The 57,671-nt window shown below is 70.0% G+C and carries 34 protein-coding genes (2 of these 34 running past the window's edge); 10 read left to right on the forward strand and 24 right to left on the reverse strand.

Annotation, left to right across the window (positions count from 1 at the left end):
* Positions 1-4,504, reverse strand: the 5' portion of a protein-coding gene (locus ACVTJA_RS40830) for a lamin tail domain-containing protein (RefSeq protein WP_465828659.1). 1,067 nt of this gene lie to the left of the window's left edge; only the first 4,504 of its 5,571 coding nucleotides appear in the window; the start codon lies at positions 4,502-4,504; the stop codon falls past the left edge of the window.
* A 170-nt stretch (positions 4,505-4,674) separates the two neighbouring features.
* Positions 4,675-5,475 carry an SDR family oxidoreductase gene (locus tag ACVTJA_RS40835; protein WP_465828661.1) on the reverse strand — a complete coding sequence of 267 codons (801 nt, stop codon included), beginning with the start codon at positions 5,473-5,475 and terminating at the stop codon, positions 4,675-4,677.
* Positions 5,476-5,591: 116 nt separating this feature from the next.
* On the opposite strand from ACVTJA_RS40835, the gene ACVTJA_RS40840 reads away from it, so the two are divergent.
* Together ACVTJA_RS40840 and ACVTJA_RS40845 are read left to right on the forward strand one after the other, a co-directional pair.
* Positions 5,592-8,222, forward strand: a complete 2,631-nt coding sequence (locus ACVTJA_RS40840; protein ID WP_465828662.1) for a U32 family peptidase — start codon at positions 5,592-5,594, stop codon at positions 8,220-8,222.
* 28 nt (positions 8,223-8,250) lie between these two features.
* Positions 8,251-9,105: a hypothetical protein gene (locus ACVTJA_RS40845; protein WP_465828664.1), complete on the forward strand. Its 855-nt coding sequence runs from the start codon at positions 8,251-8,253 to the stop codon at positions 9,103-9,105.
* Positions 9,106-9,120: 15 nt separating this feature from the next.
* Here ACVTJA_RS40845 and ACVTJA_RS40850 read toward each other — a convergent pair whose 3' ends face one another.
* The 9 genes from ACVTJA_RS40850 to dnaE all read right to left on the reverse strand — a co-directional run bounded on the left by ACVTJA_RS40850 (position 9,121) and on the right by dnaE (position 20,600).
* A complete protein-coding gene (locus ACVTJA_RS40850) occupies positions 9,121-10,161 on the reverse strand; it encodes a prephenate dehydrogenase/arogenate dehydrogenase family protein (RefSeq protein ID WP_465828666.1) in 1,041 nt (346 codons plus the stop codon).
* 85 nt (positions 10,162-10,246) lie between these two features.
* Positions 10,247-10,504, reverse strand: coding sequence for a hypothetical protein (locus ACVTJA_RS40855; RefSeq protein ID WP_465828669.1), 258 nt, complete (start codon positions 10,502-10,504; stop codon positions 10,247-10,249).
* A gap of 23 nt (positions 10,505-10,527) precedes the next feature.
* The gene (locus ACVTJA_RS40860; RefSeq protein ID WP_465828673.1) at positions 10,528-11,355 is read right to left on the reverse strand and encodes a crotonase/enoyl-CoA hydratase family protein; all 828 of its coding nucleotides are present in this window, start codon (positions 11,353-11,355) and stop codon (positions 10,528-10,530) included.
* 246 nt (positions 11,356-11,601) lie between these two features.
* On the reverse strand, positions 11,602-12,384 hold the full coding sequence (locus tag ACVTJA_RS40865; RefSeq protein WP_465828675.1) for an Imm49 family immunity protein: 783 nt from the start codon (positions 12,382-12,384) through the stop codon (positions 11,602-11,604).
* The gene (locus ACVTJA_RS40870; protein WP_465828677.1) at positions 12,381-12,899 is read right to left on the reverse strand and encodes an imm11 family protein; all 519 of its coding nucleotides are present in this window, start codon (positions 12,897-12,899) and stop codon (positions 12,381-12,383) included. The genes ACVTJA_RS40865 and ACVTJA_RS40870 overlap by 4 nt, the downstream gene beginning before the upstream one ends.
* A gap of 95 nt (positions 12,900-12,994) precedes the next feature.
* Complete coding sequence (locus ACVTJA_RS40875) at positions 12,995-13,837, reverse strand: AHH domain-containing protein (RefSeq protein ID WP_465828681.1); 843 nt, start codon at positions 13,835-13,837, stop codon at positions 12,995-12,997.
* Between the two features lie 9 nt (positions 13,838-13,846).
* Positions 13,847-16,378 carry a TIGR02270 family protein gene (locus tag ACVTJA_RS40880; RefSeq protein WP_465828683.1) on the reverse strand — a complete coding sequence of 844 codons (2,532 nt, stop codon included), beginning with the start codon at positions 16,376-16,378 and terminating at the stop codon, positions 13,847-13,849.
* Positions 16,379-16,383: 5 nt separating this feature from the next.
* Complete coding sequence (locus ACVTJA_RS40885) at positions 16,384-16,854, reverse strand: DUF4150 domain-containing protein (protein WP_465828684.1); 471 nt, start codon at positions 16,852-16,854, stop codon at positions 16,384-16,386.
* 188 nt (positions 16,855-17,042) lie between these two features.
* On the reverse strand, positions 17,043-20,600 hold the full coding sequence (dnaE, locus tag ACVTJA_RS40890; RefSeq protein WP_465828687.1) for a DNA polymerase III subunit alpha: 3,558 nt from the start codon (positions 20,598-20,600) through the stop codon (positions 17,043-17,045).
* A gap of 414 nt (positions 20,601-21,014) precedes the next feature.
* On the opposite strand from dnaE, the gene ACVTJA_RS40895 reads away from it, so the two are divergent.
* Positions 21,015-21,461 carry a Spy/CpxP family protein refolding chaperone gene (locus ACVTJA_RS40895; RefSeq protein WP_465828690.1) on the forward strand — a complete coding sequence of 149 codons (447 nt, stop codon included), beginning with the start codon at positions 21,015-21,017 and terminating at the stop codon, positions 21,459-21,461.
* 101 nt (positions 21,462-21,562) lie between these two features.
* On the forward strand, positions 21,563-22,363 hold the full coding sequence (locus tag ACVTJA_RS40900) for a M14 family metallopeptidase (protein WP_465828694.1): 801 nt from the start codon (positions 21,563-21,565) through the stop codon (positions 22,361-22,363).
* A 3-nt stretch (positions 22,364-22,366) separates the two neighbouring features.
* Here ACVTJA_RS40900 and ACVTJA_RS40905 read toward each other — a convergent pair whose 3' ends face one another.
* From ACVTJA_RS40905 to ACVTJA_RS40920, 4 genes are read right to left on the reverse strand one after another with little or no spacing between them, the layout of a single operon-like run.
* A complete protein-coding gene (locus ACVTJA_RS40905; protein ID WP_465828697.1) occupies positions 22,367-23,026 on the reverse strand; it encodes a carboxypeptidase regulatory-like domain-containing protein in 660 nt (219 codons plus the stop codon).
* On the reverse strand, positions 23,026-24,708 hold the full coding sequence (locus tag ACVTJA_RS40910) for a caspase family protein (RefSeq protein WP_465828699.1): 1,683 nt from the start codon (positions 24,706-24,708) through the stop codon (positions 23,026-23,028). The genes ACVTJA_RS40905 and ACVTJA_RS40910 overlap by 1 nt, the downstream gene beginning before the upstream one ends.
* Positions 24,695-25,486, reverse strand: coding sequence for a hypothetical protein (locus ACVTJA_RS40915; protein ID WP_465828701.1), 792 nt, complete (start codon positions 25,484-25,486; stop codon positions 24,695-24,697). The genes ACVTJA_RS40910 and ACVTJA_RS40915 overlap by 14 nt, the downstream gene beginning before the upstream one ends.
* Positions 25,487-25,489: 3 nt before the next feature.
* Positions 25,490-26,131, reverse strand: a complete 642-nt coding sequence (locus ACVTJA_RS40920; RefSeq protein ID WP_465828703.1) for an RNA polymerase sigma factor — start codon at positions 26,129-26,131, stop codon at positions 25,490-25,492.
* A 239-nt stretch (positions 26,132-26,370) separates the two neighbouring features.
* Between ACVTJA_RS40920 and ACVTJA_RS40925 the strand changes: the two genes are divergently transcribed.
* The gene (locus ACVTJA_RS40925) at positions 26,371-27,135 is read left to right on the forward strand and encodes a putative periplasmic lipoprotein (protein ID WP_465828705.1); all 765 of its coding nucleotides are present in this window, start codon (positions 26,371-26,373) and stop codon (positions 27,133-27,135) included.
* A 115-nt stretch (positions 27,136-27,250) separates the two neighbouring features.
* The gene (locus ACVTJA_RS40930) at positions 27,251-28,132 is read left to right on the forward strand and encodes an aldo/keto reductase (protein WP_465828707.1); all 882 of its coding nucleotides are present in this window, start codon (positions 27,251-27,253) and stop codon (positions 28,130-28,132) included.
* 118 nt (positions 28,133-28,250) lie between these two features.
* On the opposite strand, the gene ACVTJA_RS40935 is transcribed toward ACVTJA_RS40930, so the two are convergent.
* Positions 28,251-30,236, reverse strand: coding sequence for a glycoside hydrolase family 88 protein (locus tag ACVTJA_RS40935; RefSeq protein ID WP_465828708.1), 1,986 nt, complete (start codon positions 30,234-30,236; stop codon positions 28,251-28,253).
* A gap of 396 nt (positions 30,237-30,632) precedes the next feature.
* On the opposite strand from ACVTJA_RS40935, the gene ACVTJA_RS40940 reads away from it, so the two are divergent.
* Positions 30,633-31,208: an RNA polymerase sigma factor gene (locus ACVTJA_RS40940; RefSeq protein WP_465828710.1), complete on the forward strand. Its 576-nt coding sequence runs from the start codon at positions 30,633-30,635 to the stop codon at positions 31,206-31,208.
* Positions 31,209-31,328: 120 nt separating this feature from the next.
* Positions 31,329-32,264 (forward strand): hypothetical protein, encoded by a 936-nt coding sequence (locus tag ACVTJA_RS40945; RefSeq protein ID WP_465828712.1) that lies wholly within the window; start codon positions 31,329-31,331, stop codon positions 32,262-32,264.
* Between the two features lie 49 nt (positions 32,265-32,313).
* Here ACVTJA_RS40945 and ACVTJA_RS40950 read toward each other — a convergent pair whose 3' ends face one another.
* The 3 genes from ACVTJA_RS40950 to ACVTJA_RS40960 are packed head-to-tail and all read right to left on the reverse strand — an operon-like array spanning position 32,314 to position 36,071.
* Entirely contained in the window at positions 32,314-33,510 is a 1,197-nt protein-coding gene (locus ACVTJA_RS40950) for a substrate-binding domain-containing protein (protein ID WP_465828714.1), read from the reverse strand.
* Positions 33,507-34,316, reverse strand: a complete 810-nt coding sequence (locus ACVTJA_RS40955) for a hypothetical protein (RefSeq protein WP_465828716.1) — start codon at positions 34,314-34,316, stop codon at positions 33,507-33,509. Before ACVTJA_RS40955 ends, ACVTJA_RS40950 begins: the two co-directional genes overlap by 4 nt.
* A 45-nt stretch (positions 34,317-34,361) precedes the next feature.
* Positions 34,362-36,071 carry a substrate-binding domain-containing protein gene (locus tag ACVTJA_RS40960; RefSeq protein ID WP_465828717.1) on the reverse strand — a complete coding sequence of 570 codons (1,710 nt, stop codon included), beginning with the start codon at positions 36,069-36,071 and terminating at the stop codon, positions 34,362-34,364.
* Positions 36,072-36,318: 247 nt separating this feature from the next.
* Here ACVTJA_RS40960 and ACVTJA_RS40965 point away from each other — a divergent pair, with 247 nt between their 5' ends.
* Entirely contained in the window at positions 36,319-37,104 is a 786-nt protein-coding gene (locus tag ACVTJA_RS40965; RefSeq protein WP_465828718.1) for a hypothetical protein, read from the forward strand.
* Positions 37,105-37,107: 3 nt separating this feature from the next.
* Here the strand turns inward: ACVTJA_RS40965 and ACVTJA_RS40970 are convergent, their stop codons facing one another.
* The 4 genes from ACVTJA_RS40970 to ACVTJA_RS40985 all read right to left on the reverse strand — a co-directional run bounded on the left by ACVTJA_RS40970 (position 37,108) and on the right by ACVTJA_RS40985 (position 40,013).
* The gene (locus ACVTJA_RS40970) at positions 37,108-37,824 is read right to left on the reverse strand and encodes a hypothetical protein (protein ID WP_465828719.1); all 717 of its coding nucleotides are present in this window, start codon (positions 37,822-37,824) and stop codon (positions 37,108-37,110) included.
* On the reverse strand, positions 37,821-38,231 hold the full coding sequence (locus tag ACVTJA_RS40975) for a hypothetical protein (protein WP_465828721.1): 411 nt from the start codon (positions 38,229-38,231) through the stop codon (positions 37,821-37,823). Before ACVTJA_RS40975 ends, ACVTJA_RS40970 begins: the two co-directional genes overlap by 4 nt.
* A gap of 28 nt (positions 38,232-38,259) precedes the next feature.
* Complete coding sequence (locus ACVTJA_RS40980) at positions 38,260-39,123, reverse strand: WGR domain-containing protein (protein ID WP_465828722.1); 864 nt, start codon at positions 39,121-39,123, stop codon at positions 38,260-38,262.
* An 86-nt stretch (positions 39,124-39,209) separates the two neighbouring features.
* The gene (locus ACVTJA_RS40985) at positions 39,210-40,013 is read right to left on the reverse strand and encodes a hypothetical protein (RefSeq protein WP_465828724.1); all 804 of its coding nucleotides are present in this window, start codon (positions 40,011-40,013) and stop codon (positions 39,210-39,212) included.
* A 61-nt stretch (positions 40,014-40,074) separates the two neighbouring features.
* Here ACVTJA_RS40985 and ACVTJA_RS40990 point away from each other — a divergent pair, with 61 nt between their 5' ends.
* A complete protein-coding gene (locus ACVTJA_RS40990) occupies positions 40,075-41,112 on the forward strand; it encodes a hypothetical protein (RefSeq protein ID WP_465828726.1) in 1,038 nt (345 codons plus the stop codon).
* Here the strand turns inward: ACVTJA_RS40990 and ACVTJA_RS40995 are convergent.
* Positions 41,099-57,671, reverse strand: the 3' portion of a protein-coding gene (locus ACVTJA_RS40995; RefSeq protein WP_465828727.1) for a non-ribosomal peptide synthase/polyketide synthase. 2,918 nt of this gene lie beyond the right edge of the window; the window shows 16,573 of its 19,491 coding nt (coding positions 2,919-19,491); its start codon lies beyond the right edge, outside the window — the gene reads right to left on this strand; its stop codon occupies positions 41,099-41,101. The two genes, ACVTJA_RS40990 and ACVTJA_RS40995, sit on opposite strands and share 14 nt — an antisense overlap.

The raw sequence follows: 57,671 nt of genomic DNA on the forward strand, positions 1-57,671 counted from the left end.
CATGGCCTCCCCCCGCCCCCGGCAGCTGCGCGATGGAGTCGCACCAGTACCAGAGGTGCTGGTGCGCCGGCGTCCCCACCACCACCGAGGACAGGTTCATGGAGGCGTTCCCCGTCTGCGGGAAGTTGAGCGTGTACACGAGGTCGTCCACCACGGTGCTGCCCATGCTCACCGTGAGGTGCCCCTTGCGGTCGAGAATGAAGTTGGAGGGCGTGGCGTAGTCCACGACGACTCCGCCATTGGAGAAGATGTCCGTGTCGTAGGCGATGACGAAGGAGTCCCCGCCGGCCACGACGCGCGGCTGGTCGTTCGGAGACTCCACGTTGAAGTTCCGCACGTTGCCGTCGCCGTCATCGTAGGTGACGGTCAGGTTGGTGAGGTCCAGCAGCCCGCTCGTCGTGTTGGTCAGCTCGAAGTACTCGGTGACGGGGAAGTCGGGCGAGTGCATCACCTCGCTGATGGCCAACTGTCCCGCGGCCGGCGCAGGCGCCGTGCCACAGGCGCCCTGGAAGCAGACCGCGTCCTGACCTTCGCAGACCGTGAGCCGGGCGGAGTTGTCGCACGCCGCCTGGCCGTTGGAGACGAAGCAGGTCGCGGTGAAGACGTAGACGCCCCGGCCGTCCTCGGCGCACTCCGAGGGCTGGGGCTGGCAGACCACGCCGCCGCACGGTCCGGGAACCTCGATGGAGGTCGTCACCAGCGAGCTGGCATTGCCCGCGCCGTCGAGGACGCGGAGGCCGAAGTACCAGGTCGTCGCCTGCGCGGGCGGGAGGCCCACGACCGCGGCCTCCTGGGCACCGGACGACTGAGGCGCGTTGGTGGAAACCAGAGTGGCGTCACCGAAGTTGCCCGCGGTGATGGGGCTGGTGCTGCGGCGCAGCTCGTAGCTCGCCGCCTGTCCGTCGCTGCCGTCGTCACCCGTGGCCAGCCAGGTCAGGCGAACGGTGTTGTTGTCCACCAGCGACGCGGAGAAGGTGGAGGCCGGCGCGGGGGCCTGGTCGTCGGTGATGACGACCTCCGCCTCCACCGCGGCGAAGCCCGAGTTCTCCGCCGTCACGGAGAGGCGGAAGGTGCCCTCCTGGTCCACGGAGAGGTTCGCGAAGGTGGCCACACCGTCCACCGGATTCACCGTCGGCGTACCACCCAGCGTGGCGCCCGCGGGGCCGATGAGCTGCACCGTCATCGCCGGCGAGGTGACGCGCGGCGTGTTGCCGAACGCGTCGTTCAGCGCCACGCGCAGCTGCGCGAGCGGCTGACGCACGGAGCCCGTCGTCGGCGCGTTGACGACCACCAGTCGCGTCGGCGCCCCCGCCTCCACCGTGACGTCGTCCACGCCCTCCACGGAGCGCGGAACGTCGCGGAACGTCGCCGACTGCGCACCCGCCGTCTCGAAGATGACGACGAACGCGTGCCGGCCGTTGTCCGCGGGGATGTACGCATAGGGCTCCGGCAGCACGGCCTTCGCATCCGTCGATGAGACGGTCACCGTGCCGGTGTAGTCCGTCTTCACGTTGTCGGCGCTGTCGTACGCGGTGACGGTGTAGATGACGCCCTGACCCGCGACCACCGGCCCAGGCGTGCGGTCCACGACGAGCCGCGCGAGCGCGCCCGGCGCCACGGTGATGGGCTCGCTGGCCTGCAGCGCCGCGGCCGCCACGTCGCGGACCACCAGGGTGATGTTGCCCACGGTGGCGAACGTCATGCCGAAGGTGTGCCGGCCCGCGTCTGTCTCGGTGAACGTGTAGTTCCCCGGCAGGCTGGCCCCGGTGCCCCCCTGCGCCTCGAACGTCACCGTCCCCCGGTAGCCCGAGGCCTGGTTCTCGTACGCGTCGAACAGCGTCACCGTCACGCTCACCGGCTCGTTCGCGAGCGGCGCGGTAGTGGACACCTGGAGCCTCAGATGGGCAGCGGCGGCCGGGGCCACGCGCGTGTTCGCCGTGACGCTCCGTCCCCCACCACCCTGCTCCGTCACGGTGACGGAACGCGCGCCCGCCGTGCGCAGCGTCACGGGGAACGTGTGCTGGCCGTTGTCACCCGGCGCGAAGAGGTAGTCCGCCGGAAGCACCGCCTGCGCGTCATTCGAAGAGAAGTGAACCGTGCCGGAGTAGCCCGTCACGATGTTGCCGAAGCGGTCCCTCGCGCTGAGGACGAGCGAGCTCGACGCGCCCGCCGTCACATCCTCCGCGAGCCCCGCCAGCTCCAGGTGGTCCGCCGCGTCGCTGCCAACCTCCACGTCCAGCGAGTCCGCGAGCTGCGCATTGCCCACGTCCGCCACCGTCACCCGACGGGGGCCCGCCGAGACGAGCACGACACCGTTGAAGACGTGGTGACCCGCGTCGGTGCCCGGAACGAAGGTGTAGTCCGCGGGGAGCTGCGCCTGCGCGTCGTCCGACGAGAAGTGCACCGTCCCGGCGTAGCCGGTGGCCACGTTGTCGAACGCGTCGTACACGGTGACCTCCAGGCTGCCCGCCACGCCCGCGGTGACGAGCGCCACGAGGCCGGTGAGCGCCACATGGTGCGCGCCGGCCGGGGAGATGGTGAACGCGTTGCTCTGCTTCGTCAGCGAGTTGGCGCTGGCGGACAGGTGGTACGTACCGGCCTTGTCCACGCGCAGGCCGGTGAAGGTGGCCACGCCGTTGACGGCGGACACCGTGGCCAGCTCCACGTTGGGGTTGCCCACCAGCGACAGCGTCACCGGCGCGGTGGAGGAGCTCGCGACGTCACCGTTGGCGTCCTGCAGTTCCACGACCACCTGCGCCAGCGGCTGGCCGGCGGTGCCATTGGCGGGCTGCGGGGTGAAGACGAGCTGCGCCACCGCCGGGTCCTGCGTCTGCACCATCAGGCTGCTGGAGCGCGCGCTGTTGCCGCGGTTGTCCGTCACGCGCAGCGCCACGTGATACGTCTGCCGGGGCGTGAGGTTCTGAATCGTCGCGGACTGGGGCTGGCCCGCCGCGGCCGGAGCGCCGACGCCGCCCACCGGAGTGGCCGCGTTGAACTCGGCGTCGGTGGTGATGGGGCTCACCGAGTAGCGCAGCTCCTGCGAGGTCGCCTGGCCCTGGTTGCCGTCGTCACCCACGGCGGTCCACGTCACGGTGACGCTGTCCGGCGTGGACGCGCCCGCGGCGAGCACCGGCGTCGCGGGGGCCACGTTGTCCCCCACCGCGATGGCCGCGCTGGTCGCGGACTGGAGCCCCTGGGCGGAGGCGACGAGCTGGAAGGAGCCCTCGTCGTCCAGGTGCAGGTTGGAGAAGGTGGCCACGCCGTCCACCGGCGTCGCCTCGAGGACGCCACCCAGCCCGGTGCCGCCCGCCGCCAGACTCATCGTCACCCGGGGCGCGCCGACGGCCGCGTTGTTTGCGAAGGCGTCCTGGAGGAGCACCACCACCGGGGACAGCGTCGCGCGCACGAAGACGCTGGCGGGCGCCTGCTGGATGGCGAGCGCGGCGACCTGCCCTGCCACCACGCCCACGTCCTGGCGGGACTTCAGCGCCGCGACGGCGCCGTCCTGGAAGTCCAAGTGCTGGTTGCCCGCGCGCTTCAGCACGATGCCCGCGAAGGTGAAGCGGCCCGCGTCCTGCGCGGTGAAGGGATGCGAGGCGGGCAGCGTGGCGGTGGCGTCCGAGGACGTCACGGCCAGCGTGCCGGTGTAGCCCGTGGCCACGTTGCCGAAGGCGTCCTTCACCGTCACCTGCGCGCTCTGCCCGGCGCCCGCGGTGGCCGTGGCCGGAAGGCCCGCGACTTCCAGCGAGGCGGCCGCGGCCGGAGCGACGGCGAAGGTGGGGCTGGTGGCGCCCTCCAGGCCGGCGGCCTCCACCTTCAACTGGAAGCCCGTGCCCGCCTTCTTCAGCACCGCCTCGGTGAAGCGCACCACGCCGTCCACCGCGTGCGCCTTCAGCGTGCCTTCGAGCGTCGCGTCACCCGGGCCCGCGGCCAGCGACAGCGTCACCTCGTCCGTGGCGCCCGCCACGGTGCGGCCCTTCCCGTCCTTCAGCGTCACCTCCAACGCTCCGATGGGCGCGCCGGCCGTGGCCGACAGCGCGGTGGCGGTGAAGGCCAGCCGCGTGGGGCGCTGCGCGATGAACTCGATGACCGGACGCGTGCCCAGCACCACCGCGCCGCCGTCGGCGTCCACGGAGGCCGTCACCGTCTTCGAACCCGCCTTGGAAGACACCACCGAGGCCGTGGCGCGGCCCTCCGCGTTCGTCTTCGCCGCCGGCTGCGTCACGGTGTTGCCGTCGCCGGACACCTCCACGCGCACCGTGCGCCCTTCCATGGGCGTGCCGTCCTTCTGCTTCACGGTGACGGTGATGGTGACGGCGTCCTCGCCGTCCGCCACCACCTGCGAGGCACGGCTCACCTCCACCCGGGAGACGGCGGCATCAGGCAGCGGCTTCGGGGTGGGGATTGGCTGTGGGTCGGACTCATCACCACAGCCCAGGGCTACACCCAGGCACAGCACGCTCAGCCCGAGCAGGCGGGCCAGCGAGGAAGACGGACGGGACATGGATGTCTCCGGAAGCGGGCAGGACCCCGCGCGAAAATTCCCCCCGCGCGGGGTTGCATCGACTTCTACCAGACAATCCACTCCCAGAAGTAGTGTACGACCGCAAACTTGCAACGCCAATGAAACGTCACGGTGCGGTGAAGTGCCCGTCAGCCAGTCGTGACACGGGTTTACATGAGCGCGGCCATGAGGGCGCCGCCGCCCAGGAGGGACTGGCCGCCGTCGCACACCATGATGGAGCCGGTGATGTAGGAGGCCGCGTCCGACGCGAGGAAGAGCGCGAGCCGGGCGATGTCCTCCTTCTTGCCGAAGCGCTGCAGGGGCAGGGCCTCGATGATCTTCTGCTTCCCCTCCTCGCTCGGGGCGAGGCGGCGCATGCCCTCGGTGTCGTCGATGGGGCCGGGGGTAATGGTGTTGACGCGCACGCCGGAGCCGCCCCACTCGAGCGCGAGGACGCGGGTGAGCATGTCAACGCCGGCCTTGGCGGCACACACGTGGGCCTGCATGGCCATGGGGAGGTAGGCCTGGGGCGCGGAGATGTTGATGAGACAGGCGCCCGGCTTGCGCAGGTGGTCGAAGGCGGCGCGGCTGATGTTGAAGGTGCCCAGCACGTCGATGTCCATCACGGCCTTGAAGCCGTTGGAGGACATGCCCAGCGCGGGCGCGGGGAAGTTGCCGGCGGCGCCACAGACGACGATGTCGAGCTCGCCGTACGCGTCGCGCACCTTCTGGAGGGCCTGGGTGACGGCGGCGAAGTCACGCACGTCGGCGGCCACGCCCATGGCGGTGCCGTGGGCCTGGAGGCCCTTCACCGCGCCCTCCAGCTTCTCCACGTTGCGGCCGTTGATGGCCACCTTCGCACCCGCCTTCACGAAGGCCTCGGCGATGCCGAGGTTGATGCCACTGCTGCCGCCGGAAATGAACGCCACCTTGCCCGCGAGCAGCCCGTCCCGGAACACGCCATCTGCCATTGACTCGTCTCCTGTGGAAGCGACCAGGCGGCGACTTGAACAGAACCTGCCGCACCGCGCCACGGCCTTCGCGTACCGGACGGCAGTGGCTGGGGGGCTGTGTTAGAGGACGCGACATGACCTCCCGTCGCCGTCCTGAAATCCTCGCCCCCGCGGGGGACCTCGACTCGATGAAGGCCGCGCTGGCCAGTGGCGCGGACGCCATCTACTTCGGGCTGGACGAGGGCTTCAACGCACGCGCCCGTGCGGAGAACTTCTCGCTCGCCACCCTGCCCCAGACGCTGGCGCTCGTGCACCGCGCCGGGGCCCGTGCGTACCTGACGCTGAACACGCTGGTGTTCGAGCCCGAATTGCCGGTGGTGGAGGACATCCTGCGCCAGGTGGCCGCGGCGGGCGTGGACGCGCTCATCGTCCAGGACCCGGCGGTGGCGCTGATTGCCCGCGCGGTGTGCCCCCAGATGGAGGTGCACGCCTCCACGCAGATGACGATTTCCAGCGCGGAAGGGGCGCGCTTCGCCCGGGGCCTCGGTGCCACGCGCGTGGTGGTGCCGCGCGAGCTGTCGGTGGCGGAGATTCGCCGGCTCGCTTCGGAGACGGACATCGAGTTGGAGGTCTTCATCCACGGCGCGCTCTGCATGTCGTGGAGCGGCCAGTGCCTCACCAGCGAGGCGTGGGGTGGGCGCTCCGCCAATCGCGGGCAATGCGCGCAGTCGTGCCGGCTTCCGTATGACCTGGTGGTGGATGGGCAGACGCGCGAGCTGGGCGACGTGCAGTACCTCTTGAGCCCGAAGGACCTCGCGGGCGTCATGGCGGTGCCGCGGCTCGTGGACATCGGCGTGCACTCGCTGAAGATTGAGGGCCGGCAGAAGGGTCCGCAGTACGTGGCCACCGCGGTGCAGGGCTACCGGCGCTGGGTGGACGGCGTGTCCGAGGGGAAGCCCGACGCGGGGGCACTGAAGAAGGACCTCGCGGACATGACGCTGTCGTACAGCCGGGGCTTCTCGCACGGCTTCTTCGCGGGCTCGGACCACCAGACGCTGGTGGAGGGACGCTTCCCCAAGCACCGCGGCATGTACCTGGGCCTCGTGGAGTCCGTGCACGGGCGCGACGTGCGCGTGGTGGATGACCCGGAGGGCCGCCCCTGGACGGGCGGGCTGGGACAAGAGCAGGAGCGTCCGGACACGCCGCAGGGCAAGGTGTCCTCGCCGCTGGACACGGACGCGCCGGTGGCGGCGGAGGTGTCCCCGCGTCCCGGCATGGGCGTGGTGTTCGACGCGGGCCACCCCGAGGACAAGCACGAGCCGGGCGGGCCGCTGTTCCGCGTGGAGCGCAAGGGGCGCGGCTGGGTGCTGGGCTTCGGCAACCCGGGGCCTGACTTGGCGCGCGTGGCGCCGGGCCAGCGCGTGTGGATGACGAGCGACCCTTCGCTGGCGAAGCGCACGGAGGAATTGCTGGCGCAGGGCGAGCCCGAGGGGCGCGTGCCGTTGGAGCTGGCGGTATCCGGCACGGCCGGCGGGCCGCTGGCGGTGACGGGCAAGGCGCGTGGCGGGCACGTGTGCACGATGTCGAGCGAGGTGCCGTTGGCGGAGGCACGCGGCGGCGGCATGGATGCGGCGCTCTTGAAGGACAAGCTGGCGGCGCTGGGCGGGACGCCGTTCCACCTCGCGGGGCTGGATGTGTCCACGCTGGCGCCGGGGCTGCACCTGCCGGTGTCGGAGCTGAAGGCGCTGCGGCGCAAGCTGGTGGCGGAACTGGCGGAGGCGGTGGCGCGCGGCCCGGTGCGCACGGTGAACGAGGGCTCCACGCTGGAGGGGCTGCGCGCGTCGCTGCGCGAGCGCGTGGTCGCGACACCCGTGCCCGAGGGAGCACGACTGTTGCCGCTGTGCCGGACGGACGAGCAACTGGAGGCCGTCATCGCCGCGGGGCTGCCCGAGGTGGAGCTGGACTGGATGGAGCTGGTGGGCCTGCAGCGCGCGGTGGAGCGGGCACGCGCGGCCGGGCTGAAGGTGACGATTGCGACGGTGCGCGTGCAGAAGCCCGGTGAGGAGGGCTACGACGCACGCATCGCGAAGCTGAAGCCGGATGCGGTGCTGGTGCGCCACTGGGGCGCGATGATGCACTTTCTGGAGAAGCCTCCCGCGCCCGGAGAGTCGCGTCCGGCGCTGCATGGGGACTTCTCGCTCAACGTCACCAACTCGGTGTCGGCGCTGCACCTGCTGGGACTGGGGCTGGACACGCTGACCTTCGCGCATGATTTGGACGCGGTGCAGCTCGGGGCCATGCTGGAGCACCTGCCGGCGGAGCGCTTCACGGTGGCGGTGCACCATCACATCTCGACGTTCCACACCGAGCACTGCGTGTATTCGCACACGCTGTCGCACGGGCGCGACTACCGGAGCTGCGGGCGGCCGTGTGAGAAGCACCGCGTGTCCCTGAGGGACCACAAGGGACTGGAGCACCCGGTGGTGGTGGACGTGGGCTGCCGCAACACGGTGTTCAACGCGCAGGCGCAGAGCGCGGCGTCGCTGGTGCCCCGGCTGCTGGAGCGCGGCGTGCGGCGCTACCGCGTGGAGTTCGTCCGCGAGTCCCGTGAGGAAGCGGCGCGCGTGCTGTCCGCGTACCAGGATTTGTTGGCTGGACGAATCTCTCCCGCGGAGACCGTGCGCCGCGCGGCGGTGCACGAGCAGTTCGGCGTGACGAAGGGTACGATGAAGGTCCTCAACCCGACCTTCACCGTGCAGCGGTAGTCCCTTCATCAGCCCAGGGAGTCCCGGCATGAGTGCGTCCAACCGTCCCCTGAAGTGGAACGTCGGGGATGACACCCGGTCCGGGCGGAGCCTCCAGCTCCTCGTGGAAGGCCCGCTCCAGCTCGAGCCGGAGCAGGTGCAGTCCGCGCTGCGCACCTGGCACCCGGCCTTGAGCAAGGCCACCTACACGACCATGCCCTGGGAGAAGGAAGCCGGGGCACACCTCGGCCTCATCCACTGGGGCGAGCACGTGGTGCAGCTCGCGGGCTTCGACGCGCCCATGCCGTCCGCCGCGCTGGAGCCCTGCCTCGAGCCCTCGCACTACGCTCCGGAGCTCAAGGCGCGAGCGCGCGAACATTCCTCGCACCTGCTGCTGTGGTACGCGGGCAAGGAGTCCTCGCCCTTCGAGCAGTACGTGGCGCTTGCCGCCATCACCGGCGCGCTGGCCTCGCGGGGCGCCTTCCTCGTCGTCAACTCCGACGCCCACAACGTGGCCCCCATCGCCCCGCTGTGCGCCACTGGCGAGGACCGGCTCGACTACCTTCGCGCGCTGCCGCTGCAGTTGCTGTTCTGCGGCCTGGTGAAGATGGAGGTCGAGGGCACTCCCGGCGTGTGGATGCGCACCTTCGGCGCGCACCTGCTGGGCCTGCCCGACTTCGCGCGCCTCGCCCACTGTCACGAGGAGGGGCAGTTCACCTTCATGATGTTCGAGCGCATCTGGCAGTACCTGCGCGGCTCGAATGCGCGCTTCAAGGCGGGTGACACGCTCCAGACGGGGCGCGAGACGGTGATGCGCCTGCGGCTCGCGCGCGACGAGGAGTACTTCCTCCAGAACCCGGGCGACCTGTTCGTCATGGAGCCGACGTCCGTGGTGTCCGCCTGAGGCGCCCTCGCCGCCTCAGTCCCGCGACGCCCGGCGCGAGAAGCGCAGCACGGCGCGGAACACGTCCTCCACCGCGTCGGCGTCCACCTTCTGCTCCGACGCCCACTGACGCCGGACCTTCAGCAGGCTCGCCTCGCGCGCCGAGTCCGGGAAGGGCAGGCCGCTCTCCGCCTTCACCTTCGCCGCCTCCTGCACGAGCCGCGCGCGGCGCTCCAGCAACCGCACCAGCTCGTGGTCCACCGCGTCGATGCGCTCGCGAATCTCCGTCAGGCCCGGCGGCGTGGGGAGGAGCTCCGGGGCCGTGAGCTCCTCCGATGCCTTGGTGGCCTCCAGCTCCAGGTGCAGCCGCATGAGCGCGTCCATCAACGACACGCGCGCGTCGCGGCCGTAGGGGTTCTCCGACTGCACCACGCCGAGCAGGTGCGGCACCTCCTGGCTCGCGTACTCCACCAGGCGGGCCAGGGGCTGGAAGCTCGGCGGCGCGAACGGGAGGCCCTTCCCCGTCTCTGCGCGCATCAGGCCGTGCGCCAGGAAGAACGTCAGCACGTGCGTACGCGCCATCAGCGTGTCGTGCTCGTCCGGAGACATCTCCGACACCTCGCACCCCAGCCGCTCGAACAACTCCCGGGCCTTCCGCACGGCGTCCGGGTGCAGCTCGTTGGGGCACACCACGGTGCGCCGGGGTCTATCCCCGCGAGCGATGCTGGCGGGTCCGAACAGGGGGTGCGTCCCGGCCCAGGGGATGTCCCGGCCCAGCACCGAGGCCAGCACCTGCACCGGCCGCACCTTCACGCTGCCCACGTCAATCACTGTCTGCGCGGGCGTCAGGTGCGGGCGCAGCTCCTGGAGCACCGCGCGCATGGCCCCCACCGGCATGGCCAGCACCACGAGGCCCGAGCCGCCCACCGCCTCCGCGAGCGAGCCCGCGCGCAGCTCCGGAGGCACCGTGTCCAGCCGCGGGTCATGGACCCGATGCGGGACACCGGCTTCGAGGAGCAACCCCGAGAGGGCGCGACCGAAGCGCCCATACCCCAGCAACGCGATGCTCTCCGTCATTCCGACAGGCTCCCGCTGCACGTGCACGATGATGAGATGAGGAGATCCTCTCACCGCTCCCACCGTGGCGGAAGCCCCCCACCCGTCAGCCCACCTCGCGCTTCAGGTACAGGCGGGTCAGGTTCTGCCCGCCTGCTGCCTCGACGGTGACGGACACCAACTCCCAGCCATGAAGCCCCTCGGCCTGGAGCCACTCCGGCAGGCCGTCGCAAGACTCGAAGGGCTTGGGAGATTTGGACGCCTCCGGAAGAGGCACCCTTCCCGCCCACTGGCCATTGACGAAGGTAATCCGCCCCTCCTGCGACTGGGCGACGCGGTACTCGAACATCCGGCGCTGTGCCATTGGGAGTTCTCCCCGACTGCAGGTCAGCGCCCCTGGAAGCGTGGAGTGCGGCGCTCGGCGAAGGCGGAGAAGGCCTCCGTCAAATCATGCGACTGGAGGAACGCCGAGTTCCACACCGCCACGTACCGCAGCCCGTCCGCGGTGGACTTGTCCGCGCAGTACTCCATCACCTGCTTCGCCCCCTGCACGACGAGCGGCGGGTTGTCCGCAATCTTCCGCGCCGTGGCTCGCGCCTGGGTGAGCAATGCCTCAGGCGTGGGGAACACCTCATTCACCAGCCCCATGCGCAGCGCCCGCGCCGCGTCCACGTCGCCGCCGGTGTAGGCCAGCTCGCGCGTGTTGCCCTCGCCGATGATGCGCGGCAGCCGCTGCAACGCGCCGAGGTCCGCGACGATGCCGACCTTGACCTCGCGCAGGGAGAACTTCGCCTCCTGCGAGCAGTACCGGAAGTCACACGCGGCGATGAGGTCCATGCCCCCGCCGATGCACCAGCCGTGCACCGCGGCGATGACGGGCTTCTTGCACCGGGCCACGCCCTCCGTGGCCTGCTGCATCTCCCCAATCAGCTTGAGCAGCTTCGTGCGCTCCAGCGCGAGGTTGCCCTCGGCGGTGAGCAGCGGCCCGAGGGACTCCATCATCCCCATCAAGTCGAGCCCGTAGGTGAAGTTGTTCCCTTCACCACGCACCAGGACGACGCGCACGCTGTCGTCCTCGTCCAGGACCTTCAGCGCCTCGGGCATCTCCCGCCAGAAGTCGGGGCCCATGGCGTTGCCCTTGCCCGGGCCGGTGAGCACCAACTCGGCGATGCCTTCACCCTTCTCGATTCGCAGCGACTTGTACGTGCCGTCCATCCATTCCTCCTCAGCGAGTGTCGAACTCCCGGAACCTCACTCAATCCAGCCTCTGTCGCGCCACCGCATCGACGATGCCCCTGCGTACGATGACAATCCCCGACCCTGGCTTTGGCAGAAGTCGCCAACGTCCGTGGGAGCGACGCGGCATCGGGGATGACGGTCCGGGGAGTTGAAGCTAGCCCGGGTACGTTCAATCGATGAGCGCAAAGGATGGCAGGCATGGAGCAGCCAGGCAGTCCCATCTCATGGGCTGAGCCAGGCATCCTCTGGCAGCGCGGGACATGAAGCCTCCCGGGCCAGCCGCGGAATCAGCTCCAGCCGCTCAGGTATGGCGACCCCACGGGACTGCGCAAGTCGCACGAGGGCGAGCCCATTGAGGTACACCTTCCCCTCCGTGGCATCGAGCTCCCGGTCGAAGTCGAGCTGCTTCCGGTACTTCCGGAGGCTCTCCTTTCGCGTCTCGAGCACCTCGCCGAGCGTGGAGTGGAACGCGGCATCATCTGCTTCCAGCAAGGCCTGGCAGACAGAGAGGTAGACGGTGGGCTCGCCTTCCACCGCGCGGGTCCAGCGGTCGAGGGTGCCCCGGAGAGCGGCATCATCTCGGGGAGTGCGCAGCAGCCGTTGCTGGAAATGGAAGAAGAGGAAGTCCTCCTCGTACTCAACGCCTTCCAGGAACGCGTCGGGTGAGCGCTCCGCGATGCGCGTCGCGGTATCCAGGTCCCCTGCGGCCAGCGCGGCGACAAAGCCCGTGTCCTTGCTGATGGCCAGCACCTGGCCTGGGAGCTGGGTTCCCGCGTTGGCCAGCCGCAGGAGATGCAAGCGGGCCAGTCCCGACTTGCGCAGAAGCCTTGCAAACTGCTCCCCGTCCATGTCCCGCAGCAGGGCGCAGATTCCCAGGATGCGGTAGGAGAAGGCGATGGTGGCCAGGTCCTCGGCGGTGGCGTCGCCTTCCTCAACCGCCTCGAGTGCGCGCTGAAGCTGGAAGCTGTAGTTCTCCCGCGCCAGTTCCAGCGGGTCATGTCTCATTGGATGTCGACCTTCGTCCCCAGGCCATGGAAGACCATTCCCATCATCCCCTGCGCTTCCATCAAGGCCCTGAGCTCTTCCCGCACCAGAATCACCCGGGGCATCATGGAGATACGGAAGAGGTTGGCCTTCGGGTCGACCTGGTCGTCCTTCAGGTAGAGCCGCCGCAGACGGTCGAACTGCCGCTCGCCGCCCGGAGCAGTGGTTCTGGAGCCCATGCTCCGCTCCATGTCTCCCCAGTCTCGCGTACCGAGGACGTTCGCGATGTAGCACTCGTCGCTGGCGACGCGCCCCTTGTGGTTGAGCAGGGTGAAACGGAGGAACTCGATGGGCTCGGTGGCGTGCTGGGCCAGCAGCTCCTTCATCCGAGCGGACACCAGCAGGTAGCTCAGGGTGTTGGGAATGACGTCCGCAATGCGGCTTCCGGAGACCTCAGGCGCCATATGGAAGCTCAATCCCTCCGGGTACTCGGTGCCCATGGGTTTGCCGAGCGTGGGCTTGTAGAAATTGGACATCGCGCTCGGATACTTCCAAACCTGGCAATACTCCGGCTTCGTGGCGTCAGCTCCGAAGATGAAATGGCTCATCACTGTTACCCTGGCGTGAGGGATTACATCATGAGGGTGATGGGCAGTTTGTTGATGTGTGCCCCGCGGCCTGCCAGCGCTTCGGCCCGGCCCCACTTCACCAGCAGCCAGTATATCTCTTGCTGTGTTCGCTCGAGCTGCCGCCTGGTATCGGCCGCGATCCTGGCCTTGGTTCCCTCACAACCCTCGTTCTTGATCTGGTCGAACCTGGCCCGGAACTTGTTCAGCTCCGTGATGCAGCGTGCGGCGTAGGCAGTCTGCTTGCCGTGCCGGCCTCTATGCCTGGGCAGCCCCAGGAGCTGGGCCACATCCCAGGTGCACGGCAGGATGATCATGTTGAGCCTGGAGTTGATGTTGTACTTGATGTGAGTCTGGAGAATCTCTCGTTCCTCCTGCTTTTCGAGACAATCGAAGACGGTTTCCGCAGGCAGGATGTGGTGGTGCTCATGCAAGAAGGGACGAAGCTCGCTCTTGTAGTTCTGTCCCTTCCCGAAGTTCCAGGCACCCTTCTCGTCCAAGGGACTGACAGGCTTGTGGGAGTCCTTCGTTCCGCTCTCGGGCATGGGGCCGCGGGCTCTCTTCTCGGCGAAGCTCTTGCCCTTCAACCGCTCCGCGGCGGTCAGCCGCTGTTTGGGGCCGATGCGCCAGGAGCCCCTGAGGCCGTCATCGGGGTCCAGCTCATAGAGGGAGCGCTTGCGCGAGACGCTCTCCGACTCCTCGACACTGTTGTACGTGTAGGCGCAGGCTGGATAGGTCGGGCTCTTCTCGTGTCCCGGCACATGCTTGTAGATGCAGCCCGTGGAGGCGTCCTCCTCCGGGTGCTTGTCCGCCTCAGGGAGCTCTGGCCAGTGCCGTTGAGATGTCATGGAGCTGCCTCATTCCATGGGTTCAGGTGGGTGGAGCAGGAGCGAGCCGCGGCTGCCGTCATCGCCGCTCACCCAGAGCAGCGCGCCGCCTTCCGGGAGGTAGCCCCGCTCGAAGCCACGGACCGCCATGCAGATTCCCAGCAAACCGGCCGCCGCGCCCGTCTCGCCGAAGGAGGCGGCGGGGTACCACGTGGGCGCTTCCGCCAGGTAGCCCTGCGAGCGCAGGGTGACGAGCGCGTGCCCCCAGTCGGTCGCGCGGTAGTCGTCACCATTCAGGGCCGCGATGACCCTGAGCGCCTGCTCCCCCGGGACGCCGAGCGCGCCCAGCGTCCGCCGGATGCAACGCACGAGAGCTACACCCAGCGCCGGCGTGCGTGACAAGCGGTGGAATGTCTCCGCTTCGACGCAAGGCGCTTGAAGCGTTGCCATGACCTGGGCCCCACGCCTGACGGCAGCGTCCCAACGCTCCACGCGCACGAAGGCCGAGGCCTCCCCAGGGTGCAGGCCCACCGGGTTGCCCGGCGTCTTCAACAAGCGCATCTGGTCGAGCACTTCGACGAGGCGAGGCTCCACCAGGCTGTCGACGCCGCCGATGATGCAGGAGTCGACCGCGCCGGCTTCGAGTTGTCGGAGCGCGTTCTGCAGCGCGAGCAGGAAGCCGGTTTCCCCGAATGCGAGGGGCTGCACCTTGGGGGACGTTTGGAGCCTCGTGTGGAGCCTCGATGCCCGGAGAAGGGCGGGGAGCAGGCGCTGCTGGCACATGGCGCGGCGCTCCTCGTGGAAAGAGGCCGGGACGCCTTCCCGCGCATCCTGCTGCTGTAGGTAGTAGCCGCCCGGGGCGCAGAGATAAAACGCGCACCGGGAGCCTGGGCCCTGATGGACTCGCGAGAGCAGGTCCAGCAAGGCCTCCGCGGCGAGCACCGCGAGGCGACCGATACTGGAGAAACCCTCCGTGAGCCAGGGGATGGCGATGCCCCGGGCCGGCTCGAGTTGCCGGCTCTCGGGGTCCCACACCTGCGCTTCCCCGAGCGAGGAGACACGGGACAGGCCGGCGCGGCTGGCTGCGCAGCTCGCTACGACATCGTCACCGAGAGCCGAGACCATGCCCAGCCCGGTAATGGCCAGCCGCCCCGGATGCGGGCGTACGCCCTGTCGCGGGCGGTCTGAGCCCCGCTGGGGAATGGGGATTGGGCGAGGAGGCCTTGTCATGGCCAGCAGTTCCTGGAAGGGCTGGCTCAGGCTCAGCCGCCCCAGTCCTTCCAGGCCCACTCGAAGCCCGGCCCGTTGCATCGCGGAGAAGCCCCGGGTCTGGAGGAGGAATCGTCCCCGGCTGCGCAATGCAAGCTCCTGGGCCAGGACGTGACGCCGCCGCATGGGCACGTGCTCGATGGCCTCCGTGAGCCATGCCACGCTCAGAGGTCTGCCCAGCAGGTAGCGCACGCCGCGCTCGAAGCGGCTTCGGTGCTTCCGCCACCACGAGTGGACGGCCTCGGGCGCCGCGAGGGGCAGTTTGTCCTCGGGCCTTGGTCCCCCCACTTCATCCGAGGTGTCCTCTTCCTCACGGAGCTCAGGCTCCAGGGGCGCGCGTTCGTAGGGCCCTGCCAGGCGCAGACCGGTGATGGCGCAGAATGCCTCCGCCGCCAGCCTACCGAGCGCTGCATCTCCAAGCAGTTGCAGGCAACATTCCGCCGCCTCGACTCGCCCGCTGAAGCCCAGGGCCCAGACGGCCTCCGCGCGGCTGCCGGAAGCCCTCGCGGCCTCCAGCAACCGCTCCAGGTCGGAGTCGTTCCCCCCGAGTCCCACGAGGAGCAAGGCCGTTCCATCTGGAGTGGGCCCCGCAGCCAGCTTCCTGCACAAGGGCCAGGCCGGGCTCAGGCCCAGGGTCAGCGCCGTCAGCAGGGCCTCGGTGCGTACTTCGGCGTGCGGCGCATCCAGTGCCTTGAGGACACCCTGCGCGAAAACAGGCCCCTGGGTCATGCGAGCAGCCTTCAGCGCCGCGGCCACCAACTGGGGAGCGGGATGCGAAAGCAGTTCTCCCGGCAGGGGCCCTGGATCTTCCCCCCTGAAGGCCACCACTTCCAGGGCAGCAGCCTGCACAGCGGGCTCCGGCGAGGCGAGCAGCCGAGAGAGCGATTTCAGGACGCGCGGAGAGGCGCCCAGCTCCAGCGACCGGCGCAGCCAGGAGCGCGCAGCTGGCTCGCGTTGCTCCAACGCATCGAGGACCGCCGCCTCCGCAGTCTCCTCTCCCGAGGAGAGCAGGGCCAGCGCCGAGGCGGTGACGACGTCCGCCTCATCGCAGGAAAGGCCTGGCATCAGCAGCTTCTGGCGGGAATGGGAGCCGCTCAGTACCAGGGCATCCAGGTGCGCCCGCAGCCGCTCTTCTGGCCCCTCAGCCAGCTCCGCCAGGGTATAGGCAGGAGAGACCAGGGCGCCCTCCCACAAGGTCCACAGGAACGCGGCCTCGCCAAGGTGCTCCTCCCAAAGCTCCTGCTGTGCTTTCGAATGGGCGGAGCCCATGGCGAGCTTGCCAGCCGCACTCACGGCAATCACTCATCCACGGGGTTCTTGCAGGTCAGGCACTTGGGTTTTTCATCGCTCTTGCCGAGTGCCACGACGGGCGGCTGCATCAGGGGCGTAGGGGGCGTGTTCTTGTCGTTGTGGAACATGAGGTCCAGAGCCCGGGCGACATTCCTGCCCTCGAACTTCACGTCGAACGAGAAGTTCGCGAACTCCGCCTTGCCCTTCGTCTTCCCCGACACGACTCCGCCTCCAGCGGTACCGGCCTCGTCGCCCGTGCTGGTGCTGAAGTTCGAATCCTTCACACAGACGGGGTTCCCCTGCACGCTGACGTGCTTGGTACCCTTATCGGTGTCAGAGGACCTGGCGACGTTTGGATAGGGTATGGGAACCGGGCCACCCGGGCCCGGTGTCTTGCATACGTCTGGGAATGCAATCGATACCCCGTTGGAATCCTTGGTCACCACGGACATCTTGTTGACGCCGACCGTGTTTGCCATGGAGTTGCATTTTAGCGCCCGGCTTCCACGGGGGCCAATCGCCCTGGAGGGCAGGTGCCTCACGAGTGCCTCAAAGAGCATCGTCGCGTTGGTAGCAGACTCAGCTCAATGCGGAGGGTTGTTCCGTTCCTCAGTCACATGAAGCCCGGCAGGCCCGGCTCCGGAGAGCCGGGCACCGCCGCCTGGCTTCAGCCGAACTCCACCACGCGCATGCCGAACAGCCGGTCCACCGCTGTCAGCAGGTCGTCATTCACCTGCACCTTGATGGACGTATTTCCGATGAGCGCCTCGGCCTCGCCCTGGAAGAGCACGCTGACGGCCACCGGCGTGGCGCCCGCGTACTTCTTCGCCAGCTCCTGCAGCTTGGCCACGCGCTCCTCGGTGAGCAGGTCCGCCGGCACGCGCAATTCCAGCCGCTTCGTGCGCTTCTCGCGCACCGCCTTGAGGCTCTGGATGTCGTCGACGATGAGCTCCGGCGTGGGCGACTCCTCGTCGCGCTGGCTGATTTGAACCGTGCCCGTCACCAGGATGGGGTCGTCCGACTTGAGCAGGTGCTCCCAGTGCTCGAAGCCCGGCTTGGGGCCCTGCTTGGCCCACTTGCCGTCCCTGCCCATGACGTTGCGCGTGCCCTCCTTGCCCGGGAAGCACACCAGTTCAATCGAGCCGGACAGGTCTTCAATCGTCACCCACGCCATGCGCTTGCCCGTCTTGGTGGGTCGCTCGCGCAAGATTGTGACGATGCCCGCCACGGTGAGCTTGTCGTCCTTGCGCGCGCGCTGCACGGCCGTAATCGGCTTGGCGTAGCGCTTGAGCTCCTTGTCGTACTGGTGCAGCGGGTGGCCGGACACGTAGAAGCCGATGGCCTCCTTCTCCAGCGCCAGCCGCTCCTTCTCCGTCCACTCCTCCACCGCGACGTAGTCGTCCTTCAGCCCACCGCCGCCGCCGCCGGAAGACGGACCGGCCAGCATGCCGAACAGCGAGCTCTGCCCCGCGGCCTTGTCCTTCTGGCTGGACGAGCCGCGGTTCATCGCCTTCTCAATCGTCTCGAAGAGCTGCCGGCGCGGGCGCTTCTCGAAGTCGAAGGAGCCGGCCTTCACCAGCGCTTCGAGCACCTTGCGGTTGACCTTGCGGCTGTCCACGCGCTCGCAGAAGTCGAAGAGGCTCTTGAAGGGGCCGTCCTTGCGCGCATCCAGAATCGATTCAATCGCGCCCTCGCCCACGCCCTTGATGGCGCCGAGGCCGAAGCGAATCTTCCCGCTCACCGCGCCGAAGTGCAGGTCCGACTGATTCACGTCCGGCGGCAGCACCTCGAGGCCCGACTCGCGCGCCTCACCGATGTGCTTCACCACCTTGTCGGTGTTGTCCTTCTCCGAGGAGAGAAGGGCCGCCATGAACTCGCAGGGGTAGTGCGCCTTCAGCCACGCGGTGTGGATGGTGACGAGGCCGTACGCCGCCGAGTGGCTCTTGTTGAAGCCGTACTCGGCGAACTTCTCCATGAGGTCGAAGATTTCGCCGGCCACCTTCAGGTCGACGTTGTTCTTCGCGCACCCCTCGAGGAAGCCGGCGCGCTCGGCCTGCATGACCTCGGCCTTCTTCTTGCCCATGGCGCGGCGGAGCAGGTCCGCGCGGCCCAGGGTGTAGCCACCCAGGACCTGCGAAATCTGCATCACCTGCTCCTGGTACACGATGACGCCGTACGTGTCCTTGAGCACCGGCTCCAGCGCGGGGTGCGGGAACGACACCTTCTCGCGGCCGTGCTTGCGGTTGATGAAGACGTCCACCATGCCGGAGTCCAGCGGACCCGGGCGGTAGAGGGCGCCGGCGGCGATGACGTCTTCGAAGCAGGACGGCCGCAGCTTCACCACCATTTCCGTGAAGCCGCTGGACTCCATCTGGAAGACGCCGGCCGTGTCGCCCTTGGCCATCAGCTCCCAGACCTTGTCGTCGTTCAGCGGAATCTCGTGGCGAGGGATGTCCTTCCCGTGGTTGCGCTTCACGAGGTCCAGCGCGTGCTGGATGACGGTGAGCGTCTTCAGGCCGAGGAAGTCGAACTTCACCAGGCCCGCGGCCTCCACCTCGTCCTTGGCGAACTGGGTGATGAGCGTCTTCTCACCCGGCGGCTGATAGACGGGCACGAACTCCCAGAGCGGCTTGTCGGCAATCACCACGCCGGCCGCGTGCATGCCGGGCTGGCGGTGCAGGCCCTCCAGCGCGAGCGCGATTTCGAGCACGTCCTTGGTGGTGACGGGGCGGCCTTCGACTTCGCCGATGTTGGAGGGCGTCTCCATCATCTCCTTGAGGCGAGGCTCCATCTCGATGGCCTCCTTCAAGGTGATGTTGAGGACTTCCGGCACCAGCTTGGCGATGCGGTCACCCTCGCTGAACGGGAGCGCGAAGACGCGGCACACGTCGCGCAGCACGCTCTTCGCCTTGAGCGAGCCGAAGGTGATGATCTGCCCCACGTTCATCTCGCCGTACTTGCGGCCGACGTACTGGATGACCTCGTCGCGGCGGTCCTGGCAGAAGTCGATATCGAAGTCCGGCATCGACACGCGCTCCGGGTTGAGGAAGCGCTCGAACAGGAGGTTGTACGGGATGGGGTCCAGGTCGGTGATGCCCAGCGCGTAGGCCACGAGGCTGCCGGCGCCGGAGCCACGGCCCGGGCCCACGGGGATGCCCTGCTTCTTCGCCCAGTTGATGAAGTCCTGGACGATGAGGAAGTAGCCGCTGAACCCCATCTTCTGGATGACGCCAATCTCCAGCTTCAGGCGGTCCAGGTACACCTCGCGGTCGATGGGGTACGTGACGGTGGCGGCCAGCTCGTTGAAGCGCGCGCGGAGGCCCTCGTAGGCCAGCTCCGCCATGTAGCTGTCCGGGGTGTGGCTGTCCGGCACCTTGAAGGTGGGCAGCATGGGCTTGCCCAGCTTCAATTCCAGGTTGCACTGCTCGGCGATGCGCTGGGTGTTGTGGACGGCCTCGGGGATGTCCTTGAAGGCCTCGAGCATCTCCGTGGGGCTCGTGACGTAGAGCTTGTCCGTGGAGTGCTTCATGCGCTTGCCGTCCGCCAGCGTCTTGCCGCTGGCGATGCACATGAGCAACTCGTGCGCGCGCGCGTCCTCGCGCTTGATGTAGTGCGCGTCCGCGGTGGCGCACAGCGGGATGTCCATGTCCCGCGAGAGCTGCTTGAGGTTCTCGTTGGCCTTGTCCTGCTCGGGCATCCCGTTGGACTGCACCTCGAGGAAGAAGTGCCCGGGCTCGAAGATGTCCTTGTACTCCTGCGCGGCCTTGCGGGCGTGGTCCATGTCGCCGCGGAAGCACGCGCTCGTCACTTCACCACCGAGGCACGCGGTGAGGGCGAAGAGGCCCTTGCTGTGCTCGGCGAGCACCTTCTTGTCGATGCGGGGGTGGTAGTAGAACCCCTGCATGTACGCGGTGGAGGAGAGGTAGCGGAGGTTGGCGTAGCCCTCCGCGTTCTTGGCCACGAGGATGAGGTGGTGGGACACCTTCTCCGAGCGGTCCTCGCGCCCCTTGGGGCCCGCGACGTAGGCCTCCATGCCGAGGATGGGCTTGATGCCGGCGTCCTTGGCCTTCTTGTAGAAGTCGATGGCGCCGAACATGTTGCCGTGGTCCGTCACGGCAACGCTGGTCATCCCCTTCTCCTTCACCGTCTTGATGAGGTCCTTCATCCGAATCGCCCCATCGAGGAGCGAGTAGAGGGTGTGCAGGTGGAGGTGGGTAAAGGACATGGGCTCGAACCACTCCAGAACGAGGAGATGCTGAACAGTAGGGCTGCGCTCCCCTGCTCGCCAGTCCAGTGTTCCGGACTTCATGGGTAGGCGACGGCGGAGCCGACAAATCGGCCCTGGAGCCTCTTCTGCCACGGGCGGAAGCGGGGGCGAAGAAAGTAACGACGCGGCCCTTCCGGCGCCCGCTTCCGGGCGTCCGCGGCGCTGGACTCCGATGCGATTTCGGGGTGTTGCGCGGCCTCCTGCCCGGCGGCCGGGCGGGCCGGCGCGGCTTCCGGGCGCGGCGAGGCATCCAGAGCCGGGCGCGCCCTTCACACTTCTTCACCGCCGGTACAAGCCCACGAAACGGGCGGCCGGCACATTGGGCACTGTCGACAACCCCTGACGGGGCCGAAGGCCCCTGGAGACAGTGTCATGATGAAGAAGCTCGCCATCGCCGGTTCCGCCGTCCTCGCCGTCGTCCTGCTCAGTGGCTTCGCCTTCCGCGGCGGCCATGGCTGGGGCCACAACCCCGAGCGCATCAAGCAGATGATTACCTGGCGGCTGAACGACAAGCTGGAGGACCTGGACGCCACCGACGCCCAGCGCCAGTCCATCAACGCCGTGAAGGACCGCCTCTTCGACGAGGGCGCGAAGCTCATGGAGGAGCAGCACGGCGCCCGCGCCGAGGCCTTCGCGCAGCTCGCGTCCGACAACCCCGACGCGCAGCAGCTGCACGCGCTGGTGGACGCCCGCATCGACGCCATGCGTGCCTTCGCCCACAAGATGACGGATGCGGCGCTGGAGGTGCACGGCACGCTGACGCCGGAGCAGCGCAAGGAGCTGGCCAACGAGTTCCGCGAGCGCGCTGGTATCCAGTGACGGTCGCGGCAGGTCCGGGGCCGTGGGGCACTGAACGCCACGGCCCTGTACGAAGGTGGGAACGGGTGGGCGGCGGAGCGCGCCACGGCTAGCATTGGTACGTGAATTACACCGACTACGCCCAGCGCATCCGCTCCTTCGTGACGCTCGCGGAAGTGGCCGAGTACGGCCGCGTCACGGAGGGTGGCCAGGACTACCCGCTCTTCCGGCTCATCGTCCCGGGCGAACGTTGGCTGGTCATCACCTCCGGCTTCCATGGCGAGGAGCCCGCCGGCCCGCTGACGCTGGCCGAGCACTTCCCCGAGGTGGCGGCCTACGCGCGCGAGCGCGGCGTGGGGCTGCGCGTCTACCCGTGCATCAACCCCTCCGGCTTCGAGGACGGCACCCGCTACAACCGCAGCGGTGAGAAACCCAACAACGACTTCATGCGCTACGAAGTCGCCCCCGGCGAGTGGAAGGGCGAGCTGAACCGCCCGCAGCCCATCCTCCGCTGGGTGATGTTCGACGGCGGCCCGAAGGAGACGCGGGCCGTGCGCTCGGACCTGGCGCGCTTCCCTCCGCCCGGTGCCGCGCTCGACATCCACCAGGACAACTACCTGGGAGGCGAGGCGACGTACGCGTACACCTTCGGGGACAAGAATGCGTACCGCCCGATGGTGGACGCGGCGGCCCAGCACGTCCACGTGGTGCGCAACCAGAAGGTGGACGAGAACAACGTCACCGACGCGGACGGTCTCATCGAGTACCACGACGGCAGCGTCACCGACTGGTACATGCGCCAGGGCGTGCCCTACGCCTGTGCGCTCGAAACGACGACGCCCACGCCGCTGGCGAAGTGCCACGCGGTGAACCTCATCTGGATTCGGGGCTTCATCGACCTGGCCGCTCGCGGCGGCCGTTGACGCTCACGGGGGGTCGTCACCGCCGTCGCGGTCGTCACTGCCGCCGTCACGGTCATCGCTCCCGCCGTCGTGGTCGTCGTCACCACCGTCGTCGTCCGAGCGCAGGGTGATGTCGCGCACCAACTCCTCGCCCTCGCTCACGCAGACGTCCTCCTCGAAGTCGTCCACGTCGTCGGCCTTCACCTCCAGCTCGTAGCAGCCGGCGGGCAGCGGGCCCACGCGCACCGCGCCGGTGGTGACATCCACCTTGATGTCGTCCAGCACCGTGCCGTCCACCTCCACCTCGGCGCGGGAGGGCACGCCGCCATTCCCGTCCGACACGCGCACGGTGATGAAGGCGCCGGGCGCGGGCTGGATATCGCCCACATCGGTGATTCGCGCGCCCTGCGCCACCACCTTCGAGCGGGCGGCGCGCGTGCGAGAGGCGACGACGAAGAGCTCCACGGTGGTGGCGGGCACGTTGGCCAATTCAAAGCGGCCTTCCGCGTCCACCCCGGCGCGCAGCTCGGGCTGGCCGAGCACGCTCACCAGCGCCACGTCGGCCTCGGCGCCGACGATTCGCCCTCGCACCGTGCCGGACTCCAGCGGGCCGTTGTTGAAGCCGCCGCAGGCCGCGAGGGCGCCCAGCAGTCCGAGGGCCGTCTTCCATCCTGGCGTGCGCATCAGAACCGATACCCTCCGCCCAGCATCAGGCCTCCGAAGCCCACCATGCGCGTCTGCCCGTCCACCGGGACATACGCCCACAGCAACTGCGCCTTCGCATCCACCACGAACGACGGACTGAAGCGCCAGGACACACCCGCCATCCAGCCGGGCCAGACGGTGAGGTAGCGCTCGTTCCGATTCAACAGGTCCAACTGGAAGGAGCGCTGGAGCCATAGACCGGCCACACGCGGTCCGGTGGAGAAGCCCACGGGCCCCCACCACCACGACGGCCCCACGGCCACGCCCACGAGCAGCGTGCGGTGGCGCACCGGCACCGAGCCTCCCGGGTCCAACAGCAGCGTCCGCCGCCCCTGCCCCGCCGCCACGTCCACCCAGACGTCCAGGCGCCGGTCCAGCAACACGCCGTCCAGCCGCAAACCCACACCCGCGAGCACCGAGGCCGGCAGCACCTGCTCCCGGCTGCGCGCGTCGAGAAACCCCAGCGCGCCCGCCTCCAACGCCACGGTGCGGCGCGGGCCCGAGGTGGCGCGGGACAGGAGCGCTTCGAGCTCGCGCCGCTCGCCAGCCTCCAGCGCCACGGTGTCCTCCCACAACACGCGCCCGCCCTTGCGCAGCTCCAGCCGGCGCTTGCCCTCGGGCACCACCACTCCGCCGGGCAGCTCGCCCGCGACTTCGCCGTCCACCTTGAGCGTGAAGCCCTCCAGGCGCGCGCTGTAGGAGAAGACCTCGGGCTGGCCGGGGCGCTCCAGCGCGCCCGCGAGCAGCACCGGGTCCGCGCCCACTTCCAGAATCTGCGCGCTCGGGCGCTGACGCCCCTGGGTATAGGCCCACGTGTTGCGGCGGGCCCAGTCGTGCGCCTCGGTGGCGCTCACCGCGCCGTCGCGGTTGCGGTCTCCGCGCCCGTCGAGCGCCTCGATGAGGAAGTGCGTGTAGATGTCATTGGCCAGCGCGTCGTCCTCGCGCGCGGCCTCGCCCCAGTCGCTGGCGGAGAGGATGATGGAGGCGCGGCTCGCCTCCTCCAGCGGCCTCGGTAGGAAGGCGGCCTTGGTGCGCGCCAGCTCTTCGCGCACGGACGGGGGCAGCAACGACTTGCCCGTGCCGCTGTGGCACGTGGCCAGCACCAGCACCCGGCGGCGCGAGCCCAGCCGCTCCAGCGCTCGCTCCAGCTCCACCATCTCCAGCCCCGTGCCGGGCACGTCGCGGAAGGAGGTGTCCTGCGTCACCAGATAGCGCTGCAGCTCACCGGACCAGTCACGTGCCAGCGTGCCGTGCGCGGAGACGTAGACGACCACCACGTCCTGCGGACGCCAGGTGCGGGACTCCAGGGCGCGCAGAGCTCCGAGAATCGCCTGCCGTGTCGTCTGCTCCGGCCGGTTCAGCACCGTCACCGAGCGGAAGCCGCCACGCGCCGGGTCCGCCAGCACGCGCCCGAGGTCCTCCGCGTCCTTGCCCGCGTAGAGCAGGTGGTGCCACGACGGGTCCGCGTAGTCGGAGATGCCGATGAGCAGCGCGTGCCGCTCGCCTGCCTGGGCCGAGGCCGGTACGTCCTCCGGCCGCACGCGCACGACACGGCCCTTCTCGCCTGCTTCCACCGTGCGGCAGGCGGAGAGCGCGAGGGCCAGAAGCAGCGCGAGGATGGACAGAGGGCGAGACAGACGAGGCTCCTCAGGGCGCAGCATGCCCCGGCTCGACACGCAGGCGTAGTCGGGCCTGCACCGCGTCCGGGGGAGCCATCGCCTGCTCGGCGGCCTGCTCCATGGCTTCACGCGAACCGGGCCCCTTCGGCCAGGCCACCAGCACGAGCGTCACCGGCCCCTGCTCCCCTTCGAGCGAGACGCCGGCCAGGTCCGTGCCCTCGCGCAGCGGGTGGGTGCCCGGCTCCAGCTCATAGCGCCCGAGCACCTGCGTGGGCAGCCCCGGGGCCTCGCGCACCAGCAGCGCGTCGGAGGCTTCGGTGGCGTGGTAGTGCAGCAGCACCACCGCCTCGGGCGGCAGCACCGCGCCGTCGGCCACCGGAGGCGTCTGGCCATTGGAGAACCGCGCCATGGCCGCGAGCTCCAGCACCAGCGGCACGCCGCCCTTGATGCCACGCGATGGCTCGGGTGGAACCGTCACCGCCTCGGGCCGCAGGGAGATGACGAGGACGGCCGCCATCGCCGCCACCGCCGCGGCTCCGGCCAGCCACGCGCGCTTCGGCGCGTTCAACCGGCGGCGCAGCCGGGCCCAGCCCACCGCGTCCTCCTTCGGAGGCCCGGACAGCTCACCGAGTGCCTCGTCCGCCATGGCGTCGAGGTTGAGGGTGTCCTCCTGCTCCGACTCCGACTCCGACGCGAGGAAGTCCTCGCAGACGTCGCAGGGCGTCGCGAGGTGCGCGGCGAAGTACCGCACCGCTTGCGGCTCCCGCTGCTGCAGCTCGCGCCAGCCCTCCGTGTCCAGGTGCCTGACGGTGTCGCCCATGGCTCACTCCACTTCCGCGGCCAACAGCCGCGCCAGCAGCTCTCGCTTCACCCGCGCGCGGAAGCGCTCCAGGCGCATCGTCACCGCGCTCTTGCCGAGCCCCAGGCGTTCGGCAATCTCCCGCGCGCTCAGCTCACCCTCCAGATAGAAGAGGCGGGCCGTCTCCTTCTCCGGGCCGTCGGGCAGCCCTTCGATGAGCGCGCGCACCACCGCCACGCGCCGCTCCAATTCGAGCGAGGGCGGCAGCGGAGGCGCGGCCACGTCCACCTGGTGGGTCAGGTCTTCTGTTGCTCGGGCGCGGAATTGCGCGCCCCGGCTGAGCGCCTGCGCGTGGTGGCGAGCAATCGTGACGAGCCAGCTTCCGAAGGCGCGTGGATGTTGGAGGCGCGGCAGCTCGCGGAAGGCGCGGGCGAAGGTCTCCTGGACGACGTCCTCCACTTCCGCGGGTCCCAGCGCGGAGAAGCCGAGCGCCACGCGACGCACCGAGGCGTGGAAGCGTTGGTACAGCTCGCGGCACGCGGACTGGTCACCGCGCGCGGCGCGCTGGATGCTGGTGGCGAGCTGCTCCTCCGTCACGGAATGGCCTCCGCGCCCTCGCCACGCGAGGCCCACGCCAACGACAGCGAGCTGGGTCTGCGGAAACACGCCATGACTCCCGTTGAGTACCCCGTCTAAAGGGAAGGAGTCACGAGGCCCCATTTCGGCCACACACATACCCGACGTGCGGCTTTCCGTCCCGGTGCGGCACCCGAGGTGGAAATGGCGAAGGAAATCCCCGCCCGTGGCCGATTTTCGGACCGCGACTCCTTCTTTTCACGAGGGGACATCACCGCGGCGGCGGCCGGAAGGTGCCGCGGACCGGGCCCCTACATCAGGAGAAAGCCATGCGTCGTTACCTGGGAATGTGCGCGTCCATCATGTTGCTGTCCGCATGCAGTGGCAGTGAGCCCGCCGCGGTGGGCCTGAGCACGCGCGTGGGTGCCGCGAAGGGCGCCGCTGCCGTCCCCGGCCAGTCCGCTCAGCGGCTCACGCTGTCCAACGGCATCATCGTCGAGCGCGTCCGGCTCTCCGTGAAGGAACTGGAGCTCGAGCTGGAGGGCGATGACGCCGACGACAACTCCAGCGACGCGGGCACCACGGACGACCACGGCGGCGACAGCAAGCACGAGACGGGGCCCTTCCTCATCGACCTGTCCGGCAGCGCGCTCGAGGGCACGGTGGTGCAGCTTCGCGACGTGGAGGTGGAGACGGGCACCTACGACGAAATCGAGTTCGGCATCAGCAAGGTGTCCGTGGACGACGCGGGCGACAACGCGGGCCTGAAGGAGCTGGCCGAGAAGGGCGCGTCCGTCATCATCGACGGCACCATCGACGGGCAGCCCTTCAGCTTCGTCTCCAGCCTGACGGTGGAGCAGGAGCGCGAGGCCCGCTTCGAAATCACGGCCGACGCCACGCAGAACGTCACCATCAACATCGACCCGAGCGGCTGGTTCACCGGCGAGAGCGGCCAGCGCCTGGACCCGCGCTCCAGCGACGCGCGCTCCAAGATTGAAGAGGCCATCAAGCGCTCCATCGACGCCTTCGACGACGATGACCGCAATGGCGGCGAGGACCACGACGACGACGGCGGCGAGGACAACGAGGACTGAGTAGTGCGGTTCCCCTCCACGTGAGCCGCGAGCGGTGGTGTGGCGCCATCCTGGGCCACACCGCCGCTCGCGTGCCATGCTGTGGACCTCACCCGCCACGACGCGAGGAGGTTCCATGGAGCGCCGCCCCCTGGGAAGGACCGGACTGCACGTGTCCGTGCTCGGCTTCGGTGCCGGGCACGTGGGCAGTCCGGACCTCGCGGAGGCGGAGGCCGGCGCGCTGCTTCACGGCGTGCTGGACTCGGGCATCAACCTCATCGACACCGCGCCCGGCTATGGCCTGTCGGAGGAGCGCATCGGCCGGCACCTGCACGGCCGCCGCTCCGAGCTCGTCCTCTCCACCAAGTGCGGCTACGGCGTGCCCGGCGTGGAGGACTGGACGCCCGAGTGCATCTCCCGTGGCGTGGACCAGGCGCTCCAGCGGCTGCGCACCGACGTGCTCGATGTGGTGCACTTCCACTCGTGCCCCGTGGAGGTGATTCAGCGGCCCGGGCTGATTGACGCCCTGGTGCGCGCGGTGGAGGCCGGCAAGGTGCGCGCCGCCGCCTACTCCGGAGACAACGCCGCGCTGGAGTATGCGCTGGGCACCGGTGCCTTCACCGTGGTGCAGACGTCCGTCAACCTGTTCGACCAGCGCGCCATCGACCGGGGCGTCGCGTGGGCCCGGGAGAAGGGCGTGGGCGTCATCGCCAAGCGGCCGCTGGGCAACGCTCCCTGGCGCTTCGCGGAGCGTCCCGGCGCGCACGACCTCGGCGAGTACTGGCACCGCATGCGCACCATGGCGCTCGACGCGCGCGGGATGGACTGGAGCGAAGTGGCGCTGCGCTTCGCGGCCCATGTCCCCGGCGTGTCCACGTGCATCGTGGGCACCGCGCGGTTGGACAACCTGCGGCGCAACCTGCGCACGCTGGAGCAGGGCCCGCTGCCCGCGGACTTCGTGGAGACCCTCCGCGATTCCTTCCGCCGGAATGACCACGGCTGGGACGGGATGATCTGAAAGCGACGCGGCCTCCCTCCGCGCGCATGGCACGGAGGGAGGCGGGTCTACACCACCGAGGCTCAGTGCCCCGCGCGCTTGCACCTCACGCGCGGGATGGCCTCCGGCTCCGAGCTCTTCAACTCAACGCGCGCTTGCGCCGGCCGCGCAGGGCCAGGCCCGCCAGCGCGAGCAACCCCAGCGGAAGCACTGCCGTCCCCGTGACACCGCAGCCACCCGGGCCCGGTACATTGTCCGCCACCTCGGGCACACCCTGGTCCGGCGGCGGAGTCGGCGCCGGGTCCGGCCGCGCGTCGGCGTCCTCCACCACGCCTGGAGGCCCGTCACCCTCGCGCACGGCGCCGCTGTCGCCGTCCTCTCGGGCCGCATCATCCCGCTCGGCGTCCCCCATGCCGTCCAGCAGCGCGGCCGGAAGCACCTCGGCGCCCGTGTCGGGCTCGGGTGCCGCCGCCCCCGCCGTCGCGCCCGCGACGATGGTGTGCCGCAGCACCCGGAAGTCGCTGTCCGCGAGCACCGTCCTCACCGACACCCGGCCGAGGTCATTGATGCCCGGCGCTCCGGTGCGGAACACATAGCGGTCAGCGATTTGAATCTCCGTGCCTCCCGGCGGGCGCACCCAGACGCTGTAGCGCTGCGCGCCCAGGTCCACGAGCATGCGCACGTGGTACGTCTGCCCCGACGAATAGGGCACCCGGGTGAGCGCCGCGTATCCCCCGCCATTGCGCACGTCGAAGTAGCCATCCGTGTTCATGCGCACGGTGAGGTTCAGGCTCCCGTACCCGGCGATGTTCGTGGAGCTGTCCGAGTAGCCCACCGTGCCGTCCTGCGAAGAGGCGCGCGGGTTGATGTCGAACTGGATGGTGCGCACACCGGTGTTGCTCGTCCCGATGAGGTGCTGGCTCTGGTAGAAGGACGTCTTCGAGTACCACGGGTACGGCGGCTTCGGGTTGAAGCGCAGCACCGCCTCCAGGAAGTAGTAGTCGCCGTAGATGAGCGTGGTGTTGATTTCCTGCCCGGCCGGGAAGTGCCCCACGCCGTGCAGCAGCAGGCCCGGGCTGCTCGTGCCCTCCGCGAAGTACGCCGGGGACACCAGCGAGTCGAGCGTGCGCAGCGCCGCGTCGCGGTAGCGCGCCTTCCGCGTGGCGTCCGGGTCCAGGGTGCTCAGCTCCAGCAGCGCGGACGCGGCGGCCGCCGCCGCGGACGAGTCCTTCGACATGCTGGGCGCGTTGAAGTCCCAGTTGGGCACCATGTCCGCGGGCAGGTGGGCCAGGTACCAGTCCGTCACCTTCCGCGCCGCGTCCAGCATCCGCGTGTCACCCGTGTACCGGTACACCATGGTGTACCCATAGATGAGCCACACATGCCCGCGCGCCCACGTGGAGCTGGCCGAGTACCCCTGGAACGTCCCCTTCGAGCGGATGGCCCCCGTGGTGCGGCTGTAGTCCACGTAGTGGAAGGAGCTGCCGTCCGGCCGCACCGCGTCCTGGAGCGTCTTGAGCGCGTGGTTGACGGCCATCGTCCGCCACTCCGGCCGGCCGCCGTTCTGCGAGGCCCACAAGAGCAGCTCCAGGTTCATCATCGTGTCGGTGACGAGCGGCACCTGCCAGTTGGAGTTCCAGTCGCAGCAACTGATGATGCCCACCTGCGAGTTGTAGCGCGTGGCGAGCGACTCGGCCGCCCTGAGCAGCACGTCGCGGTAGTACGTGTCACCGGTAAGCCGGTAGGCGTTGCCGAAGCTCAAGAAGAGCTTGAAGCCCAGGTCGTGCGTCTGCGTGTTGGTCTTCTGCAGCTCCAGCGGCCGCGTCCAGCGGTCCGCGCGGTCCCTCCATAGGGGCTCGCCGCCCACCTGGAACAGGTACCACATGCTCCCGGGGAAGAAGCCCTGCGTCCACGCGATGAGGTCCGTGTTGCGCACGCGGCTCCACGTCCCGTCCGACCGCCCCGCCTTCGGGGAATACGTCGCGTCCGGCATCTCTCGCGTGGTGTCCGCGAGCTGCGTGCGTGCGAACCCAATGACTTTCACCGCGTCCGTGTCGCTGAAGGCCGCCGCCCGAGGCACCCCTGCCAGCGTGCACAAGCACAGCGCCATGGCAATGATTCTCATACATTGACTGGGACTCGTCATGAGTAGCCCTCCCCTCCGCTCGGCAAGGTGGCGGCGTACGCACGGTGTGGCCAGGGCCTCCCCTGGAAGCCCCTCCGGCCGCCTGGTCCACGAATGAGCAGACATCTGGAGTGGGCGCCTTCCAGGCCGATGTGACGGTCCGCCAGGAGCGACGTGTCGCCCTCCCGAACCGACGCGGCGGGCCATCCCATGACCTCGTCCCAGCCCCAAGGGTGAGGTCCCTGTCACATGTAAGGGACTGCCACGAGGACGCCCACCCCCGGTGGCCCAAGGCTGACATTGCAGCCGGGTTGCAGGAACAGCCCCACCTCCCGGAGGCCTCCCCGCGAGGGCACGCGCATTGCTGTCGCGCTCCTGGCGAATTCCGGGGAAGCCATGGACGACACGACGACGAGCCGCTTCTGGGCAGTGTGGCGCGAGCTCCGGCCCAAGCTCCTCAAGCTGAGCCTGCAACGCACGGGCGGACACCGTGCCGACGCGGAGGACGCCCTGAGCAACGCCATGCTCCGGGCGCTCCAGGCCTTCGAGGCGCAGCAACATCATCTGAAGGACGTGGAGGCCTGGCTGGCGCGCATCCTCCTCAACACGTGCACGGACACGCTTCGTGCGTGGAGCCGCGACGCGGAAGCGTCCCCGCTGGACGCGGACACCCCCGGCCTGGAGCTCGCTTCGCAGTTACCCTCTCCGGAGCAGGAGCTGCTCGAGCACGAGCAGTCTTCATTGTTGCGCCACCACCTGGACGCACTGCCTCCGCACCTGCGGTGGCCGTGCATCCTGCGCTTCGAGAGAGGACTGGCCAGCGCGGACATCGCCCGCGAGCTGGGCCTGACACCCGTCAACGTGCGCCGCCGCCTGTTCCTCGCGTATCGACAGCTGCGCGAGGCGCTCGGCACGGATGCGCTCCCCGACGTGCCGCGCGAGCGGGAAATACCGGGCGAAATAGCAGCGTGAATCCTCGGCCGTCTTCCCCATGAGCGCTGAGGGCAACGCCCGGCCCACCGGCGGATGCGCGGCGCTCGTTCCCAACAACCCACCCAACACCCGCGCCATGCGCGGGGCGAGGAGCACGTCATGAGCAAGATGTACGTCGACTTCATCAACAACACCGGCCGCACGTGGACCATGGGCCTGTACCAGACGCTGCCCGACTCCGTCGGCCTGGAGAGCGTGTCGTGGCTGCAGTCGACCGCGCCGGACGGCGGGGAGACGGGCGTCGAGTGGCAGGTCGACTACCAGGCCATGCTCTCCAACTACCGGCAGCTGAACGGCCGGGGCGTCTACAAGGCGAGCCAGAAGAAGAACAGCCTGCTCGGCAAGCGCTGGAAGGTCATCTACACCGAGGGCGTCCAGCAACTGGTGGAGGATGGCAACGCCGACCGCCCCGACCAGATCATCATCTACAACGACTCGGGCGAGCTGGCCTCGCCGGGCATCGGCATGTCGGGCCAGGGAGCGGTGTTCAAGCACGAGCTGTTCTCGGGCTCGGCGGCCCAGTTCATCGTCAAGCCGACGTACCACTTCGGCCTGTTCCGGGACCTCGTCCTGGGCGAGGTCATCTCCAGCAACGTCATCGTCGGGCCGCAGACGCTGGTGTTCGAGGGCGGCATGAACGTGGCGACCGTCACCGCGAGCGTGCGCGGGGGCACCATCATCCTCGACACGAAGTACAGCCGGCGCGACGCCGTGGCGTACTCGGACGTGGAGCGGCACCTCGCCGCGTTCGAGGCGCGCTACCCGCCGCTCGAGGCGTCGCAGGACGAGTACGGCACCGGCAAGGTGGAGACGGGCACCCTCAGGCCGGGCGCGGGCCACCCCTGGGAGCGCGACCGGTTCACGAGCCTGTCCTTCAAGTGGGAGGGGCCCGAGGGCATGGGCACGTGCAGCGTCCGCCTCGGGGACCAGGCGGCCAAGAGCTACAAGGTGCCCCAGGAAAACCTCCCCGTGGGCAACCAGTCGGGCAAGCTGACCAACAACACCGACCGGACCATCCGCTACACGCTGAAGTAGCGCCCGCACCGGGCGGAACGGCGCGGCAAGCCCTGTCGCGCCGCCTCCGCTACCGCGAGGCGGCCACCACGCGGGACCACATGGTGAGGAGGTTGCGGACCACGGGCCCTTCGGGCACCTCCGCCACGGGCGGCACGTCCACCTGGATGCCGTGCGACGCCAGCCGCGTGAAGGGGTTGTTCGGGTCCTGCGTCTTCAGCGGCACCGCCGGGTCCGCGGGCCGGAAGCCGAAGGCCAGCGCGCGCTCCTGCACGGACCGGCTGCGCAGGTAGCGCAGCCACTCCAGCGCCGCCGCCTTCTGCTTCGGCGTCACCCAGTCCCCCTGCAGCACCGCGGCCGGGTGGTCGCTCCAGAGCGTGAGCGCGGGGTAGTAGACCTTCAGGTTGCCCCAGCGGCCCTGCGCGTTGGCAATCTGGGAGATGGCCAGGTTCTCATACACCACCGCGATGTCGTACTTGGATGGGCCGAAGCGGACCATGTCCGTCATGAAAGTGCCCGTGGATGTCTCGAAGCGGGAGACGCCCTTCTCCAATTGCTTCATCCACTCCTGGTACTTCGGGTCCAGCAAGTCACTCACCGTCAGGCCGCTGCGCTTGTTGTAGTACTCCATCGTCGCGAGCAGCAGCGTCTGGAGGCCGGAGTTGGAGCGCGTGGGGTCCGTGTGGCCCAGCTTCACGAAGCCCCAGTCCGGCTTGCCGCCGATGGCGGGCCAGCCCTGGTCGCTTGCCACCGCCTTGTGGATGGCCTTCCACGACACGCCCTTGCCCTCGTTGGCCTTCTGCAGCACCTCCGCCCGGTCCTCCCACACCACGAAGACGAGCGGCGTAATCACCAGCGGCTGCGGCGCGCCCTCACCATCGGTGGCGAAGAGCGGCCCGCGCGAGGGCTCGGTGGCCCAGTCCGACGCCAGCATGCGCAGCACCGCGCTGTCCGCGGGGCTCCACACCGTGGGCTTCTCGCGTCCGTCGAGGATGGCCTGCGCCGCGTCCAGCGAGCCCTTGCCGATGAGGTTGACCTTGATGTCCGGGTGCTCGCGCTGGAACGACGCGGCCGCGGACTCCACCCAGTCCTTCTTCTCCGTGCTGTAGAGGAAGGAGATTTCCGTCACCTCGCCGCGCGCGGATGGCACGGAGCCCGAGGGTGTCGCGGCGCCGCCCTGCGCCCCGCCGTTGCGCTGGGACGTCAGATAGAAGACCCCGCCGACCGCGGCGAGGAAGCCGATGATGATGAGGACCTTGGGCTTCATGTGCCGACTCGCACCTCATGGAAGGACTTCAGGGTCTCCTCGAACGCGCCGATTTCGCCATTCATCCGGCCCAGCTCCTCGTTGAGGTCCCCGTACATGCTCTCCGTTGCCTGCGCATCCAGCGCGTGCAGGCGCATCACCTTCGCGGGCAGCCCCTGGTACGTCGCGGCGATGCGCGACAGGTTGGCCAGCACCCGCTCGCGCGCCGCGTCGATGTCCACCAGGGCCGCGAGCTGCTCCTCGCGTGCCGCGCGGGCGCTCTCGTACTGGGCCCGCGCCTCCGCGTCGCGCGTGCCCGCCGCCTGCTCCGCGGCCAGGCGAATCTGCTCGCGCACCGTGCCCGCGTCCACCGAGCCGAGGAAGCGCGCCAGCTCCTCGCCCCGCACCGTCAGCCGCGCCGCGCGTCCCTCCAGCTCGTGCAGGGACGACAGCGCCAGCCCCATGTGCGAGCGCACCGACTCCGGCGACTCCTTCAGCGTGCGCTCCAACTGGGCACGCGCGGCGGCGATGGCCCGCACCGCGTCGCGCACGCGCGCGTCCTTCAGCGAGTCCGGGTCCGGCAGGCGCGCGAAGGCCTCCATCTCGGAGTTGCCGTTGAGCGCCTCGCGCCAGAAGGTGGGCGTGGCCAGGTCCCACGCCACCAGCGCCACATAGGCCGCGCCGCCCAGCGCCAGCACGGGCCAGGAGTGGAACGCCGCCGCGCCCAGCGCCGAGGCCCCCGCCACCGCGAGGTTGACGGTGCCGCCCGCCGAGCGCGCCAGCACGCGGGGGAAGTGCCGCACCAGCGTGGACTCACGCTCGGCCATGTCCCCCCCTGTGTCGTCCGCCGCCGGCCATGTCCGCACCCCGCCTCAGAAGAACGACGCCATGTCCCGGTACACCTGGACGATGTCGTCGACGCTGCCCTTCGCGCTGGAGCCCTTGCCCGCCTCGGCGATGCCGTCCAGCACACCGCCCTCCGCGCTGTCGCCATAGGCGATGGTGAAGATGCGCACCGCGGCGTCCTGCTCGTCGCTGGAGGTGAGGCCCTGCTTGAGCTGGGCCAGGGAGATGCTGCTGCTCTCGTCGCGCCCGTCCGTCATCACCATGACGGCGTGGATGCGGCCCGGCGACTGCGCGGCGCGCGCGCGGGCCACCTTGTAGGCGGCCTCGGTGGCGCCGTAGAGCGCGGTGCCTCCGGCGGCGATGGTGTTGTCGATGCGGCTGGCCAGCTCCGCGCGGCCCTGCGCGTCCAGCGCGCGCGGGCCCACCGGCGCGTACACGTTGTTGTCGAAGAAGAGCAGCGTCACCTCGTCGCGGTCCGACAGCGTCTCCAGGAAGCGCTTCGCCCCCACCTTCGCCTCGGCGAGCGGGCGGCCCTGCATGCTGCCGGACTTGTCGAAGACGAAGATGACGTCGGTGGGCTTCTTCGTCTGGCGCCATACGGCAAGCAGCTTCTCCAGCACGAGCGCGTCCGGCACCTCCAGCAGCGTCTGCGGCTGCTTCGGGTCCGCGCCGTGCGCCGCGTCCACCGGCGCGCCAATGGGCACGGCCGGGTCCGCCGGACGGAAGCCCAGGGCCAGCGCGCGCTCCTGCGCGGGACGTCCCTTGAGGAAGGCGAGGAAGGCGTCCGCGGCCTCCTTCTCCTCGGCGCCCACCCACTCCGCGTCCAGCGTGGCGTACGGGTGGTCAGACCAGAAGGTGCCCTCCACCGGGTAGATGGACACCAGCGGGAAGGGCGCGTCCGTCTGCTTCCCGTAGGACTCGATGACGAGGTTCTCGTAGAGGACGGCGGCGGAGATGTAGCCGGGCCCGCGCTGGAGCATCTTGTCCGCGAAGAAGCCCGTGGACTTGCCGTAGTGCACCACCGTGCCCTCGACCTGCTGGAGGAACTCCAGCGTCTTCGGCGACTCCACGTCGGCGGCGTGCAGCGCGCGCGTCTTGGCCGCGCCCGCGTAGGCCTCGGCGAGCACGGACAAGAGGCCGGAGTTGGAGAACTCGGGGTGGGTGTGACCCAGCTTGAAGCGGCCCCACTCGGGGTGGCCGTACGCGGCCCAGCCCGTCGGGTTGGCGGCCACCTTCATCAGGTCCGCCCAGCCAATGGGCTTGCCCGGCCAGCCGAGCGCCTCCGCCATGGGCTTCCACATGCCGATGACGATGGGCGACAGCAGCACCGGCTCGCCCTGCCCCACCAAGGGCTGCGTGCGCCCGGTGGCCTGCGTCCAGGCGCTGTTGAGCAGCGGCAGGTACGCGCTGGAGGCGGGGCTGTAGACGTGGGCCTTCAGCCGGCCGGAGACGATTTCCTGCACCGCCTCGCCCGAGCCCAGGGCCCTGCCCTCGACGTGGATGGGGCGGCCGGACTTCGTGGTGGCGCCCGTGGCCTCGAAGGCGCGCGCCTGCTCCTCCAGCCACGTCTTCTTCTCGCTGCCATAGGCGACGGTGAGGACCAGCGCGCTGCGGGGCCTCGAGGCCGCGCGGCTCGCACTGCCGGCGGACGTCCCCTCACCCGAGGCGCCATCCCCGCCGCACCGGCAGGCCGCCAGCAACGCCAGCGCGAGACATCCAAGCTGAAGCTTCCACATGGTGGGTTCTCCCCTGCGCCGTCGTCACCACATTGAAACGCCGCGGCGTCAGGCCACAAGAAGCCCCCGTCTAGCTCACCTCCTTCTTGCATCCGTGTCACAGCACCGTCACACAACAACCGCGCGCGAGGCCCTTCGCTCGGTCCGCCCCGGCCCTCGCGCCACCGGCTGGCACTCGGCGTGACATTTGTTTGCAGTCAAATCGCGTGCCAGACTCCGGCGCATGGTGGGTACTTTTCGACGTCGGATGTGGCTGGGCCTGGGTGCGACGCTCCTCGCGTGTTCGGCGAAGCATGTGCCGCCCGCGAAGCACTACGCGCTGGGCATGTCGCGGGTGGAGTACCGGGACTACGCGGCCGCGAAGGCCAGCCCCTGTGACGCGGAGCAGCGGTGGCTTGCGGACGAGCTGACGGCGGTCAACGGGTTGCTGGCGCGTTACCTGACTGAGACAGAGAAGCTGGACGGGCCGGAGAACGAGAATGCGCGGGCGCTGGCGCAGGAAGCCACGCGGACGTTGCCGCCCGTCATGGAGGCGCATCGCGGCACGCTGACGGCGCTGGGGCGGTGCTCCTTCCGCAACTCCGGCGCCTTCCCGGAAATCTCCCGGCGGGGCACGGAGCTGCTGGAGGCGACGAGCGCGCGGCTGAAGGCGACGTCCACCATCACGGCGCTGAGCGAGGCCCGGGAGAAGTGGAGGGAAGGAGCGCCCCAGCGCGAGGCGACCGGGCGCTCCAACTGGTGTCCGGAGAAGCCCCAGGTGGGGCGGCCGGACGTGTACTACGCGCGCCAGGAGGGGGACGGCCATACCGTGTGGCTCTTCTGCGACGGGCACCGCGTGGAGCAGGCGCCCGGAAGCGAGCCGCAGCTCATCGAGCCCGAGGGGTTGAAGCCCCGCGAGAAGCGCCTCGTGCAGCCCAAGCGCTACCTGGAAGCGGCGGGCAACTTCCCCGCCGAGGAGATGGACCGGGCACCGGGCGCCACGCCCTCGAAGGACGCCACCACCCCGGCCGCCGCGTCCGGCGGTCCGGGCTGAGCGTCACGGGGCGTAGGTGACCACCACGTGGTTGCCCGTCACCAGGAGGCGGCGCGGGACGGCGCCGCTGCCCTGGATGGTCATGTCGAAGACCAGGGGCAGGCGCAGCGCCTTCTTGTTCATCTCGTCCTGGAGGCGGCTCTCCGCGCTGGAGTCCCGCTTCGCCTTGAGGCGGATGTCGGTGGCCTCGGCGCGGGCCAGCACGCGCGCGCCGTCGAGCGTGAGCTGCACCTCCATGTCGGCGATGGCGCCCTTGGTGACGGCCTGCTCGAACTCCTTCACCTGCCCCTTCGCGAAGGACGGGACGCTGCCGGTGTACTTGATTTTCTCGCCGCGCATGTGGGCCCGGCAGCGCAGCCGGTTGCGGGAGAGGAACTGGAAGTCGGTGACGCGCTCCACGACGATTTCGCCCTGGAGCTTGCTGTTGAAGTCCCTGCCAGGCATCCGGTACGGCACCATCTGCGTCGCCATCCGCTCCAGCGAGTCCGCGGAGAAGTAGAGCGAGAAGGCGCCATTGGCCGTCGCCGGGGACTGCAACTCCGCGAGGTATGCGGCGGAGGCCTGCACGGCCTGGTCGGCGGCCTGCACCTGCTGCGTGAGCTGACGGTTCTCGTCCTGCAGCGACTTCATCCGCGCGCGCGGGTCCGTCGCGCAGCCCGCGAACAGCGAGGCGGCGGAGAGCAGCGCCCACGTGACGTAACGACTCGTGCGCGCGCTCATCGCGGAGTCACCTGGCAGTTACCCGGGGACACCCTCCAGCCGCCGTTGCTGCGGGCGGCGGCGAAGCTGGGCGTCATCTGGAAGGCGCGGTGGCTCAGCTTCACCTGCGAGTGGACGGTGCCCGAGCGGGGCATGCCCTTCGCGGGCGCGCTGGCGGCGGTGACACCCGCGCAGTCCAGACCGCGCAGGCCGGCTGTGGCCTCGGCCTGAGTGGTGGTGCTGAAGGACTGCTCGATTTCAGCCTGCTTGCGGCGCAGCTCCTCGCGCAGCTCCTGGTTGCGCGCCTCCAGTTCCTGCACGCGCGCGTCGGAGGAAGAACCTCCGCGCGTGGCGCCGCTCTCGGAGGCACAGCCCGCCGCCAGCAGCAACAGCGCCGCCAGCAGCCCTCGTGGGGTGATGCTCGTCATGGCGCCGACGCTAGCACTGGCGTGCGGCTCAGGCCTCCAGGCGGGCCAGCCGCTTCGCGAGGTGCGCGTCGCTCCCGGCGTCCACGCCCTTCACCCATGCGGCGAGCGAGCCGCCCGCGGAGGTCAGGTGTGACTCCACGTGGGGCCGCAGCTCCGCCCAGCGCTTCGCCCAGGCGTCCTCGGACAGGGCGCCGCCGAGACCGGGACGCTCGGCGAGCAGCATGCCGAGACGCAGCGCCAGCTCCGGCTCGCCGAGGCTGGCTGCCTGCTGGGCGAGGACGGAGGCGACGGGGACGGCCTGGACCGTGCGGCGCCAGACCTCGGTGGCGCGCACGAAGGCCGCCACGTCCACCGCGCCGAGCAGCGACAGCGCATGGCGAAGCGGCAGGCGGCCCTCCTTCGGCGTGGCCACGACGCGCTCCATCAGCGCGGTGAAGACGCCGGCCAGCTCCGGGTGCGCGGCCGGGTCCACGCCGCCGAGCGCGCGCAGGGCGCGGCGGGCGCGGCGAGCACGGGACGTCACCTCCCAGCTCCTCCACCCGAGCCGGGCGCGCAGCGCGGCGAGCGCATCGGCGGCGACCTTCACGGCCTCGGGCGTGGGGGACGCGCGCGGCACGCGGCGGGGGAGCGGGGCCTTCTCGGGCTTGGACGGCGGCGGAGGCGCGGCGGAGGCCTCGGGGGCGCCGGCCGTCACCTCGACGTAGCCCTCGCGCTGCTTCTCGGCGACCTTCTTGTCGTACTCCTTCCGGGCGGAGGCCTCGTCGGGGAACACCTTCTCCTTGCGCTGGCCCGCGGTGCCGATGCGGCCGAACGTGACGATGAAGGTGTTGCCCTTCAGCTCCGGCTCCCAGAACTTGGAGCTGCTGCCCTCGACGAACTCGAACCTGCGCATGGCGCTCCCTCCTCGGGCGACGGCGTCCAGCGCACGCTAGCGCACCGCGACGCCGCGTGCCCGGCCCGAAGTGGAGGGAAGGCGCCTCAGGCGGAACGCGCCTTGCGCCCCATCCGCTCGGACAGCCAGGTGCCGGACACGTCCTGCACGGCCTGCGCATAGGGCCGGAAGCCCCGGAGGGAGTACTTCACCAGGCGGCCGGCGGTGCGGCGCGCGCTGCGGATGAAGACGGTGCGCTGGCGGTGCTGGATGAAGTCCGCCCAGGTGTAGGGCCCGGCATGCAGATAGCGGCCATCGAGGGTGAACTGGCAGATGCTGAGGTCCGTCTGCGCGATGAGGCCCTGCACCGACGGCCCCTCCGGATAGAGCGAGGGGATGTAGACCAGTTGGAGGAAGTGCCCCTCGGGCGAGCGCATCTGCACGGAGTGCGTCTGCTGCCCATCCGGAAGCGTGCGCACCCGGGGCCCGGCCGCCCTCTTTGGAGCATCGGCCGCGGAGCCCTCACGGCGAGGCGGCCGGCGACGCAGCACGGAGGGCAACCTCAACCAGGGCCGCGAGTACTCCACCTGGCAGACAGTGTAGCCGCCCGAGAGCATCTTCTCGTAGGCCCGCTCGAAGGCGGCCACCGAGCCGGGATAGAGGTCGTAGTCCCCGTCGTCCTTCCCGTCCTTCATCTCCCCGCCGAGCCACCGCACGACGCGGCCCCCGAGCATCCAGGTCTCCTCGTCCAGCAGGCCCTGGTGGGGCATCGGCGGGAGCTGGAGGACGCGGCGCACGTCCTCGATGAGGACAGGCTCCCGATTCACCAGGGCCTCCGTGTCCCGCAAGTCGCTCACGCCGAGCAGGGCGCTCAGCTCCTGCCGCTCGCGCTCACTGAAGTCGCGGACCATCAGCTCACCACGTCGTATTCAGGTCTGACCTGATTCATGGGGGGCACACTAGGATGACAGCATGGATGAAGGGCTTTCGATGGTCGGCTTCACGGAGGACTTCCAGCTCAACGGCGTCCTCCATGGCTTCCTGGGTCTGTTCCAGATGGTCTTCCCGGGCCGCCTGCGGGCCTGCTACCTGCTGGGCAGCCACGCGACGAGCGAGGCCGTGGGCGACAGCGACGTGGACCTGACGCTGGTGCTCGAGGGCCGCTTCCAGCCGGGCGAGCGCGAGCGCTTCCGCCGCTTCCGCATGCACCTGGGGCCGCTGCTCAACCTCCCGCTGGACGCCAACGTCGTCGAGGAAGAGGAGCTGCTGACGGAGGGCACCGTCAACCTCAAGCGAACCTCGCTGCTGCTGATGGGCGAGGACCTGCGCGAGCGCATTCCGCTGATGCCCTTGGACAAGTGGGTGCGCTACTGCATGCACCGGCCCTATGTCTTCATCGAGCGCGCCCGCTCGCGAGGCGAGGGCGAGCCGCTGCGCTTTCCGCTCCAGTACCCGGACCCGCGCGGTGAGCTCTACGGGTATGACCACCGCGAGGTGCTGGATGCGCAGGGCAACGCGCACCGTGGTTTCAAGGAGCTGGTCACCCTCGCCTGCCGGCTCGCGACGGCGGACGTGGCGGTGAAGGCAGGCGGTTACACCTACTCCAAGCGCGAGGCCATCGAGGCGCACCGCGCGCTGGTGAACGACGCGTGGACGCCGCTGTTCGAGGGCATCTACGCGGCGCGCACGCGCTGGGGCTACCGCGTGCCGGAAGCAGCGGCGGACCGGGAGCACCTGCGCTCGCTGTGCGCGGGGATGTTGGAGGCGGAGAACCATTTCCTGGGGCTCTACAAGGACTACCTGCTGGCCGAGCTGCGGCGGGGAGAGGTGAAGGACCGCGTGGATGCGGCCCGGCGATTGGGGGACATCGTCTACCCGGGCGGCGAGGTGCCCGCGGCCCTGAAGGCGCTGGAGTCAGCGCCGGAGCCGGAGCTTCGTGAGGCGGCGGCCATGTCCCTCCGCCGCCTCGAGAAGTACGGCCCGGGAGACGGAGGGCCTACCCGGTCTTGAGCGTGGGGTTGGCGCCCGCCCGCTCCAGCAGCGCGGTGAGCTTCGCGGCCAGCGCCTCCACGTGCGGCGGGGCGATGAGGGTGAAGTGGTCGCCCGGAATCCCGGCGACCTCCACCCCGCCCCGGGCCAGCGCGCCCCAGCCCAGGTCCGCCTCCAGCCCGGCCGGAGCCTCGTCGGCACGCAGCAGCACCAGCGAGCCGCCGTAGGGCCCGGGCACGTACGCCCGCGCGGCCTTCCGGTTGCGGGCGAACAGCTTCCACAACCCGCGCAGCTCCTCGCAGGCCTCCTCCTCCAGGCCCAGGTCGGCACCGGACGCGCCCTCCAGCAGCGAGCGCAGCTCCACCACGTCCACCAGCTCCAGCACCTCCGCGGCGCGCGGATGGATGCCTGACAGGCGCGACAGGTGGTCGGCGAACTCCAGTGCCAACTGCCACTCCTCGTCGGGCGCGGCCTCGTCACGGCTCCGCGCGTCGATGACGACGAGCAGGCCCACCTGCTCCCCGCTCGCCTCGAGCTGCCGCGCCATCTCGTAGGCGACGCGCCCGCCCAGGGACCAGCCGCCGAGCAGATACGGTCCCTCCGGCTGCACCTCACGCACGGCTTCCAGGTAGCGGGTGGCCATCTCCTCCACCGTCTCCCCAGCACCGCTCGCCGGCACCTGCAACCCGTAGAAGGGCTGCTCCGGAGGCAGGCGCCGCGCCAGCTCCAGGTAGCCCAGCACGCTGCCGCCCACCGGGTGCACGCAGAAGAAGGGCCGCGACTCCCCGCCCCTGCGCAGCGTCACCAGCGGCGAGTCCGAGGACGTGCCCGCCTCGATGCGCGTGGCCAGTCCCTCCAGCGTCGGCGCCTCGAAGAGGTCGATGACGGCGAGCTGCACGTCGAACAGCGAGCGCACGCGCGCCACCACCTGCGTGGCCAGCAGCGAGTGGCCGCCCAGGTCGAAGAAGTCGTCGTGCACGCCCACGCGGGGCACGGACAACAGCTCCTGCCAGAGCGCCGCCAGCCGCCGCTCCGTCTCCGTGCGTGGCGCCACGTACGACGTCTCCGCCTTCACGCGCGACGGAGCCGGCAGCGCCTTGCGGTCCACCTTGCCGTTGGACGTCAGCGGCAGGGCCTCCAGCACCACGAAGGCGGAGGGCACCATGTAGTCCGGCAGCCGCTCCGTCATGTGCTCGCGCAGCCCGGCTTCGTCCAGCGTGCTGCCCGGCTTCGCCACCGCGTAGGCCACGAGCTGCTTGCCGCCGGCCTCGTCGCGGGCCACCACGACGCACTCGCCCACGCTCGCGTGCTGCGCGAGCGTGGCCTCCACCTCGCCCAGCTCCACGCGGTAGCCGCGAATCTTGAGCTGGTGGTCCACGCGGCCGAGGAACTCGATGCGGCCGCCCTCCAGCCAGCGCACGCGGTCTCCCGTGCGGTACATCCGCGCCCCGGCCACGCCGCTGAAGGCGTCCGGCACGAAGCGCTCCGCCGTCAGCTCCGGCCGGCCCACGTAGCCGCGGCCCACGCTCTCGCCGCCGATGAACAGCTCGCCCGGAATGCCCGGAGGCACCGGCTGGCCGTACGCGTCCAGCACGTACACCCGCACGTTGCCCAACGGCGTGCCCAGCGGCACCGTGTGCGAGCCCGCCACGCGCGCGCCGCGCTCCACCCGTCCGGACAGCACGCCCACCGTCGTCTCGGTGGGGCCGTAGTGGTTGAACACCTCGCACTCCGGCACCAGCGCGTGGATGCGCTCCACCAGCGCCCACTCGGACTTGTCACCGCCCAGCACCAGCCGCTTGCGCGGCAGCAGCGCCTCGGCGTCGTCCGCCGCGAGCAGCGCCTCCAGGTGGGTGGGGACAATCTTGAGCCCCTCCACCTGGTGCTCTCGGCCATACGCCGCCATGAGCCCGGCGTCCGACGCCGTCTCCTTGCTCACGAGGTGCACCGTCCCGCCCGCGCACAGCGTGGGGAACAGCGCCGTGTGGCCCAGGTCCGCCGCCAGCGTGGACACCGAGGCGAAGCTCATGCCCTGGGGCAGCTCCAACCGACGGCTCACGCCCGCCACGTAGCAGGCGAGCTGCTGGTGCTCGATGCACACGCCCTTGGGCAGGCCCGTGCTTCCCGACGTGTAGATGACGTACGCCGCGTTGCCCGGCAGCACGCCGCTTTCGGGCGCCTCCTCGGGCTGCGACTCCAGGAGTCCGTCGCCCGCGTCGAGGCTGACCAGGAACTCGCCCTGCGAGGGCAGCTCGTTGGCCAGTGCCTCCTCGGTGACGATGACCTGAACCTTCGCGTCCTGGAGGACGTGCCGCACGCGCTCGCTGACGTGCGAGTGCGCCGGGTCGATGGCCACGTACGCGCCGCCCGCCTTGAGGATGCCGAGGAGGCCCACCATGGCGTGCGCGCGCCGCTCCACGAAGAGGCCCACGCGCGTCTCCGGCTCCACGCCCAGCGCCTTCAGCCAGTGCGCGAGCTGGTTGGCCCGGCGCTCCAGCTCCGCGTAGGTGAGCCGCTCGTCACCGGCCACCACCGCCAGCGCGTCCGGCGCCCTCGCGGCCTGCTCGGAGACGAGGTGGTGGATGCACTGGCGCGCGTACGGCGCGGCGGTGTCGTTCCACTCCACCAACACGCGCTGGCGCTCCGCGTCCGACAGGAGCGGCAGCGCGGACAGCCGCTGCCGTCCGCCTTCCGCCACCACGTCTTCCAGGAGTCGCTGGAAGCGCTCGGCGAGCAGCGCCAGCGTGGGCTCGTCGAACAGGTCCATGCTGTACATCCACGTGCACACCAGTCCGTCCGCGCGCGGGTTCACCAGCACCGTCAGGTCGAGCTTCGCGGTGGCGGGGTCCGCGCCCTCGGCGCTCACCTTGAGGCCGGGCAGCTCCAGCGCCGACACCGGCATGTTCTGGAGCACGAACTTCACCTGGAACAGCGGCGCGTGCGCGGTGCTGCGGTCCGGGTTGAGCGCGCGCACCACCTCCTCGAAGGGCAGGTCCTGGTGCGCGTACGCGTCCATCGACACCTGCTTCGCCTGGGCCAGCAGCGTGGTGAAGGTGGGGTCCCCCTCCAGCTTCAGGCGCATGACGAGCTGGTTGATGAAGAAGCCGATGAGGCCTTCCGTCTCCGCGTGGTTGCGGTTGGCCACGTCCGTGCCCACGACGAGGTCCGTCTGCCCGCTGTAGCGGTGCAGCAGCGACTGGAAGCCCGCCATCAGCACCATGAAGAGCGTGGCGCCCTCGCGCTGGGCCAGTGCCTCCAGCCCCTTGGCGAGCTCCGCGCTCATCATCGACACGTGCGTGCCGCCACGGTAGCTGCGCACCGCGGGCCTCGGCCGGTCCGCCGGCAGCTCCAGTGTGGAGGGCGCTCCCTCCAACTGCTGCTTCCAGTAGCGGAGCTGCGCGTCCAGCGCCTCGCCCTGGAGCCACTCGCGCTGCCAGGCCGCGTAGTCCGCGTACTGCACCGCCAGCTCCGGCAGGGGCGACGGCTGTCCCTCACGGTAGGCCGCGTACAGCGCCACCACCTCGCGCACGAGCACGCCCATGGACCAGCCATCCGAGACGATGTGGTGCATCGTCAGGAGCAGCAGGTGCACGTCATCGCGCAGCCACAGCAGCGTGGCGCGCACCAGCGGGCCGCGAGCGAGGTCGAACGGCCGGCGCGCCTCGTCCTCCTGGAGCCGCAGCGCCTCCTGCTCGCGCTGCGCCTCGGGCACGTCGCGCAGGTCCACCCGGACGAGCGGCATCTGCACATCCGTCTGCACCACCTGCGCCGGGCCGTCCTCGCCATTGTGGAAGGTGGTGCGCAGCGACTCGTGCCGGCGCACCACCTCCTGGAAGGCCCGGTCCATGGCCTCCACCTCCAGCGCGCCCTCGATTCGGACCGCGATGGGGATGTTGTAGAAGGGCATGCCCGGCTCGAGCTGGTCCAGGAACCAGAGCCGCTGCTGCGCGAAGGACAGGGGCATGCGCTCCTTGCGAGGCATGCGCCGCGGGGCCGCGCCCACCTGCTCGTGGCCGCGTCCCGCGAGGGAGTCCAGGCGCTCGGCCTGCTCGGCCAGGGTGCGGGCCTCGAAGAGGGCGCGCAGGGGCAGCTCCACTCCGAAGCTCTGGCGGATGCGCGACAGGAGCCGCGTGGCCACCAACGAGTGACCGCCGAGCTCGAAGAAGCTGTCGTTCACCCCCACCCGCTCCACGCCGAGCAGCTCGCTCCAGATGGCCGCGAGCCGCTGCTCCGTCTCCGTGGACGGAGCGATGTGGTCCTCCTCCGCGCGCATCGTTTCCGGTGCGGGCAGCGCCTGCCGGTCCACCTTGCCGCTGGAGCTGAGCGGCAGCGCGGGCAGGCCGACGAAGGCCGAGGGCACCATGTACTCGGGCAGCCGCCCCTGGAGGAAGGTGCGCAGCTCCGCGGCGGTGAGCGCCGCGTCTCCCGAGTAGTAGGCCACCAGCCGCTGCAGGCCCGGCGAGTCCTCGCGCACCACCGCCACCGCCTCGCGCACGCTGGAGTGCAGCAGCATCACGGACTCGATTTCGCCCAGCTCCACGCGGTAGCCGCGCAGCTTCACCTGGTTGTCCAGGCGGCCGAGGAACTCGAGCGAGCCCGCGGGCAGCCAGCGGACGAGGTCGCCGGTGCGGTACAGCCGGGCGCCGGGGACGCCGCTGAACGGGTCCGGAACGAAGCGCTCCGCCGTCAGCTCGGGCCGGCCGAGGTAGCCGCGCGCCACGCCCGCGCCGCCGACGTAGAGCTCACCGGGCAGGCCGGTGGCCACGGGCTGCAGGTGCGCATCCAGCACGTACACGCGAGCGTTGGTGATGGGCTGACCGATGGTGGGCCGCGCCGCGTCCACGTCCGCGCTCAGCGTGGCGCAGATGGTGGTCTCCGTGGGGCCGTAGGCGTTGATGAAGCGCCGCCCCGGCTTCCAGTGCTCCACGACGTCCGCGGTGCAGGCCTCACCCGCGGCGGTGACGACCTTCAGCGCGGGCAGCGCGTCCGGCGGGAGCTGGGCCAGCACGGACGGGGTGAGCGTCAGGGTGGTGATGGCCTGCTCGACGAGCAGCGTCTTCAGCGGCGTGCCGGGCAGGAGACTCTCGCGGCTCGCCAGGTGCAGCCGCGCGCCGGAAATCAGGGCGGGGAACATCTCCCAGACGGAGGCGTCGAAGCCGCTGGAGAAGAACTGGAGCACCCGCTTGCCGGGGCCAATCTCCATCGCCTCCACGCAGGCGAGCGCGGTGTTCGTCAGGCCGCGGTGCTCCAGCATGACGCCCTTGGGCGTGCCCGTGGAGCCGGAGGTGAAGATGACGTAGGCGAGGTGATGTCCCTCCGCCCCGCCGTCGGGGTCCGTGTCCGGGTAGCGCTCCACGCGGTCCCAGTCCAGGTCCAGGCACAGGGTGTGGGCGGCGCGGTGACTGAGCTGGTCCGCCAGCGAGTCCTGCGTCAGGAGCAGCGGAGCGCGGGCCTCGTCGGCGATGCTCTCCAGCCGCTCCTCGGGCAGCGCCGGGTCCAGCGGGACGTAGGCGGCGCCGGACTTGAGGATGCCGAGCACGCCCACCATCAGCTCCAGCGAGCGGTCCACGTGCAGCGCGACGAGGACGTCGGGCGTGACGCCGCGCGCGCGCAGGTAGTGCGCGAGCTGGTTGGCGCGACCGTTGAGCTCCGCGTAGGTGAGCTCCTGGCCCTCGAAGGAGATGGCGACGGCGTCCGGAGTCCTTCGCACCTGCGCCTCGAAGAGGCGGTGGACGGGCGTGTCCGTGACGGGACGGGCGGTGTCGTTCCACGCGAGCAGGAGCTGCTCACGCTCGGGGTGGCCGAGCATGGGCAGCGAGGCGAGGGACTCGTCCGGCGACTCGACCAGGGCCTCCACGAGCGTGCGCAGGTGGCTGCTCATGCGAGCGATGGTGGCCGGCTCGAAGAGGTCCGTGGCGTACGACAGGGCGCCGGTGAAGCCCTCGGGCGAGTCCACCAGCGACAGCGTGAGGTCGAACTGGGTGGTGGGGTCCTCCAGCGCGAGCGGCCGCAGGGAGAGTCCTGGCAGGACGCGGGCGATGGGCTCCTCGGGGTTGAGGACGAACCACGCCTGGAAGAGCGGGTTGCGGCTGAGGTCGCGCTCCGGGCGCAGGTCGTCCACGAGCCGCTCGAAGGGCACGTCCTGGTGCGCGTGCACGCCGAGCGTCACCTCGCGGACACGGGCGAGCAGCTCGCGGAAGGAGCTCCGGCCCGACAGGCGGGTGCGCAGCACGAGCGTGTTGATGAAGAAGCCGATGACGTCTTCCAGCTCGAGCTGGGCACGGCCCGCGCCGGGCGAGCCCACGCTGATGTCCTCCTGGCCCGAGTAGCGGAACAGGAGCGCCTGGAACGCGGCGAGCATGACCATGAAGGGCGTGGCGCCCTCGCGCTGGCCGAGCGCCGTGAGGCGGTCCGCCAGCTCACGCGGCAGCACCACCGGGTGGCTCGCGCCACGGGAGGACTGCACGGCCGGACGGGGCTTGTCGGTGGGCAGCTCCAGGGCGGGAGGGGCCCCGGCGAGCTGCTGCTTCCACCAGGACAGCCTCGACTCCAGGGCATCGCCCTGGAGCCACGTACGCTGCCACACGGCGTAGTCGGCGTACTGGATGGGCAGCGGAGGCAGGGATGCCTCGGTGCCGCGGCGCCGAGCCTCGTAGAGCGCAGCGAGGTCCCTCACGAGGACCTGGGTGGACCAGCCGTCGAAGACGATGTGGTGCACGGTGAGCACCAGCACATGTGAGTGCTCACCGAGCCGCAGCAGCAGGGTCCGCAGCAGCGGGGCCTGACGGAGGTCGAAGGGACGCTGGGCCTCCAGCGTCGCGCGGCGCAGGGCCTCGGCCTCGCGCTCTGACTCGGGGAAGTGGCGCAGGTCGTCCAGTGAGAGGACGGGCTCGACGTCGGGAGCGATGACCTGCCACACCTGTCCGGCCTCACCGGCGAAGGAGGTGCGCAGCGCTTCATGGCGCTGGAGCAGCGCGTGGAGCGCGTGCCGCAGGGCGGCCACGTCGAGCGTGCCCTCCAACTGGAAGACGGCGGGGATGTTGTAGCGCGAGCCGCCCGGAGCGAGCTGCTCCAGGAACCACAGCCGCTGCTGCGCGAAGGAGAGCGGCAGCGACCGTGAGCGGTCCGCCACGACGAGCGGCGGCGCGAGCGACTCCGGCGCCAGCGCGCTTCGCTGGAGGAGAGAGGCGAGCTGCGCCACCGTGGGCGCCTCGAAGAGGGCCTTGAGGGGCAGCTCGACGTCGAGGGCCTCGCGGATGCGGGAGATGGCGCGGGTGGCGAGCAGCGAGTGGCCACCCAGCTCGAAGAAGCTGTCGTTGATACCGACCTTCTCCGAGCCGAGCACCTGGGCCCAGACGTCGGCCAGCGTCTTCTCCACGTCCGTGCGCGGCGCCACATACTCGCGAGCCCGCTCCAGCAGCGCGCCATCCATCTCGGGCAGGGCCTTGCGGTCCACCTTGCCGTTGGACGTGAGCGGCAGTGCCTCCAGCGACATGAACGCCGAGAGCACCATGTACTCGGGCAGGCGAGTACCGAGGGACTCGCGCAGCGCGGCGACATCGAAGGCCTTGGGGTCGTGGGCCACGACGTAGGCCACGAGGCGCTTGTCTCCGGCGCCCTGGCCCTTGGCCACCACCACCGCATCCTTCACCGCGGGGTGTGCGCGCAGCGCCCCTTCCACCTCGCTCAGCTCGATGCGGAAGCCACGCACCTTCACCTGCGTGTCCGCTCGGCCGAGGAACTCCAGCACCCCGTCCGCTCGCCACCTCGCGAGGTCTCCCGTGCGGTACATCCGCTCTCCGGGGACGGAGGCATGCGGGTCCGGAATGAAGCGCTCCGCCGTCAGCTCCGCACTGCCGATGTAGCCACGCGCAACGCCCTCACCCGCCGCGTACAGCTCTCCGGCCACTCCCACCGGCACCGGCTTCAACGCCCCGTCCAGCACGTACACCCGCGTGTTTCCAATCGGCCGCCCAATCGCCACCACCTCGCCCACCTGCGAGGCGGCCGTCATCCGGTGGCAGCTGGTGAAGAGCGTGTTCTCCGTCGGGCCGTAGCATGCCGTCACCGGCACTCCCAACTCCTCCACCACTCGCTTCACGTGCGGCGCAGACACCACGTCTCCGCCCGTCAGCAACTGGTGCAGCCCCTTCAGCACCTCCACGTCCGCGTCCACCACCTGCGAGAAGAGTCCCGCCGTCAGGTGCAACGTCGTGACTCCCTGCCCCTTCACCACCTTCTTCAACTGCTCCACGTCCCCCACCGGGCCCGCCGGGTACACCACCAGCCGCGCCCCGTTCAGCAGGCTGCCCCACACTTCCAGCGTCGACGCGTCGAAGGACACGGGCGCAATCAGCAGCAACGTCTCGTCCGGCCCCAGGTGCGCGTAGTTGGCGCCCTTCACCGTCCGCAGCACGCTTCTCTGCTCCGTCCCCACTCCCTTCGGCTTCCCCGTGCTTCCCGACGTGAAGTCCACGTACGCAAGGTTCCGGCCGCCTACTCCGCTGCGAGGTGCGTGCTTCGGCTGCTGGGCCAGTGCCTCAGCCACCTCCTCCAGCAGCACGCACTCCAAGCCCTCCACCGGCAGCCGCTCCGCCAGCGCGCGCTTCGTCACCAGCACGCGTGGCTTCGCCTCCTCCACCATGTGCTCCAGCCGCGCGCGCGGGTACTCCACCTCGAGCGGCACGTAGGCACCACCCGACTTGGCAATGGCCACCAGCGCCACCACCAACTCCACCGAGCGCTCCAGGCACAGTGCGACGCGCTCCTCCGCGCCCACGCCCTTGCCGCGCAGGTAGTGCGCGAGCTGATTCGCACGCGCATCCAACTGCGCGTACGTCAGCTTCTCTTCCCCGCACTCCACCGCCACCGCGTCAGGCCTCAAGACCACCTGATGCTCGAACTCCTCCGCGATGCTCGACTCGCGCGCGTACTCCTGCGCCGTCGCATTCCACTCCACCAACACCCGCTGACGCTCCGCCTCCGTCAGCAGCGTCACGTCCGCCAGTCGCTCGTCCGCGCGAGCCACCAACTCCAGCAGCGCGCCCTTCCACTGCTTCAGCAGCACTTCCATCCCGTGCTGCTCGAAGCGCGGCGTCTCATAGACGAGCTTCAGCTTGAGCCGCGCCCCGGGCATCGCGGACAGCGTGAGCGCGTAGTTCGTCCGCTCCTTCGAGCGCACGTCCCGCACGTCCCACCGGCTCGCACGTCCCTTGAGCGACTCATCGACAGGGTAGTTCTCGAAGATGAGCAGGCTGTCGAAGAGGGGCTGACCGCGAGGCACCGCGCTCCAGCCCTGCACCTGCACGAGCGGGCTCTGCTCGAACTGCTGCTGGGCCGCCTGCTGCTTCTGCAAACCCTTCAGCCACTCCGCCACGACGTCGTCGCCCGACAGGCGCACGCGGACCGGCAGGCTGTTGATGAAGAGTCCCACCATCCCTTCCACGCCTTCGAGCTCCGCGGGCCGGCCCGCCACCGTCGCGCCGAACACCACCGAGGACTCGCCCGCGTGACGTCCCAGCACCAGCGCCCAGGCGCCCTGCGTCAGCGTGTTCACCGTCACCTGGTGACGCTGAGCGAGGCCCTGCACCGCCGACGTCTCTTCCTCCGTCAGCTCCAGAGCCAGCTCCTCCTGCGCCGTCTGGCCCTTAGCGGCTCGCGCTTCCAACGGAAGGCGCGTCGGAGCCGTGACCCCATCGAGGGTCTCGCGCCAGTACGCCTCCGCCTTCTTCGAGTCCTGCTTCGTCAGCCACGCGATGTACTCGCGGTACGCCGCGCGCGTCTGGCCTCGGGCTTCCGCGCCCGTCACCAGGGCCTCGTAGGTGCCGAAGACCTCCTCCAGCACCAGGCCGAGGCTCCAGCCATCCAGCAGCAGGTGGTGGTGGCTCCACACGCACCGCCAGCCCTCGTTGCCCAGCTTCATCACCGCCATGCGCATCAGCGGTGCCTTGCCCAGCTCGAAGCCCTGACGGCTGTCCGCCTTCAGGTACTCATCGAGCGCGCTCCGCTGCTGCTCCCTGTCGAGGCCACTCCAGTCGCGCTCCTCCCAGGGCAACTGGACGGACCGATGCACCACCTGCAGCGGCTCCTCCAGGCCCTCCCAGACGAAGCGAGTGCGCAGCACCGGCAGCCGCTCCACCGCCATGTCCCACGCGCGCTTGAGGGCTTCCACCTTCAGCCCACCGCGCACCTCCCACGCCAACTGCTCCACGTACACCCCGCTGCCGCTCTCCAGCAGCGAGTGGAAGAGCAGGCCCTGCTGCAACGGAGACAGCGGGTAGACGTCCTCCACGCCTTCGCCACGGCCCAGCACCTTCTCCAACTGCGCCGCGCTGGCCTTCACCAATGGGAAGTCCGCCGCCGTCCACAGTCCCGCGTCCGCGTCCGTGCGCTGCTGCACCAGTCGCCGCAGCTCGTGCGCGAAGTGTCCTGCCAGTTCCTCCACGGTCTCTCGCCGGTGCAGGCCCTGGCTGTAGTCGATGGCCACTTCCAGTCGGCCACCCACCACCAGCCCATTCACGCCCAACACGTGCCCGCGCTTCTCGCCCGCTGCCTGCGCCGCGCCGGCCTTCTCCTTCGCCGGAGCGAAGCGCTGCGACTGCGCAGCCACGCCATCCACCTGGCCCAGGTAGTTGAAGACGACTTCAGCCCTGGGATGCGCCTTGAGCTTGTTCCGCGTCTCATCACTGCCCAGGTACTTCAGCAGCCCATACCCCAGACCCTTGCCCGGAATTCGCCGCACCGACTCCTTCACCGCGCGCACCCATGCCCCCGCCGTCTCCTGCGCAGGCGCATCAACGATCACCGGGTACACGCTGGTGAACCAACCCACCGTGCGCGACACATCCAGCCCGACTTCTTCCTCGCGCCCGTGGCCTTCCAGCTCCACGCGCACGCGCTCCAGGCCGCGCCACTTCTTCAGCGCGGAGGCCAGAGCTGCCAGCAGCACCTCGTCCACGCGAGCGCGGTATGCACCGGAAGCTTCCCTCAGCAGCGCTCCCGTCTCTTCGCGGCTGAGCTCCAGGCGGACTTCCCCCTCCAGCCCCGTCTCATTCCTCCCGCCCTGCACGTCCACCGGCAGCTTCGCCACCGACTTCGCGCCCTGCTCCTCCCAGTACGAAAGCTCCCCTTCCACCGTCCCCGAATACTCACCCAGCTTCTTCGCCCACTGCTGGTACGAGGCCGTCTTCGGGCCCAGCTCAATCTCTTCCCCTCGGCTGGCCTGCTCGCACGCCCTCTCCACGTCCTCCACCACCACCCGCCACGAGACGCCATCCACCACCAGGTGGTGCACCACCACCAGCAGTCGCCTTCCCGCCTCTCCCATCTCGAAGAGCACCGCCTTCACCAGCGGGCCCTTCTCCAAATCCAGGCTGCCCTGCACCTGCGTGGCCACGCGCTCGAGCTCCGACGCGCCCGCGCCGCGCAGGTCCATCTGCTCCAACTTCAGGCTACCGGCCTCTTCCACCCCGGCATTGCGCTGACGCCACTCCCCTTCCACCTTCTCGAACCGCATCCGCAGCGCGTCGTGGTGCCTCACCACCGCGCCCAGCGCCTTCTCCAGCACCGCTGCGTCCGTCCCTGCCTTCACCTCCAACAGGACAGCCTGGTTGCTGTGGCTCGGCTTCTTCCACGCCTCTTCCAGGAAGCTCCGCTGGATGGGCGTCAGGTCGACCGGCCCTTCCACCGGGCCCTGCTGCGCCACGGCCACGGCCGCCTTCACCACCTGCGCCAGCTCCTCCACCGTCTGCCGCTGGAAGAGCTGCTTCGGCGTCACCTCCAGGCCGGCCCTCCGCGCCCGCGCCACCACCTGCAGGCTCAGGATGGAGTCACCGCCCAGCTCGAAGAAGTTGTCCTGCACGCCAACGCGGTCCAGGCCCAACACCTGCGCCCAGACGCCGGCCAGCGTCTTCTCCACCTCCGTGCGCGGAGCCACGTACCGGCGCGACAGCTCCGGACGAACGCCCTCCGGCTCCGGCAGCGCCTTGCGGTCCACCTTGCCGTTGGACGTCAGCGGCAGCGCCTCCAGTGCCACGAAGGCCGACGGCACCATGTACTCCGGCAGTCGCTCCTTCAGCGCCCGACGCAGCTCGCTCGCGTCCACTGCCCCGTGGCCGACGACGTAGGCCACCAGTCGCTTGCCGCCGGCTCCCTCGCCCCGAGCCATCACCACGGCGTCCTTCACCGCAGGGTGCGCACGCAGCGCGTTCTCCACCTCGCCCAGCTCGATGCGGAAGCCGCGCACCTTCACCTGCGCATCCACGCGGCCCACGAACTCCAGGCTGCCATCCTCGCGCCACCGCACGAGGTCACCCGTGCGGTACAGGCGAGCGCCCGGCTCGCCACCCAGGGCGTCCGGTACGAAGCGCTCCGCCGTCAGCTCCGGACGGCCCGGGTAGCCGCGAGCCACACCCACGCCGCCGAGGTACAGCTCACCGGCGACGCCCATGGGAACCAGCGCGCCCCGCGTATCGAGCACGTAGGCGCGCACGTTGGCCAACGGCTGCCCGATGGACGGCGTGCGGCCATCCGCCACGCAATCGGTGAGCGTGGCCACCACCGTGGCCTCCGTGGGGCCATACGAGTTGATGAAGCGCCGGCCCGGAGCCCAGCGCGCCACCACGTCCGCCGGGAGCGCCTCGCCGCCCGAGATGACGGTGCGCAGCGAGGGCAGGCCCTCGGCCGGAGTAACGGCGAGCGCCGCGGGCGTGAGGCTGAGCACCGTGATGCCCGCGTCGCGCAGCAGCGCCCACAGCGTGTCACCCGGAATCAGCCGCTCCGAGGGCGCCAGCACCAGCGTGCCGCCGGAGCACAGCGTGGTGAAGATCTCCTCCACCGACAGGTCGAAGCTCAGGTTGGCGAACTGGAGCATCCGGCTGCCGGGCCCGATGCCGTAGGCCACCGCCTCGTGCGTCACCAGGTTGGCGACGCCGCGGTGCTCCACGGCAGTGCCCTTCGGCTGGCCAGTGCTGCCCGAGGTGTAGATGACGTACGCGAGGTTGCCGGCCCCCGCACCCGAGGCGACACGCTCGCCATTCTCCCGGAGCAGCGCCTCGCGCTCCTCGTCCAGGCACAGCACGCGAGCCGCCGCCTGCGGGAAGCGCTCCAGCAGCGAACGCTGCGTCAGCAGCACCTGCGCGCCGCTGTCCTCCAGCATGAAGGCGAGCCGCTCACGAGGCAGCATCGGGTCCAGCGGCAGGTACGCTCCGCCCGCCTTGAGGATGCCGAGCAACGCCTCCGCCACGTCCAGCGAGCGCTCCAGGCACAGGCCCACGCGGACCTCGGGCCCCACGCCGAGCTGACGCAGGCGCCGGGCCAGCTGGTTCGCCCGCGCATCCAGCTCGCGGTACGTCAGCCGCTGCGCGGCGAGCTCCACGGCCACCGCATCCGGCGTGCGGTCCACCTGCGCCTCGAAGAGCGAGGACAGGGTGACTTCCGCCGGGAAGGGCGCGCGAGTGCCGCTCCACGACGTCAGGACCTGCCGGCGGTCGGTCTCGGTGAGCAGGGGCACGTCCTCGACACGCCTGCCGGCGCTGGCCACCAGGCCCAGCAGTGCGACCTTCCACTGCTTCAACAGCGCGTCCATCCCGCGTAGCTCGAAGCGGGACACGTCGTAGGCGAGCATCAACCGCAACTGCTTGTCGGGAATCACCGAAAGAGTGAGCGGGTAGTTCGTCCGCTCCTTCACGCGGACGTCGCGCACCTCCCAACGATTCGCGCGCCCCTTCAGCGACGAGTCGATGGGGTAGTTCTCGAAGACGAGCAGGCTGTCGAAGAGCGACTGGCCGCGCGGCACTTCGCTCCAGGCCTGCACCCGCATCAGCGGGGTCTGCTCGTACTGACGCTGCTCCGACTGCTGCTCCTGCTGGGCCTTCAGCCAGGACTCCACCGGCTCGCCGCCACCGAGCTTCACGCGCACCGGCAGGGTGTTGATGAAGAGGCCCACCATGCCTTCGACGCCGTCGAGCTCCGCAGGGCGGCCCGCCACCGTCGCACCGAAGACGACCTCCGACTCGCCCGCATGCCGGCCGAGCACCAGCGCCCAGGCGCCCTGCGCCAACGTGTTCACCGTGACCTGGTGACGCTGCGCGAAGCCCTGTACCGCCGACGTCTCCTGCTCCGTCAGCAGCAGCTCCAGTTCCTCCTGCGCCATCGGCTTCTGGCTGCGAGCCTCCAGCGGCAGGCGCGTCTGCGCGGTGATGCCCTTGAGGGCCTCGCGCCAGTACGCCTCCGCCTTCTTCGAGTCCTGCTTCGCCAGCCACGCGATGTACTCGCGATACGGCGCGCGCGTCCGGCCGCGCGTCTCGCCTCCGGTGACGAGTGCCTCGTAGGTGCTGAAGACCTCCTCCAGCACCAGGCCGAGGCTCCAGCCATCCAGCAGCAGGTGGTGGTGGCTCCACACGCACCGCCACGCATCCTCGCCCAGGCGCATCAGCGCCATGCGCATCAGCGGAGCAGTGCCCAGCTCGAAGCCGCGCTGGGCGTCTTCCTGGAGATAGGCGTCCAGAGCCCGCTGCTGGCCTTCACGGTCCAGGCCCGTCCAGTCGCGCTCGTCCCAGGGCACCTGCACCGAGCGGTGCACCACCTGCAGCGGCGCCTCCAGGTTTTCCCAGACGAAGCGCGTGCGCAGCACCGGCAACCGCTCCACCACCAGGTCCCACGCGCGCTTGAGGGCGTCCACCTTCAAGCCGCCACGCACCTCCCAGGCCAACTGCTCCACGTACACACCGCTGCCGCTCTCCAGCAGCGAGTGGAAGAGGAGCCCCTGCTGCAACGGAGACAGCGGGTAGACGTCTTCCACGCCCTCGCCACGGCCCAGCACCTTCTCCAACTGCGCCGTGCTGGCCTTCACCAGCGGGAAGTCCACCGCCGTCCACAATCCCGCATCTGGCTCCTGCTTCTCGCGCAGCAGCTTCTTCAGCTGCGCCTCGTACTCCTTCGCCAGCGCGTTGATGCTCTCGTGGTGGTGCAGCTCGCGGCTGTACTCGATGGCCACTTCCAGCCGGCCGCCCACCACCAGCCCATTCACGCTCAGCACGTGCCCGCGCTTCTCACCCGCTGCCTGCGCCGCGCCGGCCTTCTCCTTCGCCGGGGCGAAACGCTGCGACTGCGCTGCAAGACCATCCACCTGACCGAGGTAGTTGAAGAGGACTTCGGCCCTGGGCAGTGCGCCCAGTTTGTTCCGCGTCTCTTCGCTGCCGAGGTACTTCAGCAGCCCGTACCCCAGGCCCTTACCGGGCACGCGCCGCACCGACTCCTTCACCGCGCGCACCCACGCTCCCGCCGACTCCCGCGCGGGCGCAGCCACCACCACCGGGTACACGCTGGTGAACCAGCCCACCGTGCGCGACACGTCCAGCCCGACTTCCTCTTCGCGCCCGTGGCCCTCCAGCTCCACGCGCAGGCTCAGCGAACCCTCCGCGCTGCGCTCCTTCGGCCCACTCCACTTCGCCAGCGCCGCCGTCAACGCGGCCAGCAGCACTTCGTCCACGCGAGCGCGGTACGCACCGGGCACTTCCCTCAGCAGCGCTCCCGTCTCCTCCCGGCTGAGCTCCAGGCGGACCTCTCCCTCCAGCCCCGTCTCATTCCTCCCGCCCTCCACGTCCACCGGTAGCTTCGCCACCGGCTTCGCGCCCTGCTCCTCCCAGTACGAAAGCTCCCCTTCCACCATCCCCGCGTACTCACCCAGCTTCTTCGCCCACTGCTGGTACGAGGCCGTCTTCGGGCCCAGCTCAATCTCTTCCCCTCGGCTGGCCTGCTCGCACGCCCTCTCCACGTCCTCCACCACCACCCGCCACGACACTCCATCCACCACCAGGTGGTGCACCACCACCAGCAGTCGCCTTCCCGCCTCTCCCATCTCGAAGAGCACCGCCTTCACCAGCGGGCCCTTCTCCAAATCCAGGCTGCCCTGCACCTGCGTGGCCACGCGCTCGAGCTCCGACGCGCCCGCGCCGCGCAGGTCCACCTGCTCCAACTTCAGGCTGCCGGCCTCTTCCACTCCGGCGTTGCGCTGATGCCACTCCCCTTCCACCTTCTCGAACCGCATCCGCAGCGCGTCGTGCTGCTTCACCACCGCGCTCAGCGCCTTCTCCAGCGCCGAGGCCTCGACCTCTTCCGCCACTTCCAGCAGCAGTGACTGGTTGAAGTGATGGGCATGGCTCCGCGCCTGCTCGAAGAAGGCACGCTGCACGGGCGTCAGCGCCACGGGGCCTTCCACCGGCTTCTGCTCACCGGCCTCGAGCGCGGCCTTCGCGACCTGCGCCAACTCCGCCACCGTCTGCTTCTGGAAGAGCTGCCGCGGAGTGATCTCCAAGCCGGCCCTCCGCGCACGCGCCACCACCTGCAGCGTGAGAATGGAGTCGCCGCCCAGCTCGAAGAAGTTGTCCTGCACGCCGACCTTGTCGATGCCCAGGACCTGCGCCCAGACGTCGGCCAGCGTCTTCTCCGCCTCCGTGCGCGGCGCCACGTACTCGCGAGCCAGCTCTGGGCGAACGCCTTCCGGCTCCGGCAGCGCCTTGCGATCCACCTTGCCGTTGGACGTCAGCGGCAGCGCCTCCAGCGCCACGAAGGCCGACGGC

The sequence above is a fragment of the Pyxidicoccus sp. M6 genome (assembly GCF_055568925.1).

Excerpts from the sequence above, each read along its gene's own strand:
- ACVTJA_RS40835 (WP_465828661.1), bottom strand. The coding sequence starts at position 5,475 with ATGGCAGATGGCGTGTTCCGGGACGGGCTGCTCGCGGGCAAGGTGGCG.
- ACVTJA_RS40840 (WP_465828662.1), top strand. The coding sequence starts at position 5,592 with ATGACCTCCCGTCGCCGTCCTGAAATCCTCGCCCCCGCGGGGGACCTC.
- ACVTJA_RS40845 (WP_465828664.1), top strand. The coding sequence starts at position 8,251 with ATGAGTGCGTCCAACCGTCCCCTGAAGTGGAACGTCGGGGATGACACC.
- ACVTJA_RS40850 (WP_465828666.1), bottom strand. The coding sequence starts at position 10,161 with ATGACGGAGAGCATCGCGTTGCTGGGGTATGGGCGCTTCGGTCGCGCC.
- ACVTJA_RS40855 (WP_465828669.1), bottom strand. The coding sequence starts at position 10,504 with ATGGCACAGCGCCGGATGTTCGAGTACCGCGTCGCCCAGTCGCAGGAG.
- ACVTJA_RS40860 (WP_465828673.1), bottom strand. The coding sequence starts at position 11,355 with ATGGACGGCACGTACAAGTCGCTGCGAATCGAGAAGGGTGAAGGCATC.
- ACVTJA_RS40865 (WP_465828675.1), bottom strand. The coding sequence starts at position 12,384 with ATGAGACATGACCCGCTGGAACTGGCGCGGGAGAACTACAGCTTCCAG.
- ACVTJA_RS40870 (WP_465828677.1), bottom strand. The coding sequence starts at position 12,899 with ATGTCCAATTTCTACAAGCCCACGCTCGGCAAACCCATGGGCACCGAG.
- ACVTJA_RS40875 (WP_465828681.1), bottom strand. The coding sequence starts at position 13,837 with ATGACATCTCAACGGCACTGGCCAGAGCTCCCTGAGGCGGACAAGCAC.
- ACVTJA_RS40885 (WP_465828684.1), bottom strand. The coding sequence starts at position 16,854 with ATGGCAAACACGGTCGGCGTCAACAAGATGTCCGTGGTGACCAAGGAT.
- dnaE (WP_465828687.1), bottom strand. The coding sequence starts at position 20,600 with ATGTCCTTTACCCACCTCCACCTGCACACCCTCTACTCGCTCCTCGAT.
- ACVTJA_RS40895 (WP_465828690.1), top strand. The coding sequence starts at position 21,015 with ATGATGAAGAAGCTCGCCATCGCCGGTTCCGCCGTCCTCGCCGTCGTC.
- ACVTJA_RS40905 (WP_465828697.1), bottom strand. The coding sequence starts at position 23,026 with ATGCGCACGCCAGGATGGAAGACGGCCCTCGGACTGCTGGGCGCCCTC.
- ACVTJA_RS40910 (WP_465828699.1), bottom strand. The coding sequence starts at position 24,708 with ATGCTGCGCCCTGAGGAGCCTCGTCTGTCTCGCCCTCTGTCCATCCTC.
- ACVTJA_RS40915 (WP_465828701.1), bottom strand. The coding sequence starts at position 25,486 with ATGGGCGACACCGTCAGGCACCTGGACACGGAGGGCTGGCGCGAGCTG.
- ACVTJA_RS40925 (WP_465828705.1), top strand. The coding sequence starts at position 26,371 with ATGCGTCGTTACCTGGGAATGTGCGCGTCCATCATGTTGCTGTCCGCA.
- ACVTJA_RS40930 (WP_465828707.1), top strand. The coding sequence starts at position 27,251 with ATGGAGCGCCGCCCCCTGGGAAGGACCGGACTGCACGTGTCCGTGCTC.
- ACVTJA_RS40935 (WP_465828708.1), bottom strand. The coding sequence starts at position 30,236 with ATGAGAATCATTGCCATGGCGCTGTGCTTGTGCACGCTGGCAGGGGTG.
- ACVTJA_RS40940 (WP_465828710.1), top strand. The coding sequence starts at position 30,633 with ATGGACGACACGACGACGAGCCGCTTCTGGGCAGTGTGGCGCGAGCTC.
- ACVTJA_RS40945 (WP_465828712.1), top strand. The coding sequence starts at position 31,329 with ATGAGCAAGATGTACGTCGACTTCATCAACAACACCGGCCGCACGTGG.
- ACVTJA_RS40950 (WP_465828714.1), bottom strand. The coding sequence starts at position 33,510 with ATGAAGCCCAAGGTCCTCATCATCATCGGCTTCCTCGCCGCGGTCGGC.
- ACVTJA_RS40955 (WP_465828716.1), bottom strand. The coding sequence starts at position 34,316 with ATGGCCGAGCGTGAGTCCACGCTGGTGCGGCACTTCCCCCGCGTGCTG.
- ACVTJA_RS40960 (WP_465828717.1), bottom strand. The coding sequence starts at position 36,071 with ATGTGGAAGCTTCAGCTTGGATGTCTCGCGCTGGCGTTGCTGGCGGCC.
- ACVTJA_RS40965 (WP_465828718.1), top strand. The coding sequence starts at position 36,319 with ATGTGGCTGGGCCTGGGTGCGACGCTCCTCGCGTGTTCGGCGAAGCAT.
- ACVTJA_RS40970 (WP_465828719.1), bottom strand. The coding sequence starts at position 37,824 with ATGAGCGCGCGCACGAGTCGTTACGTCACGTGGGCGCTGCTCTCCGCC.
- ACVTJA_RS40975 (WP_465828721.1), bottom strand. The coding sequence starts at position 38,231 with ATGACGAGCATCACCCCACGAGGGCTGCTGGCGGCGCTGTTGCTGCTG.
- ACVTJA_RS40980 (WP_465828722.1), bottom strand. The coding sequence starts at position 39,123 with ATGCGCAGGTTCGAGTTCGTCGAGGGCAGCAGCTCCAAGTTCTGGGAG.
- ACVTJA_RS40985 (WP_465828724.1), bottom strand. The coding sequence starts at position 40,013 with ATGGTCCGCGACTTCAGTGAGCGCGAGCGGCAGGAGCTGAGCGCCCTG.
- ACVTJA_RS40990 (WP_465828726.1), top strand. The coding sequence starts at position 40,075 with ATGGATGAAGGGCTTTCGATGGTCGGCTTCACGGAGGACTTCCAGCTC.